Annotated in this window: 51 protein-coding genes (2 of these 51 cut by a window edge); 20 read left to right on the forward strand and 31 right to left on the reverse strand. The window is 63.0% G+C overall.

The window, feature by feature from the left end; genetic code table 11:
• The 3 genes in view from GRI97_RS03795 to GRI97_RS03805 are tightly spaced (at most 33 nt apart) and all read right to left on the reverse strand, a layout consistent with a single transcriptional unit that may run on beyond the window.
• On the reverse strand, positions 1-320 hold the 5' portion of the coding sequence (locus GRI97_RS03795; RefSeq protein WP_161389776.1) for an MATE family efflux transporter. The gene continues 1144 nt to the left of window position 1, outside the view; 320 of the gene's 1464 nt are visible here — the first part of the coding sequence; it begins with the start codon at positions 318-320; the stop codon falls past the left edge of the window.
• The gene (locus tag GRI97_RS03800; protein WP_161389777.1) at positions 317-1051 is read right to left on the reverse strand and encodes a 7-carboxy-7-deazaguanine synthase QueE; all 735 of its coding nucleotides are present in this window, start codon (positions 1049-1051) and stop codon (positions 317-319) included. The genes GRI97_RS03795 and GRI97_RS03800 overlap by 4 nt, the downstream gene beginning before the upstream one ends.
• A 33-nt stretch (positions 1052-1084) precedes the next feature.
• A complete protein-coding gene (locus GRI97_RS03805) occupies positions 1085-3781 on the reverse strand; it encodes a valine--tRNA ligase (RefSeq protein WP_161389778.1) in 2697 nt (898 codons plus the stop codon).
• A gap of 85 nt (positions 3782-3866) precedes the next feature.
• On the opposite strand from GRI97_RS03805, the gene GRI97_RS03810 reads away from it, so the two are divergent.
• From GRI97_RS03810 to GRI97_RS03825, 4 genes are read left to right on the forward strand one after another with little or no spacing between them, the layout of a single operon-like run.
• Positions 3867-4973 (forward strand): MlaE family ABC transporter permease, encoded by a 1107-nt coding sequence (locus GRI97_RS03810; RefSeq protein WP_161389779.1) that lies wholly within the window; start codon positions 3867-3869, stop codon positions 4971-4973.
• Complete coding sequence (locus tag GRI97_RS03815; RefSeq protein WP_161389780.1) at positions 4970-5845, forward strand: ABC transporter ATP-binding protein; 876 nt, start codon at positions 4970-4972, stop codon at positions 5843-5845. The genes GRI97_RS03810 and GRI97_RS03815 overlap by 4 nt, the downstream gene beginning before the upstream one ends.
• Before the next feature lie 9 nt (positions 5846-5854).
• Positions 5855-6802, forward strand: coding sequence for an MlaD family protein (locus GRI97_RS03820; RefSeq protein WP_161389781.1), 948 nt, complete (start codon positions 5855-5857; stop codon positions 6800-6802).
• An 11-nt stretch (positions 6803-6813) separates the two neighbouring features.
• Complete coding sequence (locus GRI97_RS03825; RefSeq protein ID WP_161389782.1) at positions 6814-7413, forward strand: ABC-type transport auxiliary lipoprotein family protein; 600 nt, start codon at positions 6814-6816, stop codon at positions 7411-7413.
• 52 nt (positions 7414-7465) lie between these two features.
• On the opposite strand, the gene GRI97_RS03830 is transcribed toward GRI97_RS03825, so the two are convergent.
• The 5 genes from GRI97_RS03830 to crcB are packed head-to-tail and all read right to left on the reverse strand — an operon-like array spanning position 7466 to position 10618.
• Positions 7466-8176 (reverse strand): ATP12 family chaperone protein, encoded by a 711-nt coding sequence (locus GRI97_RS03830; RefSeq protein WP_161389783.1) that lies wholly within the window; start codon positions 8174-8176, stop codon positions 7466-7468.
• A complete protein-coding gene (locus tag GRI97_RS03835; protein WP_161389784.1) occupies positions 8173-8391 on the reverse strand; it encodes a hypothetical protein in 219 nt (72 codons plus the stop codon). Before GRI97_RS03835 ends, GRI97_RS03830 begins: the two co-directional genes overlap by 4 nt.
• Positions 8384-9034, reverse strand: coding sequence for an HAD-IA family hydrolase (locus tag GRI97_RS03840; protein WP_161390803.1), 651 nt, complete (start codon positions 9032-9034; stop codon positions 8384-8386). The genes GRI97_RS03835 and GRI97_RS03840 overlap by 8 nt, the downstream gene beginning before the upstream one ends.
• A gap of 19 nt (positions 9035-9053) precedes the next feature.
• Complete coding sequence (locus tag GRI97_RS03845; RefSeq protein WP_161389785.1) at positions 9054-10214, reverse strand: RluA family pseudouridine synthase; 1161 nt, start codon at positions 10212-10214, stop codon at positions 9054-9056.
• Positions 10211-10618, reverse strand: a complete 408-nt coding sequence (gene crcB, locus GRI97_RS03850; protein WP_161389786.1) for a fluoride efflux transporter CrcB — start codon at positions 10616-10618, stop codon at positions 10211-10213. The genes GRI97_RS03845 and crcB overlap by 4 nt, the downstream gene beginning before the upstream one ends.
• Positions 10619-10893: 275 nt before the next feature.
• Here crcB and rpsU point away from each other — a divergent pair, with 275 nt between their 5' ends.
• The 6 genes from rpsU to gatB all read left to right on the forward strand — a co-directional run bounded on the left by rpsU (position 10894) and on the right by gatB (position 16945).
• On the forward strand, positions 10894-11100 hold the full coding sequence (gene rpsU, locus GRI97_RS03855) for a 30S ribosomal protein S21 (RefSeq protein ID WP_161389787.1): 207 nt from the start codon (positions 10894-10896) through the stop codon (positions 11098-11100).
• A gap of 113 nt (positions 11101-11213) precedes the next feature.
• On the forward strand, positions 11214-11816 hold the full coding sequence (locus GRI97_RS03860) for an FKBP-type peptidyl-prolyl cis-trans isomerase (protein WP_161389788.1): 603 nt from the start codon (positions 11214-11216) through the stop codon (positions 11814-11816).
• Positions 11817-11820: 4 nt separating this feature from the next.
• The gene (locus GRI97_RS03865; RefSeq protein ID WP_161389789.1) at positions 11821-13554 is read left to right on the forward strand and encodes a DUF4153 domain-containing protein; all 1734 of its coding nucleotides are present in this window, start codon (positions 11821-11823) and stop codon (positions 13552-13554) included.
• A gap of 36 nt (positions 13555-13590) precedes the next feature.
• Positions 13591-13893: an Asp-tRNA(Asn)/Glu-tRNA(Gln) amidotransferase subunit GatC gene (gatC, locus tag GRI97_RS03870; RefSeq protein ID WP_161389790.1), complete on the forward strand. Its 303-nt coding sequence runs from the start codon at positions 13591-13593 to the stop codon at positions 13891-13893.
• Complete coding sequence (gene gatA, locus GRI97_RS03875; RefSeq protein WP_161389791.1) at positions 13893-15377, forward strand: Asp-tRNA(Asn)/Glu-tRNA(Gln) amidotransferase subunit GatA; 1485 nt, start codon at positions 13893-13895, stop codon at positions 15375-15377. Before gatC ends, gatA begins: the two co-directional genes overlap by 1 nt.
• Positions 15378-15448: 71 nt before the next feature.
• Entirely contained in the window at positions 15449-16945 is a 1497-nt protein-coding gene (gatB, locus tag GRI97_RS03880) for an Asp-tRNA(Asn)/Glu-tRNA(Gln) amidotransferase subunit GatB (protein WP_161389792.1), read from the forward strand.
• On the opposite strand, the gene GRI97_RS03885 is transcribed toward gatB, so the two are convergent.
• The 7 genes from GRI97_RS03885 to hsdR form a co-directional block, all read right to left on the reverse strand.
• A complete protein-coding gene (locus GRI97_RS03885) occupies positions 16942-17394 on the reverse strand; it encodes a SecDF P1 head subdomain-containing protein (RefSeq protein ID WP_161389793.1) in 453 nt (150 codons plus the stop codon). The two genes, gatB and GRI97_RS03885, sit on opposite strands and share 4 nt — an antisense overlap.
• 11 nt (positions 17395-17405) lie before the next feature.
• Positions 17406-18314, reverse strand: coding sequence for a hypothetical protein (locus GRI97_RS03890; protein WP_161389794.1), 909 nt, complete (start codon positions 18312-18314; stop codon positions 17406-17408).
• A gap of 121 nt (positions 18315-18435) precedes the next feature.
• Positions 18436-21228 (reverse strand): M16 family metallopeptidase, encoded by a 2793-nt coding sequence (locus GRI97_RS03895; RefSeq protein ID WP_328598492.1) that lies wholly within the window; start codon positions 21226-21228, stop codon positions 18436-18438.
• 359 nt (positions 21229-21587) lie between these two features.
• A complete protein-coding gene (locus tag GRI97_RS03900) occupies positions 21588-22820 on the reverse strand; it encodes a DUF3644 domain-containing protein (RefSeq protein WP_161389796.1) in 1233 nt (410 codons plus the stop codon).
• Positions 22821-22822: 2 nt separating this feature from the next.
• Entirely contained in the window at positions 22823-24454 is a 1632-nt protein-coding gene (locus tag GRI97_RS03905) for a restriction endonuclease subunit S (protein ID WP_161389797.1), read from the reverse strand.
• A complete protein-coding gene (locus tag GRI97_RS03910; protein ID WP_161389798.1) occupies positions 24451-25908 on the reverse strand; it encodes a type I restriction-modification system subunit M in 1458 nt (485 codons plus the stop codon). Before GRI97_RS03910 ends, GRI97_RS03905 begins: the two co-directional genes overlap by 4 nt.
• A 3-nt stretch (positions 25909-25911) precedes the next feature.
• A complete protein-coding gene (hsdR, locus tag GRI97_RS03915) occupies positions 25912-28371 on the reverse strand; it encodes an EcoAI/FtnUII family type I restriction enzme subunit R (RefSeq protein ID WP_202392567.1) in 2460 nt (819 codons plus the stop codon).
• Positions 28372-28609: 238 nt separating this feature from the next.
• On the opposite strand from hsdR, the gene GRI97_RS18540 reads away from it, so the two are divergent.
• Entirely contained in the window at positions 28610-28945 is a 336-nt protein-coding gene (locus GRI97_RS18540) for a hypothetical protein (RefSeq protein WP_235917597.1), read from the forward strand.
• Between the two features lie 161 nt (positions 28946-29106).
• On the opposite strand, the gene GRI97_RS03925 is transcribed toward GRI97_RS18540, so the two are convergent.
• Entirely contained in the window at positions 29107-29562 is a 456-nt protein-coding gene (locus GRI97_RS03925; RefSeq protein WP_161389799.1) for a pyridoxamine 5'-phosphate oxidase family protein, read from the reverse strand.
• Positions 29563-29635: 73 nt separating this feature from the next.
• Positions 29636-30355 (reverse strand): extensin-like domain-containing protein, encoded by a 720-nt coding sequence (locus GRI97_RS03930; protein WP_161389800.1) that lies wholly within the window; start codon positions 30353-30355, stop codon positions 29636-29638.
• A gap of 145 nt (positions 30356-30500) precedes the next feature.
• On the opposite strand from GRI97_RS03930, the gene GRI97_RS03935 reads away from it, so the two are divergent.
• A complete protein-coding gene (locus tag GRI97_RS03935) occupies positions 30501-32126 on the forward strand; it encodes a leucyl aminopeptidase (protein ID WP_161389801.1) in 1626 nt (541 codons plus the stop codon).
• An 84-nt stretch (positions 32127-32210) separates the two neighbouring features.
• Entirely contained in the window at positions 32211-34793 is a 2583-nt protein-coding gene (gene clpB / locus GRI97_RS03940; RefSeq protein WP_161389802.1) for an ATP-dependent chaperone ClpB, read from the forward strand.
• An 89-nt stretch (positions 34794-34882) separates the two neighbouring features.
• Here the strand turns inward: clpB and GRI97_RS03945 are convergent, their stop codons facing one another.
• Both GRI97_RS03945 and GRI97_RS03950 read right to left on the reverse strand, forming a co-directional pair.
• Positions 34883-37855 carry a TonB-dependent receptor plug domain-containing protein gene (locus tag GRI97_RS03945; protein WP_161389803.1) on the reverse strand — a complete coding sequence of 991 codons (2973 nt, stop codon included), beginning with the start codon at positions 37853-37855 and terminating at the stop codon, positions 34883-34885.
• A gap of 328 nt (positions 37856-38183) precedes the next feature.
• Positions 38184-41249, reverse strand: a complete 3066-nt coding sequence (locus tag GRI97_RS03950) for a TonB-dependent receptor domain-containing protein (RefSeq protein WP_161389804.1) — start codon at positions 41247-41249, stop codon at positions 38184-38186.
• A 321-nt stretch (positions 41250-41570) separates the two neighbouring features.
• Between GRI97_RS03950 and GRI97_RS03955 the strand changes: the two genes are divergently transcribed.
• From GRI97_RS03955 to GRI97_RS03965, 3 genes are all read left to right on the forward strand, one after another.
• Entirely contained in the window at positions 41571-42353 is a 783-nt protein-coding gene (locus GRI97_RS03955; RefSeq protein WP_161389805.1) for an SDR family oxidoreductase, read from the forward strand.
• Positions 42354-42368: 15 nt separating this feature from the next.
• Positions 42369-43235, forward strand: a complete 867-nt coding sequence (gene mtnP / locus GRI97_RS03960) for an S-methyl-5'-thioadenosine phosphorylase (protein WP_161389806.1) — start codon at positions 42369-42371, stop codon at positions 43233-43235.
• A 117-nt stretch (positions 43236-43352) separates the two neighbouring features.
• Positions 43353-43802 carry a MarR family winged helix-turn-helix transcriptional regulator gene (locus GRI97_RS03965; RefSeq protein ID WP_235917598.1) on the forward strand — a complete coding sequence of 150 codons (450 nt, stop codon included), beginning with the start codon at positions 43353-43355 and terminating at the stop codon, positions 43800-43802.
• A gap of 92 nt (positions 43803-43894) precedes the next feature.
• On the opposite strand, the gene GRI97_RS03970 is transcribed toward GRI97_RS03965, so the two are convergent.
• From GRI97_RS03970 to GRI97_RS04000, 7 genes are all read right to left on the reverse strand, one after another.
• On the reverse strand, positions 43895-44914 hold the full coding sequence (locus GRI97_RS03970; protein ID WP_161389808.1) for a type II secretion system F family protein: 1020 nt from the start codon (positions 44912-44914) through the stop codon (positions 43895-43897).
• A gap of 19 nt (positions 44915-44933) precedes the next feature.
• Positions 44934-45905, reverse strand: a complete 972-nt coding sequence (locus tag GRI97_RS03975) for a type II secretion system F family protein (RefSeq protein ID WP_161389809.1) — start codon at positions 45903-45905, stop codon at positions 44934-44936.
• 77 nt (positions 45906-45982) lie between these two features.
• Positions 45983-47260 (reverse strand): pilus assembly protein CpaE, encoded by a 1278-nt coding sequence (locus tag GRI97_RS03980; protein ID WP_161389810.1) that lies wholly within the window; start codon positions 47258-47260, stop codon positions 45983-45985.
• A gap of 1 nt (position 47261) precedes the next feature.
• Positions 47262-47921: a CpaD family pilus assembly protein gene (locus GRI97_RS03985; RefSeq protein WP_161389811.1), complete on the reverse strand. Its 660-nt coding sequence runs from the start codon at positions 47919-47921 to the stop codon at positions 47262-47264.
• Between the two features lie 14 nt (positions 47922-47935).
• Positions 47936-49453, reverse strand: coding sequence for a type II and III secretion system protein family protein (locus GRI97_RS03990; protein WP_161389812.1), 1518 nt, complete (start codon positions 49451-49453; stop codon positions 47936-47938).
• A gap of 63 nt (positions 49454-49516) precedes the next feature.
• Positions 49517-50539 (reverse strand): Flp pilus assembly protein CpaB, encoded by a 1023-nt coding sequence (cpaB, locus tag GRI97_RS03995; RefSeq protein ID WP_161389813.1) that lies wholly within the window; start codon positions 50537-50539, stop codon positions 49517-49519.
• 71 nt (positions 50540-50610) lie between these two features.
• Positions 50611-51102, reverse strand: coding sequence for an A24 family peptidase (locus tag GRI97_RS04000; RefSeq protein ID WP_161389814.1), 492 nt, complete (start codon positions 51100-51102; stop codon positions 50611-50613).
• Between the two features lie 109 nt (positions 51103-51211).
• Here GRI97_RS04000 and GRI97_RS04005 point away from each other — a divergent pair, with 109 nt between their 5' ends.
• Together GRI97_RS04005 and GRI97_RS04010 are read left to right on the forward strand one after the other, a co-directional pair.
• A complete protein-coding gene (locus tag GRI97_RS04005) occupies positions 51212-52168 on the forward strand; it encodes an alpha/beta hydrolase (protein WP_328598493.1) in 957 nt (318 codons plus the stop codon).
• A complete protein-coding gene (locus GRI97_RS04010) occupies positions 52168-53295 on the forward strand; it encodes an NAD(P)/FAD-dependent oxidoreductase (protein WP_161390805.1) in 1128 nt (375 codons plus the stop codon). Before GRI97_RS04005 ends, GRI97_RS04010 begins: the two co-directional genes overlap by 1 nt.
• A gap of 1 nt (position 53296) precedes the next feature.
• On the opposite strand, the gene GRI97_RS18355 is transcribed toward GRI97_RS04010, so the two are convergent.
• The 5 genes from GRI97_RS18355 to ispH all read right to left on the reverse strand — a co-directional run bounded on the left by GRI97_RS18355 (position 53297) and on the right by ispH (position 56451).
• Positions 53297-53671, reverse strand: coding sequence for a DJ-1/PfpI family protein (locus GRI97_RS18355; RefSeq protein WP_202392568.1), 375 nt, complete (start codon positions 53669-53671; stop codon positions 53297-53299).
• Positions 53653-53904 (reverse strand): type 1 glutamine amidotransferase family protein, encoded by a 252-nt coding sequence (locus GRI97_RS18360; protein ID WP_202392569.1) that lies wholly within the window; start codon positions 53902-53904, stop codon positions 53653-53655. The genes GRI97_RS18355 and GRI97_RS18360 overlap by 19 nt, the downstream gene beginning before the upstream one ends.
• A 141-nt stretch (positions 53905-54045) precedes the next feature.
• Positions 54046-54486: a ribonuclease HI gene (gene rnhA, locus GRI97_RS04020; protein ID WP_161389816.1), complete on the reverse strand. Its 441-nt coding sequence runs from the start codon at positions 54484-54486 to the stop codon at positions 54046-54048.
• Positions 54487-54503: 17 nt separating this feature from the next.
• The gene (gene thrB / locus GRI97_RS04025; RefSeq protein WP_161389817.1) at positions 54504-55469 is read right to left on the reverse strand and encodes a homoserine kinase; all 966 of its coding nucleotides are present in this window, start codon (positions 55467-55469) and stop codon (positions 54504-54506) included.
• A 7-nt stretch (positions 55470-55476) separates the two neighbouring features.
• Positions 55477-56451 (reverse strand): 4-hydroxy-3-methylbut-2-enyl diphosphate reductase, encoded by a 975-nt coding sequence (gene ispH, locus GRI97_RS04030; RefSeq protein WP_161389818.1) that lies wholly within the window; start codon positions 56449-56451, stop codon positions 55477-55479.
• A gap of 73 nt (positions 56452-56524) precedes the next feature.
• Between ispH and GRI97_RS04035 the strand changes: the two genes are divergently transcribed.
• Complete coding sequence (locus GRI97_RS04035; RefSeq protein WP_161389819.1) at positions 56525-57175, forward strand: hypothetical protein; 651 nt, start codon at positions 56525-56527, stop codon at positions 57173-57175.
• A gap of 104 nt (positions 57176-57279) precedes the next feature.
• Positions 57280-57671, forward strand: the start of a protein-coding gene (argS, locus tag GRI97_RS04040; RefSeq protein WP_161389820.1) for an arginine--tRNA ligase. 1348 nt of this gene lie beyond the right edge of the window; the window shows 392 of its 1740 coding nt (coding positions 1-392); the start codon lies at positions 57280-57282; its stop codon lies beyond the right edge, outside the window.

The following is a 57671-nucleotide window of genomic DNA, read 5'->3' on the forward strand; positions in this document are numbered from 1 at the left end:
GCCGTGCCGAAAGTCCGCCGCGCACCATCAATGTTGCGCGCGCCGAACCGCTGCCCGATCTTGACCGTACCGGCCATGCCGAACCCGAACGCGGCGGCAGAAACCAGGAACATGATGATATTGGCATTGGCCGTGGCTGCCAGCGCCTCTTCCCCGATCAGCCGGCCGACCCAGATCGAATTGACCGTGCCGCTCAATGATTGGAGGACATTGCTGAACAGCGTGGGCACGCTGAACATCAGCAGGGTGCGGAAAATCGGGCCTTCGGTCAGGCTTCCCCGCAGCGGAACTTTGTCATTATCAACCGGGGTCGCGCTCATGTGCCCCTAGTGTCGCCAAACAGCCGGATGTGCAAGCGTTTGGACAAAGTCAAACTATGGGCGACGCATTTGTCCACAAGCCACTGCTCGCGCCGTTCCAGCGTTTCGGCATCGGTGCCCTCGGCCATCAGATAGACCCGCTCGCGCGGTAGATCATGCTGCTCGATCAGCGTCAGCACCTCGTCCACATCGTCCGGCGTGGCGATCACGAATTTGAAGAACGCCCGCTCATTCGCGGCCCAGGCGCGCAGCCGCTCCGGGTTCAGCGCCAGATCGGCCGGATTGCCCGAATGGCTCAGCTTGGGGCTGACATTGAACTGCGCCACCAGTTCTTCCAGCGCGGCAGGCGGCGCCACTGAACCATTGGTTTCCACCTCCACCACCATCGGCGGCAGCAGCTTCAGCATGCGGATCAGCGCCGGGGCCTGCAGCAATGGCTCCCCACCGGTCACCACCAGCCGCGGCATGCCGAAGGCGGCGATGCGCGCTGCCACGTCGGCTTCGTCCAGCGTCAACTGATTGATTTGACGGTCATAGGTTTCATCGCCCCGGTGCGGGCGGTTGTCGCCGGTGAAATGCCAGGTGTAGGGCGTGTCGCACCACTGGCACGCCAGATTGCAGCGCGATAGGCGCACGAAGGCGCAGGGCTTGCCCATGCTCGGCCCTTCGCCCTGTACGGACGCGAAAATCTCCGCCTCGCCCGGGGTCGTGGTGGCGAGCACTAACGCCATGGCGCCGATACTCCGTGCCCGCCGTTCACAGCATTATCCCAGCCGCGCCAATGCTGCCTGCAGCCGTTCGACCTCGCCCGCGTGATGGGCATGGTCGGCGCGCGCTTTTTCGACCGCTTCGGGCTTGGCCCGTTCGACAAAGCTGGCATTGCCCAGCCGCCCGGCCAACGCCTTGGCTTCCTTGGCTGATGCTTCCAGCGCCTTGGCCAGCCGCGCCTTTTCCGCCGCAATGTCGATCACGCCATCGAGCGGAATGACGAAGCTGTCCTCGCCCACGCCGATCTGCATCGCCGCACCTGCCGGCGCAGCGGCGAAATGGATCGCGGAAATGCGCGCCACCCGATCGATCGCGGCGGCATTGTTGCCGATCACGGTGCGGGCGGTCTCGCCCGGCGTTTCGAGATAGGCTTCCAGCTTCGCGCCCGGCGAAATGCCCAGCTCGTTCTTGGCCGTGCGCATCGCGCTGGTCAGCGCGATCAGCCATTCGACCTCGGCCTTGGCGACGGCATCCACCGTCGCATCAGGCTGCGGCCATTGTGCGATGATCAGGTCATTCGCGCGCGTTCCCTGGGCATGCCAAAGCTCTTCGGTGATGAAGGGCATGAAGGGGTGCAGCATCACGAAGATCTGATCGAGCACCCAACCGGCGACAGCGCGGGTTTCCTCGCTCGCCGGGCTGGTTTCTCCCAGCACCGGCTTGATCAGTTCCAGATACCAGTCGCAGAACTGATCCCAGACGAAGTGATAGACGGTGTTCGCCGCCGCATCGAACCGCAGTTCGGCCATCGCCTTGTCCAGCGCGGCCAGCGTTTCCACCACCTCGCCGATGATCCAGCGGTTGACCGCGCTCGTCGCTGCCGGGGCGGCCAGGTTGCTGCTCGCGCCGATGCCATTGCTCTGGCAGAACCGCGTGGCGTTCCACAGCTTGGTGGCGAAGTTGCGGTATCCTTCGACCCGCTTCTCATCCATCTTGATGTCACGGCCCTGGCTTTCCATCGCCGCCATGAAGAACCGCAGCGCATCGGCGCCATAGGCATCGATCAGGCCCAGCGGATCGACCACATTGCCCTTCGACTTGGACATCTTCTGCCCGTCGGGCGCCCGCACCAGACCATGCAGATAGAGCCGCTTCCACGGCACCTGGCCTTCGTTGAAATGCATGCCCTGCATCGCCATGCGCGCATCCCAGAAGAACAGGATGTCGAAGCCGGAAATCAACAGATCATTGGCGTAATGCTTCTTGTAGAGCGGCGCATCCACATCCGGCCAGCCGAGCGTAGCGAAGGGCCACAGCGCGGACGAAAACCAGGTGTCGAGCACATCCTCATCACGCGTCAGACGCTTGTTGCCGGCCTGCGCCTGCGCTTCTTCCTCGGTCTCGGCGACGTAGACGCCGCCGTCTTCGTCATACCATGCCGGGATGCGGTGGCCCCACCACAGCTGGCGGCTGACGCACCAGGGTTGGATGTTTTCCATCCAATTGAAGAAGGTCTTTTCCCAGCTCTTGGGCACAATCTCGATCCGCCCGTCGCGCACCGCCTGCATCGGCGGCTGGGCCAGGGTTTCGGCATCGACATACCACTGGTCGGTCAGCCAGGGCTCGATCACCACCCCGCCACGATCGCCGAACGGCGTCTGGATCGTGCGCGGTTCGGCGTCGTGTTCTTCGCCGTCCTTGTCGACATGCGGCAGCAGGAAGCCAGCTTCCTTCATCCGCTGCACCACCAACTTGCGCGCGTCGAAGCGGTCGATGCTGATGAATTCATCGGGGATCAGTCCATCGGCGGTCTGCACCACGCGCGCTTCGGCATCGAACATGTTGAGCATGTCGCCGGCCTTGATGCCTGCGCGCCGCCCCACTTCGAAGTCGTTGAAATCATGCCCGGGGGTGATCTTCACCGCGCCCGAACCCAGTTCCGGGTCGGCATGTTCGTCGGCCACGATGCGGAACCGCCGGCCGGTGATGGGCTGCAGGATCTCCTTGCCGATCACGCTCTGGTAGCGGGGATCATCCGCGTTCACCGCCACAGCCATATCGGCCAGCATGGTTTCCGGGCGCGTGGTGGCGACCACGATATGGTCGCGCCCGTCGTCCAGCGTCACGCCATCGGCCAGCGGATAGCGGAAATGCCAGAACCCGCCCTTTATCTCCTTCGTTTCCACTTCCAGGTCGGAAATCGCGGTCTTCAGCTTGGGGTCCCAGTTCACCAGCCGCTTGTCGCGGTAGATCAAGCCCTGCTTGTGCAAATCCACGAACACCTTGACCACGGCGCGGGTGAAATGCGGATCCATGGTGAACTGTTCGCGGCTCCAGTCCATCGAACAGCCAAGCCGGCGCAGCTGGCGCGTGATCGTGCCGCCGCTTTCCTCTTTCCATTCCCAGACTTTCGCGACGAAATCCTCGCGCGAATAATTGGTGCGCTTGTCCTGGTGCTGTTCCAGCTGGCGTTCGACCACCATCTGCGTGGCGATGCCGGCATGGTCGGTACCGACCACCCACAGCGCATCCTTGCCCCTTAATCTTTCATACCGGATCACAATGTCCTGAAGTGTGTTGTCCAGTGCATGGCCGATATGCAGCGATCCAGTGACATTGGGCGGCGGGTTGACGATCGTGTAGGGCGTCGCATCCGGGCGCTCGGGACGGAAGAGCCCGTTGTTTTCCCAATGGGCATACCACCGCGCTTCCAGCGTGGCAGGGTCGAATGTCTTGTCGAGTTCGCGGGTCATGATGGTCTGGGCCTTTGCCAGCCTGACTTGACACTGGCAACGCGTTTGCCTTGCCGCCCGCGCAATTTGCCCGCATAGCCTGCATATGCGCGAATGGGCAGAAGCAAGGGTAGAGGATGCGGGGGGGCGCTCCACCGTAATTCTTTCCGGCCCGATGGTGATCTCCTCCATCGGTCATCTGGACAAGGAACTGCGTGCCATGACGGCGCCGGTTCAGCAGATCGACTTGTCCGGGATCGGTTCGATCGACACGGTCGGGGCCTGGACGGTCTGGCGTTTCGCCAGCCAGCACGATGCGCAGATCACCGGCGCCACGCCGGAGGCGGAGCGGCTGATCGAGGCGGTCCGCAATGCGGAAAGCACAGCCGATATCACGCCGCCGCGGTCGTCCATCTTCATCCGCGTGTTCGAAGACGTCGGGCACAAGGTCATCGAACAATGGCACGGCACGGTTCGTGTGATCAGCTTCCTGGGCGCCATTGTCATAAGTTTCTTCAATTCCGTCGTGCACCGGCGCTTCCGCATGCGGGCGCTGGTGCGGCAGATGGAACTGGTCGGCGTGGCCTCTCTCGGGATCATCGGGCTGATGAGCTTCCTCATCGGCATCGTGATCGCGCAGCAGGGCGCGGTGCAGCTGGAACAGTTCGGGGCTGAATCCCTGACCGTCAATCTGGTCGGTCGGCTGACCTTGCGCGAACTCGGCGTGCTGATGACCGCGATCATGGTCGCGGGCCGATCCGGCTCTGCCTTCGCGGCGCAACTCGGCACGATGAAACTGACCGAGGAAATCGATGCCATGCGCACGATCGGGGTATCCCCGATGGAAGCGCTGGTGCTGCCGCGCATTCTGGCGGCCGTGATCATGATGCCGCTGCTGGGCTTTTATGCCTCCATCGTCGCCATCATCGGCGGCGCCACCCTGTCCGAACTGGCGCTGGGCATCCCGTTCTTCACCTTCCTTGCCCGTGTGCAGGAAGTGGTGCCGATGTATGATCTCTATGTCGGCATGATCAAGGCGCCGGTGTTCGGCCTGATCGTGGCTCTGGCCGGCTGCTATCAGGGCATGCAGGTGCAGGGCAACGCGGAAGAGGTCGGGCTCAAGACCACCCAGGCTGTAGTCCAGGCGATCTTTATGGTGATCGTGCTCGATGCTGTGTTTGCTGTCCTCTTCACCAAGATGGGCTGGGCATGAACGAGCGGGCGGACGGCGCGATCTTCGCTGAGGATACCGATGATGAAATCGGCGGCCACTACGATGGCCAGTATCCGATCGTCATCGAAGGGCTGAAGAATGCCTTCGGTGATCAGGTCATCCACGACAATCTCTCGCTCAAGGTCCGGCGTGGCGAGATCCTCGGCGTGGTGGGTGGATCGGGCACGGGCAAATCGGTGCTGATGCGTTCGATCATCGGCCTGCAGCGCCCGCTGGAAGGCACGATCGAGGTGTTCGGCAAAGATATCGTCGGGGCTCCGCCGGAAGAAGAAACCGGGGTCCGCAGCCGCTGGGGCGTGCTGTTCCAGGGTGGCGCGCTGTTTTCGACACTGACCGTGGCGGAAAATGTGCAGGTGCCGATCAAGCAATTCTATCCCGAACTGACGCCGGAACTGAAAGATGAGATTGCCCGTTTCAAGGTGACAATGACCGGCCTGGCACCTGAAGCAGCGAGCAAATATCCTTCGGAACTGTCAGGCGGCATGAAGAAGCGCGCCGGGCTGGCGCGCGCCCTCGCGCTCGATCCGGAACTGCTGTTCCTCGATGAACCGACCGCCGGGCTCGATCCGATCGGCGCTGCCAATTTCGACAATCTGACCCGCGAACTCGCCGATACGCTGGGGTTGACGGTGTTTCTGATCACGCACGATCTCGATACGCTCTACACCATCTGTGACCGGGTTGCGGTGCTGGCGGACAAGAAGGTGACGGCTGTCGGCACGATCCCGGAACTGCTGGAAAGCGATCATCCGTGGATCCAGGAATATTTCAACGGGCCGCGCAGCCGTGCGGCCATGCAGAGTGCGCTGAACGCCCGGGGCGTGGACAGCGATACCGGACTGGGGGCATAGGGCACAGCCATGGAAACGCGCGCAAACTATGTCTGGGTCGGGGTCGTCACCCTGCTGCTGCTCGCCGGCCTGGCGCTGTTCGGGGTCTGGCTGGCACGGCTGAACGCCGGGAAGCAGCAGGAATACGATATCTATTTCGAACAGTCGGTCGGCGGCCTGTCGAAGGGTTCGCAGGTTGCCTACTCCGGCGTACCGGTGGGGCAGGTTTCGGCCATTGCCATCTGGCCCAAGGATCCGAAATTCGTGAAAGTGCGGATCCTGGTCAACGATGAAACACCGATCCTGCTGGGGACGACCGCATCAGTTTCGGCCAGCTTTACCGGCGTGTCCACGATCAGCCTGAACGGCGGCAAGCGCGGTGCGCCGGAAATCACCTGTGAGACGACATCCTGTCCTGAAGGTGTGCCGGTCATTCCACCGCAGCCGGGCGGGCTGGGGGAAATCCTGGCCAGTGCGCCGCTGCTGCTGGAACGGCTGGCCACGCTGACCGATCGCCTGACACGGTTGTTGTCGGATGAGAACCAGGCTTCGATCAGCGGCATTCTGGCCAATACCGATAAGATGAGCGCCCAGCTGACGCAGACCGCGCCGCAGATCAATCTGACGATGAAGGAACTGCAGGGCACGTTGGCGCAGTCGACGCAAACGCTGGCGGCCTTTGAGGACACTCTGCGTTCGACCGACAATCTTCTGAACAAGGATGGCGCCAGCCTGGCGGCAGAACTGCGCCAGACACTGCAGTCCGCCCAGGGCGCGGCCAATGCCATGGCGACGGCCCTGAATTCGACCGAGCCGCTGACGCGCGAAATGGCGGAAAAGACGCTGCCGGCAGCGCAGGCGACGATGGAAGATTTGCGCCGCACCAGCGCCGCTCTGCGTGCGGTGACGGAAAAGCTCGAAAGTGATGGCGCAGGTGCGCTGGTGAATGGCGGGCGTCTGCCCGATTACAGGCCGTGAGGATCGGGGCGATGCAGAACAACCACAACAGGCTGCGTGCGGTCCTGGCCGCAGCATTCTTGCCCGCTTTGCTGACGGCCTGCGTCAGCTTCGGCGCCAAGCCGCCCGAAACGCTGCTGACGATGCGGGCCGAAAAGGCTGCACCGGCCGGGGCGGTGATCGATGGCCGTCCGCAGGCGGCGCTGGCGGTGTTCGAGCCGACCGCGCCCCGCAAGCTCGACGTTACCCGCGTGCCGGTTGCAGTCAGCGATTCCAGCCTGGCCTATCTGAAGGATGCGCAATGGGTGGAAAAACCCACCCGCCTGTTTCAGCGGCTGCTGGCTGAAACCTTGCGCGCGCAGGGCACCCGTCTGATCATTGACAGCGGGGATGCACAGTACAGCGCCACCAACCGGCTGTCGGGCAATCTGATCGAGCTGGGGTATGATACTACGCTGCGCAGCGTGGTGATGCAATATGATGCCGTGCAGCAGATGCCGGACGGATCGCTGCGTACCCGCCGGTTTGAACATGTCGTGCCCAATATCGAACCCGATGTGGCATCGGTGGGCCCGGCGCTGAACCAGGCGGCCAACAATGTGGCTGCTCAAGTGGTTGCCTGGGTCCAGTAAGATCGGGATCAATCCCGGGGCGCGATGATCGTCCCCGGGGTTGGCCGTCAGATTATCCTTCTGACAAGTGCCCTTGTGACAGCCGCAGGAACTCCGCGGCCGTTTCGAATGCCTTCAGGCGCAGCGCGCGGTTTTCTTCGGCCAGCAGATCCCAGCCCCACAGCTCCGCCTGCCAGTCTTCTTCGGCATTGGCCGCTGCAAACAGCGTGGCGGGTTCTGCATCGGTTTCCATCACCGTCAGCGCCGCGCTCAGCGATGCGGCCAGCGTGGTCAGTACGTTCAGCGCCGACAGGGCAAAGGCGTCCTGCCCGGTCAGCACCGCGCGTAGCCGGTCCATGCTGGTCTGCGGATGCGGCCGATGGCCGACCCCGCTGACCCGCGTCAGCCGCAGGTCGTGCCGGGCTTCAAATGCCATCAGTATCGGCTCCCACAGCGTCTGCTGCCGCTCGAACAGCGCGTCTTCCGGGTCGGCGCGATAGCAGAGCGTGTCGGTGTCGATATAGCGCAGCAGCGTGTCGACGATCTCGCCGGGATGGGCGCTGATGTGGTCGATCGCATAATCGGCCATGTCGCGCATGGGCAGGGCGCGCGGGTCGATCTCTTCCCCCTGATGCCGCCATTCACCGGCCATGGTTTGCGCCAGCGCGGCGGTGGGCAGGATCTGCGCGTTCCCGCCCTGGGTGCGCACAGCCCGGCCGTCCAGCAGGATACGCCAGCCGTCACCATCGGGCGCGGTGGCCACCTCTTTCCAGAACCGCTTCATTTGGGGCTCCGCCAGCGACGGGCCAGGACTTGCGGCACGACGAACATTTCCACCATGCCCAGCAGAAACAGCAGATAGCCGGCAATCGGCGGCACCGGCAGGCGTTCGGTGATGATCATCAGCGCGACCAGTACAATGGCCAGCCCGCCAAGCCGCATCAGATTGAGCGCCAGCCAGCGCGCCCGCGCGGTCTGGTCGCTGGCTGGATCAGCCATGAATCAATTCCTTCAACTGTTCGGGTGTTTCGGCCACGGCTTCCGCGCCCGCCGCAATCAGCTCTTCGGGCGCGTGATAACCCCAGGAAACCCCGATCGCGCGCGCGCCGGCGGTCCGCGCCATGGCAATGTCATAGACGGTATCGCCGATCATCACTGTGTTGCCCGGCTGGGCAAAGGCGTCGCTCATGGCCGCTTCCAGCATTGCCGGATCGGGCTTGGATGGATGGCGGTCGGCGGTCTGCAGCGTCACGAACAGATCCAGCAAACCATGAGTGGCCAGGGTGGATTTCAGCCCGCGATCCGATTTGCCGGTCGCCACTCCCAACTGCCAGCCGGACTGCCGGAGGTCGGTCAGCAGGGCGGGGATGCCGTCATACAGCGGTTCATGCAGGCTGCCGTCGCTGCGCGCCGCGCGGAACGCCTGCTTGTAGGCATCGACCAGATTTGTGTGCTGCTCCACGGCCAGATCGGGGCCCAGCCGGGCAATCGCCTGCGGCAGGCTCAGCCCCACGCTGCGGCGGATATCGCACCGCGCCGGTGCCGGCAGACCGGCCACGGCAAAGGCGCGCTCCATCGCCAGGCACACCGCAGCCTGCCCATCGCTGAGCGTGCCGTCACAATCGAAGACTGCCAGGCGAATGGTCACCGCAATTCAGCCTTCAGCGGCCGGTCGGGCGGCGTGTGGGCTTGCCGCCGGCGCCGCTGCGGCCACCGGAACGGCCCTCGCCTCGGCCACCGCCCTCACCACTGCGCGAACGGCGCTCGCCACGCCGTTCCTTGCGATATTGCTTGGCATGGGCCTTGGCTGCGGCCTTCCTGGTTTCCTTTGTCGGTTCCGGCGTCGGCGCATCGGGGGATGCATCGCTGGCACTTTCATCGAAACCCAGCTGCTGCATGCTGGTCGCAAAATGTTCGGGCAATTCGGCGGTTACGTCGATCTTTCCGCCATCGGGTGTATCGATGATCAGCCGGCGCGCATGCAGATGCATCTTGCGGCTGATGCTGCCAGTCAGGAATGCGGCCTGACCGCCATATTTGCCGTCGCCCACGATCGGGTGGCCGATTGCCGCCATATGCACGCGCAGCTGATGGGTGCGGCCGGTCAGCGGCTGCAGTTCCACCCACGCCGTGCTGTTGCCGGCGCGTTCGACCACACGGTAACGGGTCTTGGCCGGCTGGCCGTTTTCCTCGTCCACATGCATCTTCTCGCCGCCGCTGCCCGGCTGCTTGGACAAAGGGGCTTCCACGATGCCATTGGCGATGTCGGGCACACCCACCACCAGCGCCCAATAGACCTTCTTGGCCGAACGGCCGGAAAACCGCTTCGAGAAAAAGGCCGCGCTGCCCGGCGTGCGCGCGATCAGCAGCACGCCGCTGGTATCCTTGTCCAGCCGGTGGACCAGCCGGGGGCGGGGCTCGTCACCTTCGACATAGGCATCCAGCAGGCCGTCGACATGGCTGGTCGTGCCGGTGCCGCCCTGGGTGGCCAGGCCCGGCGGCTTGTTCAGCACCAGCGCCGCCTTGCTGCGGCCGATCACCATCGCATCGGCCAGCTCGCGCTGTTCGTCGGTCAGCGGGCGCAGCTTGCGCACGGCAGGGCGGGTTTCGATCTGGCCGCCCGGCGGCACGCGCAACACCTGGCCGGCCGTCAAACGGTCTTCCGGGCGGGCGCGCTTGCCATCCACACGCAGCTGCCCTGTGCGGGCCCAGCGGGAAATCGTGGCGAAGCCGATCTGCGGCAGATGCCGCTTGAACCAGCGGTCGAGCCGGGCGCCGTCATCATCGGCGCCAACGGTAAACTGGCGGACACTATCGTTCATTGTGCGATTCTCATGACAATGAGCCCTATATAGAGGGCTGACAGTCCCGCCAGCACCGATACAGCGCCATAGACGAAGGCTTGCCCGGCCTGTCCGCGCTCGATCAGCACCATCAGTTCGAGACTGAAGGAAGAAAAGGTGGTGAAGCCGCCCAGCAGCCCGACTCCGATCAGCAGGCGGTATTGTTCACCCTCCTGACCATGCCGGGCGAGCCAGGCCATCAGCATGCCCATGGCCATGCTGCCGGTCACATTGACGGTCAAGGTGGCCCAGGGGAAAGTCATCATGGCCTGCGGGCCGACCAGCTGGGTCATCCAGCGTCCGACCATATAGCGCAGCAGCGATCCGATACCGCCACCAAGGGCAACGGCTGTGGCGGCATAGAAAGATCCGGGGGGATTCATCTGTGGGCTTTAACCGCAGCGGGGGCATCGGGTAAAGGATGCAGGGGGTGCGAACTGCAGGATAGTAACCTGCCGGGTCCCGCGTGCAACAGCGCGCCGGCATTGAATCCGTGAACGCCTTGCCTTCGTATCCGGTTTCGCTTATTGAGCCCGCCATTCGTGCCGGTCCGGAACGGATTCGGTTCGTTTTTCGTTTGGCGAATCAGGTTAAGGTGCATCCCGCGCTTCAGCTGGCGGGCTCTCCCGTATTTGGTATTAGAAGGTGGCTTAGATTTATGCAGATCGTCGTCCGCGATAACAATGTTGAACAGGCTCTCCGCGCGCTCAAGAAGAAGCTGCAGCGTGAAGGCGTGTATCGCGAAATGAAGCTGCGCCGCCACTTTGAAAAGCCGAGCGAAAAGCGCGCTCGCGAGAAGGCTGCCGCTGTGCGCCGCGCTCGCAAGCTGGAACGCAAGCGCGCTGAACGCGACGGTCAGCGTTAAGAAGCTGACCGGGGCAGGCGGCTGCAAGGCAGCGCTTGTTTCCCGATCATAGCTAAGCCAAAGGGGCGCGAGGATTATTCCCGCGCCCTTTTTGCATTTCAGGACGACACTTCATGGCAGAAATTACCCGCGTTCCCTTGCAGCCCGTGGCCAAGGGCTCGCTGACGAAACTGTGGGCGGGCGTGGTGATCGTGCTGCTACTCGCCGCCGCCGCCGCCTGGTTCGTCTTGCCGCGCGGCGTCACGGTGGAAACGCTGACGGCGGGCACCGGTCCGTCGCCGACGGAAACCGATGTCGTCTTCGTTCATTATGTCGGCAAGCTGGACGATGGTACGGTGTTCGATCAATCGCAGGATCTCCCGCTGCCGGTGCCTGGAATTCTGCCCGCAGGAACGCCCATGCAACTGGGCCAGATGATCCCTGGTTTTAAGGAGGCTTTGCTGAAGATGCAGAAGGGCGGGAAATACATCGCCTATCTTCCGGCAGACAAGGCCTATGGCGATCAGCAGCAGGGTCCGATTCCGCCGAACAGCGATCTGACCTTCGAAATCGAGTTGGTCGATTTCATGTCCGAACAGGAAGCGCAGCAGCGCTTCATGGCCATGCAGCAGATGATGCAGCAGGCTCAACAGCAGCAGCAGGGCGCACCGGGTGGCGTTCCGGGCGCTGCCCCGGCCGGTCCGGACGGTGCGCCGCCGGCCCCGATGGTTCCTTGATCCGATGAATGAAACGGCCGCCCAACCCGTGACAACGGCAGAGGCGGCCGATCTGTCGCATGCCGCCAGCATGCGACAGACGGATTGGCCCCTGGGGCCCTGGTTTGTGGCGGTGCTGCTGGGCGCAGCCGGGCTTGTCATTCACGCGCTGACCGATTCGGGCCATGACGTGCCCTGGCGCGCTGCCGCTGCCGCCTTCGTCCTGTTCGGATCGCTGGCTGCTGCATTGACTATCGATCAGCTGCGCTGGCGGGAAGAGGCGCTCTTTGCCCTGGTGCTCGGCCTGGTCATGGCCGGTTTGGCTTGGCGCGCGGTACGGTATGGCGAAACCTTGCCTGACGAGGAATATGGCTTTGCCGCCGGTGTGATCGCCTGCGTGCTCGCGGTGCCGCTGTTTCAGGCCAATGTCCTGCGTCGCCGGCTGGCCACACCCTATTCCGATGTCCATTATCATGCCTGGGCCGACACGATCAGCAGCGCGGGTGCGCTCGTGTTCACCGGTATCGCGTGGCTGGTGCTGGCGCTGCTCGGAGAATTGTTCGATCTGCTGAAGATCACATTGCTGAACGATCTCATGCGCAAGGGCTGGTTCGGCTGGACGTTTTCGGGTGTCGCCTTCGGGGCTGCGCTGGGGACGCTGCGCAATCAGCAGAAAGTGCTCGGCACGCTGCAGTCGGTGGTCATGCTGGTGCTGTCGCTGCTGGCGGTGCCATTGGCCGCCGGGCTGGCGATTTTCCTGCTGGCGACGCTCGTTTCGGGCCCCGATGTGCTGTGGCGGGCGACCAGCAATGCCACCCCGGTGCTGCTGTCCTGCGCTGCGGGTGCCATGCTGCTGGTCAACGCCATCATCCGCGATGATGAGGCGACGATCAGCCGCTCACGCGTGATGCGGGTGACTGCCGTGGTGCTGGTTGTGGTTATCCTGCCCCTTGCGGTGTTTGCTGCGGTGTCCATGGGGCTGCGCATCGGCCAATATGGCCTTGCTCCTTCGCGCCTCTGGGCTGCCGTCGCGATTGCCATCGCCTGTCTCTATGGCGCCGCCTATTGGTTTGCCGCCGCGCGGGGTGGCCGCGCCAATTGGGCACGTGCGCTGCGCACCGCCAATTTCCGACTGGCTCTTGCCAGTTGCGCCATCGCCCTGCTGCTGGCCCTGCCGGTGCTGGATTTCGGCGCGCTGTCGACGCGCGATCAGCTGTCCCGCCTCCGCGCCGGCGAGGTGAGTGCAGAAAATTTCGACTATTCCGCCTTGCGCTGGGATTTCGGTGAATCCGGCCGCCGCGCCCTGAAGCAACTGTCGGAAGGCACCGGCCGCACGGCGGAAATGGCGAAGCTGGCGCTGGAACAGGGCACGCGACCCTATTCCTATGATGGATCGCAACCGATCCGTACGGAAGCGGATTACAATTTCGATGTGCAGCCGGCCGATCCCGCGCTCCGGCGCCAGGCCATGGCCTATCTGCAGGACAACAATTGGCAGTGCACCACCTATTGCCGCTTCATCGATCTGGGCATGAATGCAGAGGGCGCTCGCCGCGCCGCCATGGTTGAGGGGGCCAGTTACCAGATCATCGAACTGCCTTTTGATGCCGGCCAGCCTGCCCGGCCGCCGGCGGTCGATGTGGCAGAAACCGCCGAACCTCGGCCGGTTCTGCGGCCCGGGTCCAGCGTGGAAATCCGCACGATGGAAAAACGCTATGTCTTCATGGACGGGAAACCGGTAGGCCAGCCCATCGATTAGCTTGAAGCGCATTGCCTGCGCCGCTAACGCCGCTGCATGTCTGTAACCCGCGAAACCGTGGCGAAAATCGCCAAATTGGCGCGCATCAGCATGGACGAGCAGGAGCTCGACCGGATGGTGCCCGAATTCAACTCGATCCTGGACTGGGTCGAACAGCTTGGCGAGGTCGATACATCGGGCGTCGAACCGATGACGGCGGTCATGCCGCAGGCGCTGCGCCTGCGCGCCGACCAGGTGAATGCCGATCCGCTTACCGGTGGCGGCATTCGCGATCGGGTGCTGGCCAATGCGCCCGATGCCGAACATGGTTTCTTCGCTGTTCCCAAGGTGATTGAATAATGACCGATATCACCGAACTGGGCGTGAAGGCCCTGCGCGACGGTGTGGCCGATGGCGCCTTCAGCGCGCGCGAAGTGGCCGAAGCCTTCAACGCCAATGTGGCGGCTGCGGCCGATCTCAACGCCTTCATCGTCACCACGCCCGATGCGGCGCTGGCTGCGGCCGACAAGGTCGATGCGGATCGCGCGGCGGGCAAACCGCTGGGCAAGATGGCCGGCGTGCCGATCGGCATGAAGGATCTGTTCGCCACGCGCGGTGTGCAGACCACGGCGGCCAGCCATATTCTGGAAGGGTTCCGCCCGGAATATGAAAGCACCGTCAGCCAGAAGCTGTGGGATGCCGGCGCGGGCATGCTGGGCAAGCTCAATCTCGATCAGTTCGCGATGGGTTCGTCCAATGAAACCAGCCATTTCGGTAATGTGATCTCCCCCTGGCGGCGTGCCGGCGGTGACACCGCCGCGCTGGCCCCGGGCGGATCGTCTGGCGGCAGCAGCGCCGCCGTCGCGGCCCGGCTTTGCCCTGCGGCAACCGGCACCGACACCGGCGGCTCCATCCGCCAGCCAGCGGCCTTCACCGGCATTTCCGGCATCAAGCCGACCTATGGCCGCTGCAGCCGCTGGGGCATCGTCGCCTTCGCCAGCTCGCTCGATCAGGCTGGGCCGATGGCGCATGATGTCACCGATTGCGCGATCATGCTGGAATCCATGGCCGGTTTCGATCCCAAGGATTCGACCAGCCTCGATCTGCCGGTTCCCGATTGGTCGGCCGCGCTCAATGCCGATCTGCGCGGCAAGAAAGTCGGCATTCCGCGCGAATACCGGATGGACGGCACCGATGCTGAAATCCTCAAGAGCTGGGACGATGGCATCGCCTGGTTGAAGGATGCCGGGGCAGAGGTGGTGGATATCAGCCTGCCGCACACCAAGGCTGCGCTGCCCGCCTATTACATCGTCGCCCCTGCCGAAGCATCGAGCAATCTGGCCCGCTATGACGGCGTGCGCTACGGCCTGCGTGATCTGCCGCAGGGCGCCAATCTGCAGGAGATGTACGCCGCCACCCGGGCCGCCGGTTTCGGCGCAGAGGTACGGCGCCGCATCCTGCTCGGCACCTATGTGCTCTCCGCCGGCTTCTACGACGCCTATTACACCCAGGCGATGAAGGTCCGTGCGCTGATTGCGCGCGATTTTGCCCAGGCATTCGAACAGTGTGATGTGATCCTGGCGCCGACCACGCCGACCGCGGCCTTCGCCCTGGGGGAAAATCAGGATGATCCGCTGGCGATGTATCTGAACGACGTGTTCTCCGTCCCCGCCTCGCTCGCGGGCCTGCCGGCGATGTCGGTGCCGGCCGGGCTCAACAGCCAGGGCCTGCCGCTGGGGCTGCAGATCATCGGCCGCGCGCTGGACGAACAGGGCGTGCTCAATGCCGGCCTGGCGATCGAGCAACGCGCCGGTTTCTCGGCCAAGCCGGACAAGTGGTGGTAACCGCGCTTCGTTGATTTTGGCCTGCCCGAAGGTTTCCGGGCAGGCTGCATGTTTTCAGGTTGAACAGTGATATGAGCAATTACCGGATCCAGGGCGCAACGGGTGAGTGGGAGGTCGTGATCGGCCTCGAAGTTCACGCGCAGGTCACCAGCAATGCCAAGCTGTTCTCCGGCGCGGCGACGGCCTTTGGCGCCGAACCCAATTCGCAGGTCAGCCTGATCGATGCGGCCATGCCCGGCATGCTGCCGGTGCCGAACCGTGAATGCATCCGCCAGGCCGTGCGCACCGGCATGGCGATCGATGCGCAGATCAACAAATGGAGCCGGTTCGATCGCAAGAACTACTTCTATGCCGATTTGCCGCAGGGCTATCAGATCAGCCAGCTCTACCATCCGCTGGTGGGTGAAGGATCGCTGCTGATCGATGCCGATGAAAAGGCCGGCATCCCGGAAGACAAGGTGATCGGCGTCGAACGCATCCATGTCGAACAGGATGCGGGCAAGCTGATGCATGATCAGCACCCGGCCAAATCCTATGTCGATCTCAACCGTTCGGGCGTGGCGCTGATGGAAATCGTCAGCCGGCCCGACATGCGCTCCCCCGCAGAAGCAGGCGCCTATGTGCGCAAGCTGCGCGCGATCCTGCGTTACGTCGGCAGCTGCGACGGCAATATGGAAGAAGGATCGATGCGCGCCGACGTGAACGTCAGCGTGCGCCGCCCGGGCGATGAATTCGGCACCCGTACCGAAACCAAGAACGTCAATTCGGTGCGCTTCGTCATGCAGACGATCGAACACGAAGCCGTGCGCCAGGTCGAACTGCTCGAAGCTGGCGGAACGGTGGTGCAGGAAACGCGCCTGTTCGATCCGGGCACGGGCACCACGCGGTCCATGCGCTCGAAGGAAGACGCGCATGATTACCGCTATTTCCCCGATCCCGATTTGCTGCCGCTCGAACTCGATGACAGCTTCATCGACGAATGCCGCGCCAGCCTGCCCGAACTGCCCGATGCCAAGCGCAAGCGTTACATCGGCGATCTGGGGCTGAGCGCCTACAACGCCGCCGTTCTCACGGCAGAGGTGGAAACCGCCCGCTGGTTTGAAACCCTGCTGGCCGAAACCGCCAGCGCCCAGGGCAAGCCGGAAGCCGACGTCGCCAAGCAGGCCGCCAACTGGCTGATCTCGGACCTGTTCGGCGCGCTGAACAAGGCCGGGCACGATCTGGAAAACAGCCCGGTCAGCGCCGCTGCGGGCGCCGAACTGCTGGCCCTGGTGGGCAAGGGCACGATTTCCGGCTCGATCTCCAAGCAGGTGCTCGAAACCATGATCGCCACCGGCGACGCCCCGACCCTGATCGTCGATCGCGAAGGGCTGAAGCAGGAAAGCGACAGCGGCGCCATCGAAGCGGCGGTCGATACCATCCTGGCCAACAATGCCGACAAGGTCGAACAATACCGCGGCGGCAAGGAAGCGCTGTTCGGCTTCTTCGTCGGCCAGACCATGAAGGCGATGCAGGGCAAGGCCAATCCGCAGGTCGTCAACGAAGTGCTGAAGGCCAAGCTGGGCTAAGGCGAGGGGATGTTGCGGCTCGGCGCTTCCGCCGCGCCCTCATCCGTTTCGCGCGGCTGAACCTCGACCGTGATTACCGCGCCATCGGCCTGCAGTTCTTCCACCACCGTGGCCAGATCGGGCTGATCCGGGTCCATTCCCGGCGAAATCCGGATCTGCCCGCTGGTGATCGGTGCATTGATGGTCGGGCGCGTCAGCGTCTGGCCGTTCACCTTCAGCGCCAGGGCGCGGCCGATATTGTCGGTGGTGATGCGGGCGAAATCCGCCACGGATCGCTCTTCCAGTTCCAGATCCAGCACCGTCTCGCCGGTGAAATCATCCTTGGCCAGCGTTGCCTTGGCAATCGCCAGCTCCATCGCTTCCGCCTGATCCTGCGCCTGTACCAGCGCCGGCGGCGCGGCCAGCACGGCGGCCATCACGCACAGTTTCGGCAGCGTCTTGCCCATCATCCTCATCGCTCCTACCCGCAGGCCCAGTCGAATTTCATGTCGCGGAAATCGAGCTGCGCATTGCCGCCGCCGAAATTGTAGCCGCCGAACGGTTCTTCGAATTCGATATAGAACGGGCTGAATTCGGGTACCGCCTGGATCGGCATCATCGTGCCGCCCAGATGGTTCGATCCATGATCCTTGCGCCAGGGCTGGTCGTGCCATTGCCCGTCTGCATCGGTGAAGAAGGGGGAGACATAGCCGTTTTCCGCCGGCTTGTTATCCCAGGTTTCCTGCGGCGCGATGCCGGCATTGGGATCTTCCGCGCGCGCGATCAGACGCAGCGGGCGGTGGATCAGGAAGGGATCCGGCGTGTCGTTGAAATCGCTGAGGCCGCTGAACCGCTCGAACGCGGCGGCGCTGCCTTGCGCGATCCATTCTGGCGGGGTGACATCGGCGTGGGCGGGATCGGCGATCGGTTCAGGCGGGCGGCACAGCGGGCCATCATACTCGGCGCGGGTCAGCAGGATCGCGGCATAGGCATAATCGAGGATGTCGCGCATGCGATGGGTGCGCGGGTGCACGGCACGGGCGCGGTTCCACCAGGGGTGCAGTGCGGCGTCGGCGGGTGGCGTGTCGCCCGGCTGTTCGATCAGCGCCGCAACGGCCGCGTTCCACGCATCCGCGCCGCCATCATTGCCATCGGCGGGTGTGGCGAAGAAGGACACAGCGGCGATATCAGGCCCGTGAACCCGGTAATCTTCGGGAAGCAGCAGGGTGAAGCCATGGACCAGCGGATAGCCGGTGACGGGGTCGAGCGGCCATTGTTCGGGCGTGATGCCCGGCGGCAGACCGAAGCACCAGCCATCCTCCGTCCGATCCGGGCCCAGTTCGGCATGGCCCGTGCGCCAGGGGCCGGTGTCGATGTCATAGGCTTGCACGTGCGATCTCTCCCATCAGTTGCGCCCTGACAGGCTAGCGCACGGCGCAAGGACCGCGCGGCTGGAGAGATGAACCGGGGGCGCTTCGGGGCAGTCTGAAATCTGCCCTTTCTGTCCGGCCTTACTGCTCCGCCGCGTTGCGGTATTCGATCGGCAGGTTCAGCGCGCCCAGCTGGCTGTCGATCTGCTTGCGGTCGCCCACCACCACGATCACCATGCCGCCGGGCTGCAGATATTCGGTGGCAGCAGCGTTGATCGCCTTGGCATCGATGCCGCGATAGATTTCCGGCAGGCGGCTGTAATAATCGTCGCTGCGGCCCACCTGCTGGTTGCGCAGCAGCGCGCCCAGCACTTGGCCATTGGTCTGGAAACTGTTGGGCAGGCCGCGGATATTGCCATCCGTCACCCGCTGCAATTCGCCCGCATCCACGCCCTTCTGTGCCGGGAAGGCGGCCATGGTATCCAGGATCAGCCGGATCGAATCCGCCGTCCGGTCAGACTGGACCGGCGTCATCACGGTGAAGCTGCGCGGCCCGGTCACACCGGAAAGGCTGCTGCGGATGCCATAGGTCCAGCCCTTGTCTTCGCGCAGATCCATGTTCAGCCGCGACAGGAAGCCGCTGCCGATGATCTCATTGGCCAGATCGAGCGGTTCGACATTCTGCTGCGTGCCCTGCAGCGGCAGCACGCGGCCCAGCACCAGCACGCTCTGCGGGCTGTTGGGCCGGTCGATCACCACCAGCCTGGTGGTGCCGGCTGGAATGGCGGCGGCCAGATCCTTGGTCGGGGCCGGGCTGGCGGGCGCGCGCCAGTCGCCGAAGGTCGCCTCCAGTGCGGGCAGCAGCTGATCCATGGTGACATCGCCAACCACGGTGAAGCGGGCATTGTCCGGCCGCAGCCAGCGATCATGCTCTGCGCGCAGCGCGGCGGGCGTCAGCGCGCTGACGACGGCGGCGGTGCCCGATGCGCCCACGCTGCCATAGGGGTGGTTCGGGCCATAGAGCAGCGGCGCAATCGCGCGCCCGGCAATGCCGGAGGGGTCGGCCTGTTCCTGCGAAATCTCGGCCAGCCGCTGATCCTTCAGCCGCGCCACCTCGTCCTCGGCAAAGGCCGGGTTGCGCGTGACATCGGCCATCAGCGCCAGCGAGGGGGTGAGATTGGCCACCAGCGCCGACAGCGATACGCTGCTGGAATCGGTGCCCGTTCCGGTGCCGAGCGAGGCGCCCAGCCGTTCTTGTTCTTCGGCAATCTGCACCGCGTCGCGCGTGGTGGTGCCTTCTTCCAGCGCCTCCATCATCAGCGACTGGGTGCCAGCACGAGCTGCGCCATCGGCGGCGGTGCCTGCATCGAAATTGAGCGCGATCGACACCTTGGGAATGGCCGTGCGGCGGGCCAGCGTGACCTGCATCCCATTGGAAAGGCGCGCATGTTCCACCGCCGGGAAGGCGAGCGTACCGACGGGCGCCACCTCCGGCGCGGTGCGCGGGGCACCGGTGCGGGTGACGGCCACGGGGGCCTTGGCATCGGGTGCCGGGGCGGGGGTGGTATCCTCATCGCCCCAGCCGCCCAGCTTGCCGCCGTCCAGCGTGCGGTCGCCCGGCACCACGGCCAGCGTATAGGACGGGCGGCTGAGCCAGCGTTGCAGCGCGCCCTGCACCTGCGTCGGGGTGAGCGAGGTCAGCTGCTGCAATTCATTGCGGTAATGCGCCGGATCGCCGGTGTAGATCAGCCCTTCGGCCAGGGTCGCGCCCTTGCCGCCGAAGCCGCCGACCTGTTCCAGCGCGCCGATCTGGCTGGAGACCAGCTGGGCAGAGGCGCGGGCGATTTCATCGGCGGTGGGGCCGTCCTTGATCAGCTGGTCGATCACCTCGCCCAGCCGCCGTTCGGCCAGCGCCTGATCCACGCCCGGCTTCACCTGCATCACCGCCTGCAGGAAACTGAGCTGCTCATGCTGTTGAGAAGACGCGGAAACCGCCACGGCCAGCTGCTCATCACGGACCAGCACATTGTCCAGGCGGGATGATGCGAGCCCGCCCAGGATATGCAGCCCCACGGCCAGCGGCACCGCATCGGGATCGGTCATGCCCGGCCCGGTCCAGTTCCGCTGCACCAGGGCGACGGGCACCTGATCGGTCACTTCCTGTCGCGCGCTGGCGGCCAGGGTGACGGGCGCGGCCTCCAGCCGTGCAATCTCCGGCCCGCGCGGGATGGCCCCGAACCAGCGTTCCACGATCGGGCGGGCGGTGGCGGCATCGATATCGCCGGCCAGCGCCAGCACCACATTGTTGGGCCCGTAATTGTCCGTAAACCATTGGCGGACATCGGAAAGGCTGGCCGCATCCAGATCGGCCATCGAACCGATGGTGGAATGGCGATAGGGGTGGCCAACCGGCAGCAGCCCATCGGCCACCAGATATTCGGACAGGCCATAGGGCTGGTTGTCGCCCTGCCGCTTTTCATTCTGGACGACCCCGCGCTGCTTATCCAGCTTGTCCTGCGTCACGGCGCCGAGCAGATAGCCCATGCGATCGCTTTCCATGAACAGCGCCAGATCCAGCGCGCCGGTGGGCACGGTTTCCACATAATTGGTGCGATCATACCAGGTGGAACCATTGGTGCTGGTGGAACCCGCTGATTCTAGGGGAATATCGAAATTCTCGACATTCTCCGAACCGCCGAACATCAGATGTTCGAACAGATGGGCAAAGCCGGTGCGCCCGCGCGGTTCATGCTTGGAACCGACCCGGTAATAGACGGTCACACCCACCACCGGGCTCTTGCGATCGGTATGGACGATGGTGGTCAGCCCATTGGGCAGGGTGAAGGTTTCGTAGGGAATATCGACCGCCGCAACCAGATCCGCCAGCGGCGCGGGGCGCGTTTCGGGCGCCACCTGCGAGGCCGCCGAAGCCACGCCTGGGCGCGCCCCACCTGCGCCTGAAGACGCCCCACCTGCGCCGGCACACGCGGCGAGCATCAAAGCGGAAAGCGGCAGGGCGGCGGCCCAGACGCGGCGGAGGGGCTGGCGACGAGATGGTTTCATGTGAGCGGATTAGCATGGCGTGGGGCGGTGGGCGAGGGGGTGGTGTTGTGAGAGTGGGCAAGAATTGACGGCAGGTTTGTTGCAGAATCCGGAACGTTAGCTCTAGGAATGCTTGTAAGGCAAAGTGGATGCTGTCTTTGGTGAGGCAAATGGCTGCTTGTAACCAGGATGGTTGCTCGCTCCAAACGTGGTGAATGTCCGGTTCCTCGGGAAGCTGCCGACCGGCTGAGTCAGAGCACATCACCAGCGGCAGCTTGAGCAGTCTTGTATCGCTCTGGATGCTGCTGACATTCCTCCCGCACGCGGTTCAGCCATGTGTCGTACCAACACCATTGATTGCCAACGGCAATAGCGCCGTAGCCCTTGGCTGGGTCTTTCGCGCCTAGACGCTTCCAGAGTTTGGTGTGGCTATCCATCGTGAAGGCATCAAAATCCTCGTCTTTCATGGCCTGCACAATGGCGGTGGGGAGGTATTTCCTTTTCTCGACCTCTTTCAGCGCCATATTGAATTTTTGGTCGACGTCTGATCCCGGCGGCACGATCTCCACAGCAAGATCAGCGCCAGGCGCACGGTTGGCGGTCTTGTGAACCATGAAAATCCGGAAGGCGAACCGAGGGTCGGCCTGCTGCTCCGGTGTCAACTTCTGTTCGAAATTGTCCATGGTGGTTTCGACATGACGCGGCAGCGTGCCGGCCTTTTTCAGGATCGCGCGCTGATCCGGGCTGAAAGTCACGAATTGCAGTGCGATGGGCAGGCGACGTTCAAGCGCGTATTGCGCACCGAACATACTCTTTATGGAGTCGTTGAAGTTGATGCAGCAGGCTTGCAGCTTTGCGCTCAGCGCATCGTCAATGCGGCTCGTAGAGCGATGTTCGATCTCGTGCCGGATTTCCAGCAGCAGGTTCAGATTGTCCTTTGCTCCTTGCTCGATCGGAGAGCGGGCGTGTTTCAGGCACTGCCCCAGTTCCCAATATTTCTCCGCGCCGCTCGGCGTTTTCACGACGACCTTTTCGCCATTCACGTTCTTGGTGTGACGATAGTCGATCCCTTCTCGCTTGAACCAAGCGTGCATGAGGTAGGTCCATGCGATCACGGCAGTGACGATGAACAGTTCGGCTCGGAAAGTCAGGCCCGCGCTGTTGAATGTGTGGACGGCACTGATCATCGCTTCCCGCGCCTTGATTAGCAATTCGTCACCGCGAAGGCTGAGGCCTGTTTCCGGGTCCACTTCCGGCCACGATGCGACGAAGGCTTCAAGCTCGTCGGCAGTCGCGGCCTTGATAGCCGCGTGCTTGGCATTGCTGCGGATTTCTCCGATTGCGCGATGATTGATCGAGCGCGTCGGTCGAGTGAAATAGGCGAGAATGTCTTGATCGTTCGGCCATCGCCCGTCCGACACCATGGCCTTGATGAGGGCTATTTCCCAACGCTCAAGTTTGTTGCCACGGCGGCGGACTGGCATGGTCAGGCAGGCTCCAAGGCGTTGTGCAGGACGGCTTCCAGCAAGCGGGAGCGGGTTTGTTCGCCCGTGGCGAGGCTGGCTTCGAGCCCATCGCACACGGCCATCAACTCATCGACCTTGACGACGATGCGGTGCTGTTCGGCAAGCGGGGGCAGCGGAACAAGATAGCGCTTAACGTTGCTTGATGAGAGGTTCGGCTGCGCAGTGCCGTTGTCAAAGCGTCGCAGCTGCTTACGTCCAAACGGTGAAATCAAATAGAAATAGACGAACCGTCGATCAACGGATCGTCCCGGCCGGATTATCATGAGGGACGAAGCAATCGCACCCCTATCGAACGGTTCTATGAATGCGGTCTTCCCAAACGTGGCGCCGCGCAGGCAGTATACGAGATCGCCAGGAATGATCTTGCCGCCACCGAGAGAGGTAAATTTCTTCTCTGTGATGTAGTGCATGCTGGCTGGCGAAAGCGTTCCATCCGGTTGGATATGCCCAGTGTTGATCCACGGAACACCGGATGACACGTAATCGGATCGATTGGGGTATTTGCTGCTTCGATCGCCGTTTTCGAAAGTGGCTACGTCCGAAAACTCAGCCCATCGCCATGATGTGGGCAAATCAAAAGGAGCTTTCGCCTCGGCATTGACACTGCGGATTTCAATTGGGCTTTCGCTAGGGTCCTGCTCGACCAGTTTGCCGCGCACGGCGAGGTTGAGGATGGTTTGGCGCAGTTGCTTGATCTGGTCGGGGCGGGTGGTGAGTGTGGGGAGGTTGGCCAGCGCGAAGCGGACGTCTTGTCCAAAGGCTTCGGGATCGGGGGCGTTGAGTTTGGCCAAGGTGGACAGGGTGAATGTGTCACGCGCCGCCTCGCGCTCTGCCCGCGCCGCCTCAAGCTGATCGCACAGGGCCATCAACTCATCGACCTTGGCGACGATGCGGTGCTGTTCGGCAAGTGGTGGCAGCGGAAACGGAAGGACCGCGAAATCGGCATCGTTGATGGCAGGATATGCCTGACCGCGTTGCGTTGCCTCCACACATTCGATCATGAATGGGGTGCGAAGAACGATCCAAATGTAGCGCGGCAGCACCATCCCATAGCCGTTCAAGATTGCGAAAGCCGTGCTTGCGATGGGGGCAGGATCAAAGTCCTGTTCGATCACCGCCACGTTCAGAAGGTAGGGCCTGACGCATGAATAGATGACGTCGCCCTTTTGCGTGATCTTTCGTGCCCGACTTGGCGCGTCAGCCGATGCAATAACCTTTGGCTTTGCAACGACGCCAGCCTCTTTGTTGATCGCGGTGACATCAATGTAGGTGAACGGCGCGCCCGGTATGGCTTGACCCCGGTCGCTGGTGATTTCACGAATGGGCACCCACGCCCAGTTGAAGGGAAGGTCAAACAAAGGGTCGTCAACGGCTGGAAGTGGCTTAGGTTTTCTGATTTCTCCAGCCTTCACCAACCGCGACCTCTCAGCCGCAATTCGCTTCAATAATTCCGACGCCGGTTCATCCCGGGCATCTTGGTCCACCAGCTTGCCACGCACGGCCAAGTCCAGAACGAACTGGCGCAAACGGGCAAAGGCATTGGGCGCGTCGGCAATACGCGCATAATGTTCCAGCAATAGGGCAGCGTTCATCGGGCCAGCGCCTCGGCCAGAATGGCTTGCAGTTGCGCGCGCAGGTCTGCCGCCTTGGCTTCGACCTGATCCAGCTTTGCCAGCAACTCCGTCGGATCGCCGTGATCGGCTTCCTCGCTATGCGGGTTCTTGAAATCGAGATTGTAGCCGCGCGACTTCACCTTGTCGGCGCTGACCTTCCATGCCTGTGGCCCTTCTTCACGGCCCTCGCGCTCAGGTCCGCCCCACCATGCCACGCAAGAGGCGAAATGCTCCTTCCGGATTGGCTTGGTCATCGAATAGGCTTTCTGCCCTGCTGGCACCTGATGTTCGTAGAACCAGATGTCCTTGGTCGGCTCGCCCTTCTCGAAAAACAGCAGGTTGGTGCCGATCGAGGCGTAGGGCTTGAACACCGAGTTGGGCAGGCGAACGATCGTGTGGAGGTTGCACTCTTCGAGCAGCGCCTCCTTCAGCCGGGTTTTTACGCCTTCGCCGAACAGGCTGCCATCAGGCAAGACGATAGCGGCCACGCCGCCCTTACGCAGCAAACGGATGAACAGGGCCAGGAATAGGTCCGCCGTCTCGCGCGTGCGGAAATGCTGGGGGAAGTTGCTTTCGATGCCGTCTTCTTCCTTGCCGCCGAAGGGCGGGTTGGTGAGGATTACATCGACGCGGTCCTTCTGCTCCCACGATATGTAGGGTCGGGCCAGCGTGTTGTCGTGCCGCACGAAACTTGGGTCTTCTACGCCATGGAGCAGCATGTTGGTGACGCAGAGCATGTGTGGGAGCGGCTTCTTTTCCACCGCGCGCAGCGATTGCTGCATCAGCGCCTCGTCCTCGGGCCGCTTCACGTAGCGGTCGCGCATGTGCTTCATCGCGCAGGTCAGGAAGCCGCCGGTGCCACAGGAAGGGTCGAAGATGATCTCGCCCGGCTTCGGGTCAATGCGGTCCACCATGAAGGCTGTGACGGCGCGGGGGGTATAGTATTCACCCGCGTTGCCGGCGGATTGCAGGTCGTTGAGAAGCCGCTCGTAAACGTCGCCGAAGTGCTGGCGCTCGGACAGATTATTGAAGTCGATGTCGTTGATCTTGTTGACCACCTGCCGGAGAAGCTGGCCGGATTTCATGTAGTTGTAGGCATCCTCGAACACGTCGCGCACCACGCGGCGGCGGTCTCCGGGGTGGCCGGTGGGCTTGAGGCCCTTCATCGCCGGGAACAGTTCCTCGTTGATGAAGGCGAGCAGCGCCTCGCCAGTCAGGCCTTCGGGATCGGCCGCCCAATTGCGCCACTGGAACTGGTCGGGAACCGGCGACTGATAGCCGTCGCGCATCAATTCCAATTCCTGATCCTGATCGTCGATGATTTTCAGGAAGAAAAGCCAGCAGAGCTGGCTGATACGCTGGGCGTCACCATCGACGCCGCTGTCCTTGCGCATAATGTCTTGAATGGATTTGACGAGAGTGCGAACCGACATTGATTAAGCAACTTCCTGATAAAGTTCGTTTTGTAAGGCGTGGACGGCATCTTCAAAGCCGGCTTTGCCCCCGAAAGCCTTGATGAGTTGGACCGGGGTGCCGAGCGTGTTCAGCGGCGGGATGCGCAGGACGTTGGTATCGTCAAGATTAAGCACCCCCTCGTCGGCATACTTGTCGAGCAGGGCGCGCAACACGGCGCGGGCCTGCTCGCCATATTTGGCGAAAACATCGCGTTTCTGCACATTCTCCGCTCGCTCGCGCCGGGTCAGCGGCTTGCGATCAAAGGCGATGTGGCAAATTAGATCGAACGGATCGAGGTCTTTGCCGAGTTCATCTGCGATGACATCGAGCGCGAGGCCTTCCGCTGATATTTCATCGACCAGCGCCTGTTTGCGTTCGGCACCATTCCACCGGGTAAGGAATTCATCCAGGCTAGAAAAGTGCTTACGCAGCGCCTTTTTGGTGAAGTCACGCAGGCTTTCGGTAACGAGCCTGCCACTCTCATCAAGATATTCGACCCGCTCGGCTACGATTTGCACGGTCACGCCATCGACATAGACCTTGCCGTTCTTGTCGTCGCCATCCGTGATTGTGATGTCAGGATTATAGCCACCGTCGATGATAGTTTCGCCATCGCCTGGGACAACGGGATTGTCGGTGTCGTCGTCGCTCGAAAGAGCAGCATCATCAGGGGGTGTGACAGGATCGTCTTCTCCCGGCTCATATATCTGTTCAGGTTTGCCATCAAAATCAGGGTCGGCGAAGTGGTTTGTCGCGCCGCGAAAGTCCATGAGAGTGAAGAAGAACTTGCGGGTGTCTTCATGCACTCTAGTGCCGCGCCCCACGATCTGCTTGAACTCGGTCATGGAGCCGACATCGCGGTCTAGCACGATCAGGCGGCAAGTCTGGGCGTCAACGCCGGTGGACAGCAGCCGCGACGTTGTAACCAAGACTGGATAGCGACTTTCGGGGTCGATGAAGTTGCCCAATTGTGCCTGACCTTCGGGGTCGTTGCCGGTGATCCGCATGACATAACGAGAATTTTCGGCCACGAGGTCAGCATTTGCGTTGATCAACGCCTGCCGCATGCGTGCTGCATGTTCCTGATCGACGCAGAACACGATTGTCTTCTGGTAGCGGTCACCGCTTTCTTTCAGAAATTCGGTAACTTTGCGCGCGACCAATGCAGTGCGGTTATCCAGCACCAGCGACCGGTCAAAATCCCATGTATTGTAAACGCGATCCTTGACCTTGTTGCCTTGGCGATCAAGCTGCCCTACCTCTGGGCGATAACCTTGGATGTCACGATCCAAATGGATCTTGATGACCTTGTAAGGCGCAAGGAAGCCGTCGCGAATACCTTCCTTCAAGGTGTAGCTATAAACCGGTTCGCCGAAGTAGTGGATGTTGGACGCGTATTTGGTTTCCTTTGGCGTCGCCGTTAGGCCGATCTGAGTGGCTTCGGAGAAATGCTCAAGGATTTCGCGCCAAGCGCTGTCCTCGGCTGCGCTGCCTCGGTGGCACTCGTCGATAACGATGAGATCGAAGAAACTGGGCGAGAACTCCTTGAACAGTTTTTGCCGTTCCTCTGGACCCGTGATGGCCTGATACAGCCCAAGGTATATTTCGTAAGCGGTATCAACCCGCCGTTTCTTGTCCATGGCGATAGGCAGTTCGCCCCCTGTACCATCATCGCGTTCGATTGTTTTCGCATTGGTGGACAGCTTAGCCATGGCTGGTCCGAAAGGACGGAAGTCGTTGGCCATCGTCTGATCGACCAACACGTTGCGGTCGGCAAGAAAAAGGATGCGCTTCTTGTGCCCACCCTTCCATAAGCGCCAGATGATCTGGAACGCCGTGTAGGTCTTGCCGGTGCCAGTCGCCATAACCAGTAAAACCCGGTTCTGACCTGCGGCGATAGCTTCGAGCGCCGCGTTGACGGCACTCACCTGATAATAGCGCGGCTGCTTACCGCTACCATCATCATAATAGTCTTCGAGAACAATCTTTTCGCCTTCTGGCGTCAGTTCCTTCCACGCGGCGTATCGCTGCCATAACGCGTCTGGCGAGGGAAATGCATCTAGGGCTAATGAGATTTCGCGCGCATCGCTCATGCCCGTGCGGTCATGGAACACAAATCCGTCGCCATTTGATGTGAACACGAATGGGATGTCGAGGGTTTCGGCGTATTCCAACGCCTGCTGCATACCTGCGCCCATGGGCTGACTGTTGTCTTTGGCTTCAATCAACGCCAGTGGAATGTTCGGTTTGCAATAGAGCACATAGTCAGCCCGTTTGCCCTTGCCGCGGCTGACCATTTTGCCACGTACGATTATGCGGCCTTTCGTAAAGCTGACCTCTTCCCTGATTTGCAGCATTTCATCCCAGCCAGCTTTTTTCACAGCGGGCGTTATAAACTTCGTGCAAATATCGCGTTCGCTCAGCAATTTTTTGTTGATCATCGAGGCCCGTCCTGCATGAGCGGACACTAAATTGACGAGGGCTAAAGTACCAGACCCAGCCCGGATATTTCACAGCCTCGCGCGCGTGTCGGCTCTGCATGCCATTTCTTTCGAGACGCCAATTTGCATTATGAAGGTCGTGATATCTGCCTCTTTGCTGGTTCCACAAAAACCCCGGCACCTCTCGCGCCCTCACGCATTGCCCAAATGACACTCTTCAAAATCATGAGGTAACCATATGAGGGGCAGCAGAGAACGCGTGGCGGATGTCATCGCCGGGCAGAGTGGGCGGCAGCAGCGCAAGGCGTTTGTCCGATCGCTCAAGGAAACCGCCGTGCGCGCGGTTGTTACCGCCAGTGTGACCTTTGCCGTCGGGCTGGTGCTGAAGCGATTGTTCGAACAGTCGGTTTCGGAGGCGGCCAAGGAAGGCGCGAAGGATGGTGTGGATGAGCAGGTTGCAGAAGTGACCGGCGAAGCGACCGAGGGCGCGAGCGCGACGGACAATGCTCCGCTGCCGACCGGGGCGCGGGCTCAGCCGGGCGCGGGTGTCGAGGCGGATACTGCCAGCATCTAGGGCGATTTCCTGGCAGGTGGGGTCATCTGCTGTTTCGGAAATCTTGGAAAACAGAATGAAACAGAGCGGCGATCCGATGCAATCGGGTCGCCGCTCTGTTTTGCGGGATTGGCTGCGGCGGGGGCCGGGCCTGTTGGTCCGGCCGCCCGCCTGATGGGCGATCAGGCCTGGGTTTTGGTCGGGCTCAGGTCGATTTCGCCCTCATCCTCGCCATCCCAGTAATGCACGCGGTTGCCGTGGACCTTGATCAGCACCAGGCCCGGGGTGTCGATGCCGTCCGGCCACCAGCGTTCCAGGCCCTTGGTCCAATGTTCGGCGAACAGGCTCTTGTCGCGGATCAGTGCGGCTTCGCCTTCCACGGCCAGGAAGAAGGGCCGCTGGCCCAGAATGCCGGAGCTGCCCTGATAGCTGAGGTTGACCTTGGGATCGGCGGCAATGTCATCCACCATCAGCGCGGTGTCGTCGGTGAAGAACCAGGCGTCGCCGTCATAGTCGACCTCCCGATTGTTGCTCATCGGCCGCGATCCGATGGCGCCGCCTTTGGTGTGGGTGGCAAGCATCGCGAAATCGATGTCCTTCATCTTCTTCGCGAGATCTTCGATCGTTCTGGTGGTCATGTGCGGTCCTTTGCTTCAGTCCAAACCCGCTCAGCAACGCGCGAGACGCGTGATCGGGCATGAGGAATTCCGCTCACCGGCACACTCCGCCGAAACCGCGCTCGGCCTGGTCCAGGTGGAAGTGATCGCGGTGGGCGGCGTTGTATTCGGGGGAGAGGACGGTGCCGAAGGCGCGGCAGGCTTCGTCTCTGGCCTGGCGGAGGAAGATGCCCTTTTCGCTGCCGTCTTCCCAGTCTCTCAGCACGCTGATGCGGCGGCCGTCTTCCAGGACGAAGGCGGCAATGTCGATGGCGTTGCCGGTGGCGTGTTCGCTCCAGCGGCCGGTCTGCCCGCCACCGATCCGGCGGCAGTTGTAGGCGCCCAGATGCTCGATGGTTGCGATCTCCGATCCCAGCAGCTGGCGGGCGGCGGGTTGCAGGCCGTGTTGCAGCCACAGCTGATATCCGGCGGCGACGGCGCAGGTGGTGGCCGGGGAATTGGGGTAGAGGGCAGCGCTGTCCTCTGCGGGGTCCAGTACCGTGCGGGCGCTGCGGCGGCATTCTCCCTCCCCCGCGTCAGGCAGAGCGGTGAAGGCGATGCCGCTGCGTTCCAGCGTCGCCTGGCATGCCGCCGGGTCCGACTTTATCGCCGCCAGCTTGCTGGCCGTGGCCATGCCGGGCGGATCGCGCAGGTCTAAGGGGGCCCAGGGGCTGTGCTGCGGATGCTGTTTCAGCCAGTTGTTGCCGGCAAACAGCCCCGCCGCCAGCAGACCCAGGACAATGATCGTTCCCCAAGGGAGGCGGATGAAGCGCATGGCTGTTTCAGCGGCTCAGCCGCGCGATCGTTCCAGCGGATGCAGCGAAGTTTGGCTGGCGGCGGGATGCGAGCGGGCCCTTGCCATCCCCCGGTTTCGGCCCGAATGTGCGGCGCTGTTTCCATCTCTTTCTTCAGGAGCCCCCATGCTTCATTCGCTCATGTCTGGCGTGACCCCCGGCAAGTGTTCGCTGGTGGCGGGGTTGCTGGTTTCCGTGGCCCTGTGCGGCGCGCTGCCCGGGGTGGCGCGGGCGCAGAGTGGGGCGCAGGATCAGGCGATGGCCGGATCCGGGGTTGAGCCGGGCAGTGCGCCCAATTCGCCTGAGCGACCGGTCGGCTTTGCCGCCAGCGCGCCGGCCGATGGCGTGCTGGTGGTGCTGGCGTCCTCTGCCGAATTGCCTGCGGCCCTGCCGCTGAGCGCGGCCGAGCGGGCGGCGCTGGTGGCGGCGATTGCGGGAGAGAAATTCACCGGCGCGGCCAATGCCGTGCTGTCGCTGCGCGGGATCGGCACGCGGCCGCGCCTGATGCTGGTGGGGACGGGCGAGAACCCGGCGCCGCTGGCCTGGAGCGAGGCGGCGGGCAAGGCGGCGCAGCTGCTGGCTGGCGAGGATGCCGGGGTGGCGATCATCGGGGCCGGATCGGCAGAGGCGGCGGCGGAGGTCGCGCTGGGTTATCGGCTGGGGCAGTACCGGTTCGATCGCTATCGCCCGGCGCCCGATACGCCCGTGCCGACGCAGGCCGTGGCGGTGGTGGTGGCCGATGCGGGCGCGGCGCAGGCGGCCTATGAGGCGCGGCAGGCGGGCGTGGCGGAGGGGGTGCGCTTTGCCCGCGATCTGATCAATGAACCGGCCAGCGTGATCCACCCTGACAGCTTCGTCGCGCGCACGCGGGCGGCCTTTGCCGGGCTGCCGAATGTGGAGATCGAGGTGCTGGACGAGGCGGCCATGCGGCGGCTGGGCATGGGCGCGCTGGTGGGCGTGGGGCAGGGCAGCCCGCGCGGATCGCGGCTGATGCTGGTGACATACAGGGGCGCGGCGGGCGCTCCGCTGGCGCTGGTGGGCAAGGGCATCACTTTCGACAGCGGCGGGCTGTCGATCAAGGGCGGTTCGGGCATGGAGGAGATGAAGGCCGACATGTCCGGCGCGGCGGCGGTGATGGGCGCGGTGCTGTCCCTCGCGAAAACGCGGGCGCCCGTGCATGCGGTGGCCGTGGCCGCGCTGGCGGAAAACATGCCGGACGGCAATGCGCAGCGGCCCGGCGATGTGGTGCGCACTTTCAGCGGCAAGACGATCGAGATTATCAACACCGATGCCGAAGGGCGGCTGGTGCTGGCCGATGCGGTGGAATATGTCGCCGCGCGCCGCAGCCCCTTCGCCATTGTCGATATCGCCACGCTGACCGGATCGGCGGTGAGCGCGCTGGGGCCGCAATATGCCGGGCTGTTCGCGCGGGAGGATGATGTGGCGCAGCGGGTGACGGCGCTGGCCGCGCAGGTGGGGGAACCGGTGTGGCGCCTGCCGCTGCACCCGCGCTATGCCGATGCGGTCAAATCGGACATCGCGCTGGTGAAGAATTCGGGCAACAGCCCGGCCCCCGGGGCGAGCGCGGGCGCGCATTTTATCGAGGCCTTTATCGCGCCGGACATGCCCTGGGCCCATATCGACATGGCGCCGACCATGTGGGCCGACAGTGCCGGGCCGCTGACGCCCAAGGGCGCGACCGGCTATGGCGTGCGGCTGCTGGATGCGCTTGCGCGCGAATGGCGGCCTTGAGGCGCTGGCGAAGATTCTGCTGCTGGCCTCTTGTGTTGCCCTTTGGTCACACCATGTAATTCCCGACCAGAGTGAGGGATCATCATGAATCTCGAAAAATTTACCGATCGCGCCAAGGGCTTCCTGCAGTCGGCGCAAACCGTGGCCATCCGCATGAACCATCAGCGGATCGGCGCCGAACATCTGTTGAAGGCGTTGCTGGAAGATCCCGAGGGCATGGCCGCCGGGCTGATCCAGCGCGCCGGGGGCAATCCCAAAGTGGCCGTCGATGCGGTGGATGCGGCGCTGGGCAAGCTGCCGGCGGTTTCCGGATCGGGCGCGCAGGCGACGCCGGGGCTCGACAATGATGCCGTGCGGGTGCTCGATTCCGCCGAACAGATCGCGCAGAAGGCCGGCGACAGCTATGTCACGGTGGAGCGCGTGCTGCAGGCGCTGAGCCTGGCGAAGACTACGGCGGCCGGGCAGGCGCTGCAGGCCGCCAGACTGACGCCGGAAGCGCTGAACAGCGCGATCAACGATCTGCGCGGCGGGCGCAACGCCGATTCCGCCAATGCCGAAGGCGCCTATGACGCGATGAAGAAATTCGCCCGCGACCTGACCGAAGCGGCACGGGCGGGCAGACTGGACCCGGTGATCGGGCGCGACGAGGAAATTCGCCGCACGATCCAGATCCTGGCGCGGCGGACCAAGAACAATCCTGTGCTGATCGGCGAACCCGGCGTGGGCAAGACCGCCATTGCCGAGGGGCTGGCGCTGCGCATTGCCAATGGCGATGTGCCCGACAGCCTGAAAGACCGGCAGCTGATGTCGCTCGACATGGGCGCGCTGATCGCCGGCGCGAAATATCGCGGCGAGTTCGAGGAACGGCTGAAATCCGTGCTGGACGAGGTGAAGGGCGCCGATGGCCACATCATCCTGTTCATCGACGAGATGCACACGCTGATCGGGGCCGGCGCATCCGAAGGTTCGATGGATGCCGGCAATCTGCTGAAGCCGGCGCTGGCGCGGGGTGAACTGCATTGCATCGGCGCGACCACGCTGGATGAATATCAGAAATATGTCGAAAAGGATGCGGCGCTGCAGCGGCGGTTCCAGCCCGTGTTCGTGGGCGAACCGACGGTGGAGGATTCAATCAGCATCCTGCGCGGGCTGAAGGATCGGTATGAGCTGCACCATGGCGTGCGCATCACCGATGGCGCGATCGTGGCGGCGGCGACGCTGTCCAATCGCTACATCGCCGACCGTTTCCTGCCTGACAAGGCAATCGACCTGATGGATGAGGCGGCGAGCCGGATCCGGATGGAGGTGGAATCCAAGCCCGAGGAAATCGAGGGGTTGGACCGGCGGATCATCCAGCTCAAGATCGAGGAATCGGCGCTGTCGCGCGAAAGCGACAGTGCGTCGAAGGACCGGCTGACCACGCTGCGCGCCGAACTGGCCAATCTGGAACAGCAATCGGCCGAACTGACCACCCGCTGGCAGAACGAACGCGACAAGATCCATGCCGAGGCGCGGATCAAGGAGCAGCTGGACGCCGCGCGGATCGAGCTGGAGCAGGCACAGCGGGAAGGCGATCTGGCCCGCGCGGGCGAGCTTTCCTATGGCCGGATCCCGCAGCTGGAAAAGCAGCTGGGCGAGGCGCAGGGCCAGACCGAAAACGCGCTGCTGCGCGAAGAGGTGACCGAGGATGACATCGCCAGCGTCGTCAGCCGCTGGACCGGCGTGCCGGTGGACCGGATGATGCAGGGCGAGCGGGAAAAGCTGCTCCGGATGGAGCAGGTGATCGGCGAGCGGGTGATCGGGCAGAAGGATGCCGTGGCCGCCGTGTCGCGCGCGGTGCGCCGGGCGCGGGCCGGGCTGCAGGATCCGAACCGGCCGCTCGGCAGCTTCCTGTTCCTGGGCCCCACGGGCGTGGGCAAGACCGAGCTGACCAAGGCGCTGGCCGGGTTCCTGTTCGATGACGACAGCGCCATGGTGCGGATCGACATGAGCGAGTTCATGGAAAAGCACGCCGTGGCGCGGCTGATCGGCGCGCCGCCGGGCTATGTCGGTTATGAGGAAGGCGGCGTGCTGACCGAAGCGGTGCGGCGGCGGCCCTATCAGGTCGTGCTGTTCGACGAGGTCGAGAAGGCGCATCCCGATGTGTTCAACGTGTTGCTGCAGGTGCTGGACGACGGCCGGCTGACCGATGGCCAGGGCCGGGTGGTGGATTTTTCCAACACGCTGATCATCCTGACCAGCAATCTGGGCAGCCAGTATCTGGCGGGGCTGGACGAAGGGCAGGATGTCGACAGCGTGGAACCGCAGGTGATGGAGGTGGTGCGATCGCACTTCCGCCCCGAATTCCTGAACCGGCTGGACGAGATCATCCTGTTCCACCGTTTGGGCCAGGCGGATATGGCGCCGATCGTCGATATCCAGATCGGTCGGGTGCAGAAACTGCTGAAGGATCGCAAGATCACGCTGGACCTGACCGACGCCGCGCGGCGCTGGCTGGGGCGTGTGGGCTACGATCCCGTCTATGGCGCCCGCCCGCTGAAACGCGCGGTACAGCGCTATCTGCAGGATCCGCTGGCCGAGGAAATCCTCAAGGGAGATATCCGCGATGGCACCACGGTGCATGTGGATGAGGGCGATGGCGCGCTGCAGTTGAAGCCGGGCAGCTGACGCTGGAATGATCTGAGCGCTGGAGACAAAGAAAAGGGGGCCGGAGATGGTGATCTCCGGCCCCCTTTTTGTGTGCGTTTCAGGTCCGATCAGTTGGTCTTGATGCGGAAACCGACGAAGCCCGCACGACCGACAGCGCTGATCGGATAGGCGAGTGCCCCGACATCAGGTTTGCTGTCGAAAAGATTGTTGATGCCGCCATAGAACTGGAAACGATCGTCCAGGTCGTAACGGACATAAATTTCATGCTCCCACCGTTCCTTGTACCAGAAATACTCACGCGGCATGAAATCGGGATTTCCCTGCTCTTCTTCTCTGGTGACGCGGCGGGTCTTCGACATCCAGTTGATGCCGTAGTTCAGCATGACTGGGCCCTTGGTCCAGGTCAGATCGAACATGGCGCTGAATTCGGGCGCCGGGTAGGTCGACAGATATTTGTCGTCTTCGATTTCCGCCCCGGCCGATGGCACGAACTTGAGCTTGTCGAGATAGTTTCCGATCAGCCCGATGTTGAACTGGCCGCCGTTGGCGAAGGGTTCGAACCGATACTGCAGATTGATGTCCAGACCGGCAGTTTCATAAGTTGCTACATTCTGTGGAAGGACGGCGTAATCGGCAATAAAGCCATTGTCAGGATCGCGTTCGAGGCCAACGCAGAAGGCATTGTCCAGTGTTGGCTGATCATAGCAAAGATCCGCCGTGTCCTGCGCGGTCGGGGTGCGGATCGCGTTGTCGAGCTTGATGTCATACCAGTCTGCCGTAAGTGTCAGGCCGGGAACGAAGCTCGGCCGCAGCACGATACCGGCGGTCCAGGTTCTGGCGGTTTCTTCCTGCAGCCTGGGGTTGCCGCCCGTGACCCCTTCCAGTGAGCTGTTCTGTGGGGAAAAGGCGCTGTTGGCAGGATCGAATGTGCCGGGATTGATACCGACATCGTTCAGTGCCGCAGCGCAATTGTCGGCGCGATATTGCGTGCCTTCACCCAGGCGATCGATGCCGCAGGGGTCGGTGATGAACTGGAACGTGCCGCTTTGCCCGGAAAACAGTTCGTTGATGTTGGGTGCGCGAACTGCCTGCGAATAAGTGCCGCGAAAGGCGATATCGCGCACAGGCGAATAGGTGCCGTTGACGTTCCAGGTGGTGGTGGAACCGATTGTTGAATAGTCGGACAGGCGAATGGCGCCGCCGACGGACAGGATTTCCGCCATCGGGACATCGGCCAGCAGCGGCAGGTTGATTTCGGCAAAGACTTCCTTGACGTCGAAACTGCCCGAAGTCGGTTGGGAGGCGCTGTTGTCTATCAGGATGGCATCGATGCTGGCCTGCGACGGATTGTCGACACTCTTTTCCTTGCGATATTCGGCGCCGACCGCGAAGCCGATGGGCCCGCCCGGCAGTTCGAAGAAACTGCCCGTGTCACCCGCAATCGAGCCGGATACCACATGCTGGGTGATCCGGGCCCAGCTTGAGTGATTCGCAAGCACCCAGTCGAGCGCTGCCTGAGACGGAGACCCATTGCCCAGGATGTTGATTGGCACGCATTGGCCTGGCTGGAAGGTAACCGGTGCACCATTGAAATCGGTGGGATTGCCATAGCTCAGACCGGATACCGTCGTTTCGCCCGGCAGGTTGATTTTGCAGGTGATATTGCCATCGGCATCCCGAACCGCATCCAGCGCGGCGTAATACCGATCGGTGATGCGATCGCCGTAATTTGTGGCGGTCATGGTGGATTGACCCCACACGTAGGACAGATCGTACCGCAGGTTTGAACCCAGATCGCCCCGAGCGCCCACCACCGTGCGCCACAGTTCCCGCTCCATTTCATATCGGCGTTGTCCGAAATCGAAATTGTCGCGGCTGAACAAGGCCCCGCCCGGAGCAGTGCCGGCTCCGAAACGGTCTTCGAGATAGGCGTTATCGGGTGCAAGATAGGTGTAAAGATCGTAGGTCGGCTGCGAGAACGTATCCGCCTTCGATCGAATGTACTTCGCTTCAGCGTAGATATCGAGAGCCGGGCTGATTTCGAAATGGCCCATCACATTGGCGACATGACGCCGCGAATAGGGAACAAAATCGCCGTAATATATTTCGCGAGGCGTGCTTGATCCCCCTACCGTGAACGGGGTTCCCGGCAGGATCGCGCCACGATCATAGATGCCGCCTTCACCGGTGCGTCCGGGGACGCTGCGGTTGACATATTCGGGATCGGTGGGGTCGTATTTGAGGTCGATCGCGCCGCCCAAAGCACTGTCCGTCCACCGCAGGTCGTTGTAGAGCAGGCGATCGGGCACATTGGGATCGTCGGGCCAATCATCACGGTTGCGAGCGAAGGCATAGCTGGGGCCGGTGCGACCATAGTTCAGGCGCTGCGTCTGCAGGAAACGGTCGGTTTCGTTGTATTCGTAGGCGGCCGTGATGTTGCCCCGACCATCGGCGAAATTCTTGCCGGCGATGATCGATCCGAAGCGCGAACCGGCGTCACCCCGCTGGGAGAAATTGATCTGCCCGCGCACGCCGATACCTTCATAATTGCGCTTGAGCAGGAAGTTGACGACGCCAGTGACGCCATCGGCGCCGTAAATGGCCGATGCACCGCCGGTCAGCACTTCGACTTTTTCGATCAGGTCGGCCGGGATATTGTTCACATCGACCGCCGCCGAACCCGGGCTGCCCGCGACGTGGCGACGTCCGTCGACCAGCACCAGAGTCCGGCTGGTGCCCAGATTACGAAGATCCAGATTGTTGACGCCAACCAATTGCGCGTTGGGCAGATTGGAGCCGGCGACGTCGATATTGGTGGTCGATCCCAGCAAGGCCGGTGAATTGACCAGGAAATCGGTGATGGTCGTCGCACCGGACTGCTCGATCGTCACTGCATCGACCACGGTAACCGAATTGGGAAGGGCCAGTTCGGGCCGCGCGATACGCGAACCGGTGACGATGATGGTCGCTTCCGGCTCCTCAGCAATGGCAGCATCCTGGGCAAAACCAGGGCTGGCCGTCAGCGCAACCGTAAGCGCAATCGGTGCGCAGGCCGTTTTCAAGATGGCTTGGATCTTCACAGTTCAGTCCCCCAGTCACGGCCGAAATCGGCCATCGCTGATGCAGACACCACGGATTGAGACCCGATGCGAACTGATGGGGACCAAACCCGCGCGCTGTACTTGCTTACGTGAATGAAGGTGAAACTGGTTTCAATTACGATCAGTTCGGGGGCTGCAATTGTTTCATTGATGTGTCGATTTCATCACAGATTGATGTCGGATGAACCGATCCTAATGTCTTGTGGGGCGCGCATGCCGGTCAATTTTGACGGTTGATCTGCAGCGCGCAAAGAAAAAGGGCGGTGAATTGCTCCACCGCCCCAATCCCAATTGCTGAAGCCGAGGCTTAGAACCTGACGCGAGCGCCGGTGTAGAAGCGACGACCGAACACATCGTACACGTCAGCAGCAGTATCCGTGCCCGTCGTGTTGAACGTGGTGTTGGTCAGGATTCTCGGTGCCGACTTGTCGAACAGATTGTCGATGCCGAAATACAGCTCGACACTCTTGGATACGAAGTACTGAGCCTGCATGTCCAGATAGAACTGAGCCGGAACGCTGACGCACTTGGCTTCATATCCATAGCTCATGCAGAACTGATCGTCTTCGTAAGAGCGACCGCGATAGGTGCCGGTGAAGTTCACCTTGAACTCATCGGTGCCATAGGCTGCGCTTGCCGTGAAGCTGTCCTTCGCCATGCCGATTTCACCGTCCGACGGATCAGCGGCTTCGCCAGGCAGCTGGAAGTAATCCCACTTGAAAATGTGGGTATAGGCGCCGCGCAGAGCCAGACGGTCATTGCCAAGCAGGCCGACCGGTGCGCTCCAGTTAACCGCAACGTCCATGCCTTCGGTTTCGATAGAGGCTGCATTCAGGTTCGGTGCGTTGATGAATTCAATCGAACCGGACGAGTTGGTGGAGGTTTCGCCGGGGCGACGGATGATCTGTTGGCACAGGTCAGTGTTGCCTTCGACATAGCACTGGTTGAGAATGAACTGGCGCCCGAACTGTGCAATAACATCTTTGATTTCGATGTTATAATAATCGACGGTCAGGGCAAGATTGCCCAGGCCGAGCGACCGCGGCGTGAACACGCCGCCGACCGTCCAGGAGGTCGACTTTTCTTCGTTCAGATCGGGGTTGCCCGAGTCAAACCCGCTGATGCCCTGAAGGTCGGGCTGAGTCAGCGTGAAAGCGCCATTGTCGGCGATATTGCCAGCAACGCCCGGTGCGGCGCGGCAGTTGTCGCCCAAGGCACCGCCACCGGTTGCACCGATGTCTTCGCAAGGATCAACCAGACCCGACGGGAAGGTCTGTGCCAGGCCGGAATACAGTTCGCCGATGTTCGGAGCGCGCACCGACTTGGCATAGGTGCCGCGGAAACGCAGGTCTTCCACCGGCGACCAGACGGCGGTCACGTTCCAGCTGGTTACGCCGCCAACCGTCGAATAATCGGCAAGACGAACCGCACCGCCCACTTCGAGGTAGTTGAAGAAGGGCGTGTCCGCCAGCAGCGGCACCTTCACTTCGGCGAAGAATTCGGCAACGTGGAAACCGCCCGAGGTGTCGGGAAGCTGGTTGCCGCCGTTCTGGCCAAGATTGGTCAGCGAATCATAGTCGGAATAGGAATTTTCCTGACGGTATTCGACGCCGACAGCAATGCCGAGCGGGCCGGCAGGCAGATCGACCGGGGAGCCGGAGAGGTTGGCCTGAAGCACCTGCTGGGTGATGCCGGTGCGATAGGTCGATTCAGCATTCACATAATTGACGGCTTCTTGCGAGATATTGCCCGCGCCAAAGATGTTGACCGGAACGCAGCCATTGGCACGTGCTTCCGCATCGATACAGATCAGGTCGGTGGTCGAACCGTTGCCGTTCACGTCATTGATGTCTGCCATGACTGCCAGACCGTTACGGAAATTGGCGATGTTGATCTGACCATTGCTGGTCTGATTTTCAGTGACCCGTCCGTAATTGTAGCTGGCATCCCAACGGAAACGATTGTCGAACAGCGTTCCGTCGAAGCCGACGACAAAGCGATAGAAATCACGCTCCGTCGAGCCATTGCGCGAACCGATTTCGGTCAGGCGACGGCTGAAGCCGATGTCCTTCAAACCATCGCCGTCGGTGTCCGTGGCGACAGCGGCGATTGCGTCGGGAACCAGGCCATTGGCGACCAGGCCGTCAATGCCGAAAACCCGGTGTTCGATCGGCATCCGGCCCGTCGCCGGGTAAACACCGGTTGAACCGTCCGAAGCCAGTGCGAAAGGTTCGATTTCACGCGCCGAAGCCGTGCGATTGTAAGTACCTTCGAAGAAGAAGTTCAGCTTGTCGGTGATTTCATATTCACCAGCTGCGGAGAACAGATAGCGTTCAACCGGCACGGCGATGGTGCGGTAGTACTGGCGATTGAAGCCGGTCGGGCCGGTGCCGCTGCCCAGAAGGCCGGTGCAGGTCGCGGCATTGGTTGCCGTGCAAGGCTGCAACAGTCCACCCGGGCCATAGGTCCAGGATACGTTGGACATTGCATTGGGATTTTCAGGTGTCGGATTGGGCACGCGCGTGGTGAAGGTGCCCTGCGGTGCGAAGCCAGACAGGAACGGTTCGGAAACCACGCCCCAATCTTCAATCAGCCCGGTTTCACCCACCATCTTCGACGAATCGTCGAGATAGGTATTGGCCCGCTCGCGCGACAGCACGCCGCCTTCCTTGGAATAACCAAGGTGGATCATGATGTTGCCGCGATCTTCGGCAAAATTGGTGCCCGCGGTAATATTCGCGAGATAGCGTTCATCATCACCACGTTCGGTGATGCCGTATTGCGCCTGGCCTTCAATGCCTTCGAACTTGCGACGGTACACGAAGTTGACCACGCCGCCCAAAGCGTCCGAACCATAGATGGCGGATGAACCGCCGGTCAGCACATCGACACGTTCGATGAACTGGGTCGGGATGACGTTGAGATCGACGGTGGAAGAGTTGGCAACGCTGGCAACGATGCGGCGGCCATTGGCCAGCACCAGGGTGCGGTCGGTACCCAGTGCGCGCAGGTCAACTGTCGCGACGCCGGTGCCGGAGGTCAGGAAAGCGGAGTTGGTACGGCTGAGCGTCGGTGTGCCGAACACCGGATTTTCGAGCAGCAGTTCCTGAATATTGACCACGCCGGAATCGGCGATGGCGGTTGCGTCGAGCACCTGCAGCGGGGCGATCGATTCGATGGTCGCGCTGGCGATGCGCGAACCGGTCACGATGATCGGCTGGGCTGCTTCTGCAGCAGGTTCCTCTTCAGCCACATTTTGGGCGAAGGCGGGGGTGGCGGAGATGCTGATGACGGCGCCGGCGCCGGTCAGTGCGAGAACACGAAGCGCGCTTCCTGTGCCCAGCCAATGCTTGCGAAGAGTAGAGATTTTCATTGCGGTTGCAGTCCCTTTATTGAGCCACGCACTCGATGGGGGTTTGCCCTCTTGGGGTTTCGAGCAGAGGCTGAACACGGAATGACTGAGCCAACCGTCGATTGGTTTCAATAATTACTGTTACGCGTGATACCGGAAGTTTTATGACTGTTGCGAGGCTGCAACATGAATGTTTCATGACAGTACAATCCGGTCACAGTGTGACAATGGCGCCGAGGGGCGTAAACCTCTGGCATTCTTGATCTGTCGGGCTGTTTGACTAAGGCTGGAAGCAATGGCGTGTCACACCGAGATGGGACCAGCGGAGAGAGGGCAAGCAGCATGAAAATCGACCATTCGACCGTGGCCGTTGTCACAGGCGGAGCATCGGGACTCGGGGAGGCCAGCGCACGGGCCCTTGCAGCCAAGGGCGTGAAGGTTGCGCTGTTCGATCTGAATGAACAGCGTGGCGCGCAGGTCGCGGCGGAGATCGGCGGCATCGCCTGTCGGGTGGATGTGGCGGATGAGGCATCGGTCGATGCCGGCTTTGCCAAGGCTCGCGCGGCGCATGGGCAGGAACGGGTGCTGGTGTGCTGCGCCGGCGTTGGCACGATTGGCAAGACCGTTCGGCGCGACAAGGAAACCGGCGAAATCGGCCACATGCCGGTCGATCTGTTTCTCAAGACCATTCGCGTCAATCTGATGGGCACGTTCCAATGCGTGGCCAAATCCGCCGCCGGAATGATGACGCTGGAGGGGCTGGACGATGGTGAGCGCGGGGCGATGGTCTGCACCGCTTCCGTGGCGGCGGCAGATGGGCAGATCGGCCAGGTCGCCTATGCCGCGTCCAAGGCGGGGGTGGCCGGGATGATCCTGCCGATTGCGCGCGATTTCATGAGCGAGGGCATCCGTATAAACAGCATTCTGCCCGGTATCTTCAACACCCCGCTGCTTGCCGGCCTGCCGGAAAAGGCGCAGCAGGCGCTCGCCGCTGCCGTGCCCTTTCCCAAGCGTCTCGGCCAGCCGGAAGAATATGCCGATCTGGTGATGCTGATGCTGGAAAACGGGTATTTCAACGGCGAAAACGTGCGGTTGGACGGGGGTATTCGCATGCCCCCGCGTTAAAGGGGGTGGGGCGTCATGGCGCAATGGCATATCGGGATCATCGGCGGTTCGGGCCTCTATCACCCGGGCACGCTGGATGAGGCGCAGGAACACACGCTCGAAAGTCCGTTCGGCCAGCCGTCGGGCCCGATCACCAGCGGGCGGATCGGCGGTGTTCGCTTCAGTTTCATCGCCCGGCATGGGGCCGGACACCGGCTGTCGCCATCGGCGATCAATTATCGGGCGAATATCGATGCGCTGAAACGCTGCGGGGTGACCGATCTGCTGGCCATTTCGGCGATCGGATCGCTGCGGGAAGAGATTGCGCCGGGCCAGTTCGTGCTGGCCGATCAGTTCATCGACCGCACGCAATCGCGTGATCGGACCTTCTTCGATGGGAGTATCGTGGCCCACGTAGGGCTGGCGGATCCGGTCTGTTCGCGCCTGTCCGATTGGGTCGGGCAGGCTGCGCGGCAGGCGGGGGCCATGGTTCATGACAGGGGCTGCTATGTCGCCATTGAAGGACCGCAATTTTCCACCGGCGCGGAAAGCCGGATGTTCCGCAGTTGGGGCGGGGATGTGATCGGCATGACCGCTATGCCCGAAGCGCGCCTCGCGCGGGAGGCGGAACTGCCCTACGCCCTGCTAGGCATGGTGACCGACTACGATGGCTGGCGGGAGGGGGAGGAGCCCGTCGCCGTGCCGGAAATCCTGCGAATCATGCGCGCGAATGCCGAAACGGCCCGTGCCGTACTGGTACGGCTAGCCGCCTTGCTGCCGTCCGTGCGGAATATCAGCCCGATCGATTCCGCGCTGGAGGGCGCGATCATCACCCCGCGAACACAATGGGATGCCGCAGATTTCCAGCGGATTCACGGGGTTGCCGGTCGTGTCCTGAAATAGACGTTCGACGAAACATATTGACGTTTCAAAGGAAACAAACTTGCAAAGAGTTGCGCAGTCGATCTAATCGGCGGCGTTATGAAAACCACCGCCCCTGCCACCGCTCTTGCAGAATTCATGCCTTATCAACTCTCTGTGACGTCGAATGCCGTCAGCGGCAGAATTGCGCTCGAATACCGCAACCGTTTCGGGCTGAGCATTCCCGAATGGCGGGTCATGGCGGTGCTGGGCGATTCCGGCATGCTGACGCAGCGGGATCTCACGCGCATGACCCTGATGGACAAGGTGGCTGTGAACCGGGCGTGCAAGACGCTGGAAGAACGCGCGCTGGCCACCCGCCTGCCCAATGAACAGGATGGCCGGTCGCATCTGGTCGAATTGACCGAGGCCGGATGCCGCATGCATTCCGAGATCATGCCGCTGGCGGTCGAGATGGAAGGGCGCATTTTCAGTGGTCTGACTGCAGAGGAACGACAGTTGTTTCGCGATCTGCTGAAGAAGGTTCGCAATCAGGTCGGCGATCTGGAGAAGGTTGCGGACGCCAACGGCAGCTTCGGCGTTCAATAGAGCGGATTCCGCGTTCGGCCCCCGAAAAACAAGAAGCCCCGGTTCGCAGGAACCGGGGCTTCTTGTTTGCCATCACGCTTTTGCCGTCCGGATCATTTCGGCGGGCCGCCAGGACCATCGCCGGAAAATGCATCCGAGATCGAACAGGCTGCCGGGCCCAGAATGACGACGAACAGCGTCGGCAGGATGAACAGGATCAGGGGCACGGTCATGATCGCCGGCAGTCGCGCCGCCTTTTCTTCCGCCCGCATCATGCGTTCATTGCGGAATTCGGCGGACAGCACACGCAGCGCGGACGAAAGCGGCGTACCATAACGTTCTGTCTGGATCATGGTCGTGACCACGCCGCGCACGGCATCCAGGTCGACGCGATAGGCCAGGTTTTCGAAGGCCTGGCGCCGTTCGGTCAGGAATGCGAGCTCAATGGCGGTCAGCGCGAATTCTTCGCCGAGTTCAGGGTAGGCCCGGCCCAGTTCACGCGCGACGCGGTTGAAGGCGCTGTCGACGGTCAGGCCGGCTTCGGCGCAGATGACCAACAGGTCCAGCGCATCGGGCAGGCCCTTGCGAATGGCGGCCAGGCGCTTGGTCGCCATGTTCTGCAGATAGATTTCCGGTCCCTTGTAGCCCAGGATCACCATTCCGGCGAAACCGCAGAAACGCTTGAAGCTGCTCCATTCGGGGAAGGTGTCGGACCAGTAGAACAGCACCACCCCGATAAAGCCGAGCACGATCGGCAAGACCATGCGGGCGAAAATCACCGCAACGGCCAGTTCCTTGTTGCGGATGCCGGCCTGGGCCAGCTTGTGCTGGATAACCTTGACCTGGCTTTCTTGCAGGACCTTCATCCGCTCCAGCCGGCCCTTGAGCTTGTCGGTGGTGTCGGTCCGGCGGGTCAGGTTCTGGCGCTTGCGTGCCGATGGCGCAGATATGCCGGCCTTCAGCTCGTTGCGCCGGGCGGCCAGCGCCTTTACGCGCTTGCTCATCGGATCGGACACGGTGATGGCGGCATAGATCGCGACCAGCACGGCAAGGGCCGTCAGACCGACCAGGATCGTCCCGACGAACACGACGTCGACGCCGAGCAAGGTCGGGGAGGGAGGCGCGTGGATCATTGTGTTTCTCGCTCTCCGGTCAGATTTCGAAATTGACCATTTTGGCCATGATGAACCCGCCGATGCTCATCCAGACAAGGCCGCCGATCCCGGCTATGATCAGCCGGTCATCGATGAAAAAATTCTCGATGTAGGTCGGGTTGACCGTCCAGACGAGGCCGAAGACGATGAAGGGCAGCGAGCCGACGATATAGGCAGAGGCTTTCGATTCCGAACTCATCGCCTTGATCTTCAGCTTCATCTGCGCGCGCTTGCGCAGCACGTCGGACAGGTTGGACAGGGTTTCCGCCAGATTGCCGCCGGTTTCGCGCTGGATCGCCAGGGTGATGACGAAGAACTGGAATTCCGGCGTGCCCAGCCGGTCGGCCGTGTCCTGCAGCGCGTCTTCCATCGTGCGGCCGATCTTGATCCGTTCGACCACGCCGCGAAATTCATCGCCCACCGGGCCAGGGATTTCCGTGGAAATGACGCTGAGGGTTTCGCCTACGGGCAGGCCAGAGCGCAGACCGCGCACCAGCAGATCGATGGCATCGGGGAATTTGCTGGTGAAGCTGTTGATCCGCTTGTTGATCAGATAGCCGACGACCATGTGTGGCAGACCGGCACCCACAACCAGTCCGACACCCAGGGAAAGAGGCAGGGCGCCGGTGCGCAGCAGCATGAACAGCGTCACCACCACCATCAGCCCGAGCGAGGCATAGAGGTAATGCGCCACTGTCCAGCTCTTGCCGGTCTGGCGCAGCCGCACCTGCAGGCCCTCGATCCGCGAGCCGGCGCCGGCGACCTTGTGAAAGCGCGTCTTGCGTGATGCAATCGCCTTGCGCAGCTGGGATTCCACGCGCGCGCTGGTGCTGTCGGAATGGCGCAGCCGCAGGCTCTGCAGCCGGCGCTGGCTTTCCTTGCCGGCGGAGGGGCCCCCCATCAACAGAAAGGCGATGGCGAGCAGCAGCGCGATGCAGATGCCGGCCAAGATGATCTGGATATTATCCATTGTGCGCTTTCGCCCGTCCCTTGAACATCAGAACCATGATGGCGCTGCCGCTGGTGCGGCGTGCCACCATGAATTGGCTATGCCTTTTCCAGGCTCACTGCGGGCTTGCCCTTCTTGGAAAGGAGAGATTTCAAATCCAGCCTGGCCAGCAGCGATCCACCGCCCGCAGGGGCGATCGATCCGTCGTCTGACCCGACGATGGCCTTGGCGATATCGCGCATGACCGCGCCCGGCTTGGTCGCCCGGTTCGCTTCGGCGAAGGTCTGCCCCAGCTTGGCCGCATGGCTGGCGGCCTTCTGATCGTATGGGATGATGTAATCGAGCTTGCGTTCGATCGACGCCTCGAAATCGCCCTTGCTGATTTCCACCAGACCCGGCTGCATCTTGTTGGCGACCAGGATCGGGTGTGCGCCCGGGGCATGCGATTTCAGCCAGGACAGGATGCGAATGGTATCGCGCGCCGATGCCAGCGTCATTTCCGTTACCAGCATCACCGTGTTCACATCGTTCAGCAGATGCGGGAAATTGATCAGCATGTTCCGCGGCAGATCGACCACGGTCATTTCGAACGCCTGCTTGAAGCCTTCCTGCAATTGCACGAAGGCCGAACCATCGGTCAGCAGCGGCGAATGGATCGGGGCTTCGGCCGAAAGAATGGCCAGATTGTCATTGGCGCGGATCATCGCGCGTTCGATGAACAGCCCGTCGATACGGCTGGGGTTCTCGATCGCGTCGGTCAGGCCACGGCCCGGTTCCAGATCCAGGCTCAGCGCGCCGGTGCCGAAATGCACATCGAGATCGAGCAGGGCTGTCGGCATGGCATGATCGGTGCTGAACAGCCAGGCGAGCGAGGTGGCGAGCGTCGAACCGCCCACGCCGCCGCGCGTGCCGACCACGGCCATCGACAGATGGCGCTTTGCCGCCTCCGCCTCACCGCTGCGCGGGGCGCTGAAAACGGCCTGAGCTTGGGTCAGCGCATCGCGCAGCATGGCGGGCGACAGCGGCTTGAGCAGATAGTCATGGATCCCGCTCGACAGCAGATCGCGATACAGGCGCACATCATTGACCTGGCCAATGGCGATGACGACCGTTCCGGGCTCGCACACTTCGGCCAGACCGTTGATGTCGTTCAGCGGATCGCCGCTTTCCGAAAGATCGACCAGCAGAATGGCCGGGCTCGCGGCGATGGACAGCGATTGCACCGCATTGCGCAGGCCGCCCTTGTTGCACTTCTCAGGCTGCCAGCCCATCTCGATCGCCACCGGACGCAGCACATCGAGCGAGGCTTCGTCGCAGATATAGGCGGCAAAGGGATCGCGATTGCCCAGCGGGCCTGGTTTCCAGGGTGCGTTCATATCAGTTTCCTTGCCCCGTCGTGGCGGTGGTGCTCAGCGCCTGATTGCCCGTGGGCGGACGCACGCGGTAGGCATCGATCGCCTTGTTCGACGTCATGATCGCCGTATCGCCGGTGTCGCGGGCCCCCTGGATCAGATGGTCGGGGTTGGCGACCATGGCGGCGAGATTGCTGTTGGTGGCGCAGCCGAAATTGGGCGATGTGTGATTGCCGAGATGGTTGGCGCTGCGCCCTTCCCAATTGGGGCAGGATGGCACGCTCGCCACCGCACGGCTGATCACCACGCGGACCGCACCGACCGGCGGTACGCCTTCGCTGGCGGCCGCCCCATCGGACAGTCTCAGCCCATGCTGCCCGACCAGCGCCGCGATATCTTCGCGCGTGGCATGGCTGACGCTGCGCCCATCGATGGCGACCTGATCGCCATAACCCAGGTTCATGGCGGTGAACCAATCCGCCAGCCGGCGCTTGTCCGGTGCGGCCAGGCCGCTGGAGCCGGCAGAAACATCCAGCGCGAAACTGCGGTGATCGACCACCGGCTGGTGGACGCTGTTGAGCGAACGGTTGGCCTGGGCCGGCCCGCCGGACTGGCAGGCACCGAGCGCAAGGCCGAGCGAAATGGCGAGGGCAGCGGCGGCCGCTTGCTTGTGGCGAAGGAGCATCGTGGTCACCTTTCTCAGTTCAGGCTGAAGCCGGGCGTTGCAGCCTCGGCCGACTGGGGCTGTACCGTGCCTGTGGAAGGCGTTTCCGCAGCGCCGATGGAGGGGCCGGCGGGGGCGGCATTGCCAATGGCGCGGGGGGCCGGACGCTCTGCGCCCGAAACGCCGTCATGTTCGCGGTTCAGCAGGAACTGCTGCCCGACTGTGGCGCTGCGATAGCCATCGGTCGGCAGCACGATGTCACCATCGTTGACCGGCGTGACGAGGTAAGGGGTCACAACGATTACCAGTTCGGTTTCACCGCGGCGGAACTCCGTGGATTTGAACAGATTGCCCAGAATCGGCAGGTCACCGACGCCCGGCGCCTTGTCGATCGTGTTGTTCGAATTGTTGCTCAGCAGGCCGGCGATCATGAAGCTCTGGCCAGAACCCAGCTCGATCGTCGTTTCAGCACGGCGCACGGTCAGCGCGGGAATCTGGAAACCTTCCAGCGTCACCGCGCCCTGGCTCGACAGTTCGGACACTTCCGGACGGACACGCAGGGAAATGCGACCATTGGTCAGCACCGTGGGCGTATAGGCCAGGCTGACGCCATATTTCTTGTACTGCACCGTCGTCGTTCCCAGCCCCTGCGACAGGGGAATGGGGAACTCGCCACCGGCCAGGAATTCGGCAGTTTCGCCGGAAAGCGCGGTCAGATTGGGTTCGGACAGGGTGGTCACCAGGCCATCACGTTCGGCCAGATCGAGCGATCCGAGCAGGTCGAGGCCCAGGAAACGCCCCGCGCCGACAATCGTCGTGCCTGGAGAAATCGGGTCGATGGCGGTCGTGCCGGTCGCACCTTCAGCAAGAGTGCCGAGCGGACCGCCCGGGTTGTACTGGTTCGTGAAGGACCGGCCCTGACCGATGCCGAATTGGAAACCGCCGCTCGAATCCGCCGAACGCAGATTGGCGCCGAGCGTGCGGACCAGCGAGCGGCTGACCTCCGCAAAGCGCACGCGCAGGCTGACCTGCAGCGGCGTCGCGGTGCGCAGACGGGAAATCACATTGGCCTTTTCACCCATGAAGGCCTTGACCAGCCGTTCCGCCTCGGCCGCATCTTCCGGGCTGTTGATCGTCCCGGTCAGCAGTACGGTGCTGGCGCCCATGGTCGCGACCTGGATCTTGGCATCGGGCATGGCCAGCGACAGCATCTGATCGACGCTGTCGATGTTGGAACCGACCCGGATATTGGCCGACCACACGATCGCGCCGGAACGGTCGCTGGCATAGACGGTGGTTTCCCCGCCTGCCTTGCCGAAGACATAGAGTTGCCGCTGCGATTTCACCTGAACATCGGCGATGGTGTCGTCCGCCACGAAGATGTCGGTCATCGTGCCGGGCACCGAAACCAGCTGCCCGCGGCCGATCGACAGGATCAGATCCTGCGACGGGCGGGTGACGGACTGGGCCTGGGCCGGAACAGAGAGCACCGCTGCGAGCGGGGTGAGCGCGCATGCGGCGCCCAGCGCGGTCTGGAGAAGGCGGCGTTGCATCGGATTTCCCCCAATATGATGAGCAGCGCTCTGGCGGATGAGTGGGATCTGGCGGTTCATGGCTTACTTGCCTGCCGCTTCTTCAGTGGTGGATTTGCCGCGGGTGACGCGGACGACCGGACCCGAGGGGCGCGGTGCCGCCTGAACCATGCCGGGGCCGGCGGGCGCAGCGGCGACCATCGCCGGAGCTTCGGAGCGGGCCGTGGGAATGGTGCTGCGCTGGAAACGGGATACGTCGGCGCCGGTGACGAAGCTGGAGGCGCCTTCCTGCGGGCGGGCCATGGCCGTGCGAAGCAGGCGTTCCTCTTCGTCCCGGCTGGCGCCATCGGGCAGATCGACCGCGCCGGAGGCGATGGCGCGTTCCAGATCGGTCTGATTGTCGGCGATGGAGCGCAGCGACAGGCTGAGCGTGCCGATGGTCTGGGCGACCTGAATCTTCTCGGCCATTTTCGGCGTCGCTTCCAGCGTCACGGTGCGGAACTGGCGAACCACGGTCTTGCCGGCTTCGTCGGTGGTCGATTCGGTCGACTGGTCGGTGGCCAGCACCCGCATATTGCGCAGGAAGGTTTCCGTTGCGCGCAGCGGAGCACCGTCGCCTTCGCCGCTGATCGACTGAGTCAGCATCAGATCGACCTGGTCGCCGGGGAAGATGAAGCCGGCAACGCCGGTGCGGGCCGAAACCGAAATCGTGACGGCGCGCATGCCGGCGCCAAGGGCCGCCGCCAAGAAGCCACGGTCACCGGGGGCAACGAGCGAACCCTGGGTCACCGGTTCACCGGCGGTCACCGCATGGCGCACCACGGTGCCGAGCAGCTTCGACATGTCCGATTCGCCGTCGACGAAATAGGCGTCCTTGACCATTTCGGCGGGCCACAGCTGATAGCCAACGGCATCTGCCGTGATGATGGTGCCGACGGGCAGGCCCCGCTTGGCGACCAGCACCTTGGGCCCATCCTGCTGTTGCTGTACCACAACAGCGGCGGCCTGCGGGGCAGGCGCACCCGCGAACATGCTCCGCGCTGCAAGAGCGGTCCCGATCGCAATGACCATTGCCCCCAGCAGCAGTACCAGCTTCTTCCTGTCCATGGTGCGTGACGCCCCTCAAAATCCAAATATGGTATTATTCTTGCATATCAGGCAATTGGTTAAGAACGAGTTCACCCAATTGCCGGAGTGTTACTTGCCTGTGGCAGATAGTTTGTTCCGATTACCCACAGCGACGCCAAGGTTATTGCCACGCCATAGGGAATCGCCAGCCTTTCGCGCTGCCGACGCATCACGTGCCAGGCGCCGAACACGATGGTCAGCAGGCCACCGATCAGCGCCATGATGATGATCAGGTTCAGGAATTGTGCCGGCGGGATCCACAGGGCCAGTGCGGTCAGCAGCTTCACATCGCCACCGCCCATGGCGCGAATCGCGAACAGCCCCGACAGCACGACCAGCGATCCGGTGGCCAGCGCGATCTGCAACGCGACACCGGGCCAAAGTGACAGGCCGGACGCCCACCAGAACAGCGGCGCAGCCAGCGCGATGCCAAGGTTCAGCCAATTGCCGATGTGCCGGCTGCGCAGATCGGTGAACGCTGCAAACAGCAGCGCGATTGCCAATCCGGCAAGCAGCACATATTTGAACGGATCATCAAGCATGGGAACCCCCGGGAACTCAGGGAACGCTTGCTAGCGCTTATGGCTTACCAAACAGTAACTACTGAAAAGTCCGGAATTTGCGGTGCAGAAGGAATGGGGTGCTGACAGGGTGAACCGTCGCTTCATTCCTGATGACGCATCGGAATGGGTCTGGGCGGCGCCCGATGGCCATCGGATCCGGCGGATCGACTGGTCGCCTCCGCTGCCTGGTGTTGGCGGGGCAGATGGGCCGCGCGGATCGCTGCTGTTCGTCGGTGGCCTGGGCGAAGCCTATGAAAAATATCTCGAAACCTTCGATCACTGGCGCGGCCAGGGCTGGCAGGTGTCATCGGCGGATTGGCGCGGCCAGGCCGGATCGGGCCGGCTGGGGCATGACGGGCCGGTGGTACATGCGGTCAGCTTCGATGTCTGGCTGGAAGATTTCGCCGCACTCTGGCGGGACTGGGCCAGCCGGGCGACGGGCCCGCGCGTGCTGGTCGGGCATTCCATGGGCGGACATCTTTCGCTGCGGGCTGTGGCAGAACGGCGACTCGATCCCCTGCCCGATGCGGTGGTGCTCTCCGCCCCGATGATCGGCATCGGGCCATCCTTCGTGCCGCTGGCTCAGTTGCGCATGGTCGCGGCGCTGATGAATGCGACCGGTGACAGCCGGCGCGCGGCGTGGCGCTGGGATGTCGATCGTCCGGCGGCGCTGGCGGCGCGGCAGCAGCTGCTGACGCATGATGATGCGCGCTATCAGGATGAATTGTGGTGGCGGCGGGAACGGCCGGAAATCTCCATGGGGCCGGCCAGCTGGGGCTGGGTCCGGGCGGCACTGGCTTCGATCGCGGTGCTGCAGCGGCCCGGATTGCTGGAAACGGTCGATCGGCCGATGCTGATCTTCGGCACTTCCGCTGATCGGCTGGTCCGCTGGCAGGCCATTCGCCGGGCGGCTTCGCGCTTGCCCCAAGCCGAACTGATCGGTTTCGGGCCGGAAGCACGGCATGAAATCCTGCGCGAAACCGACGCGGTTCGCGGCCGCGCCCTTGACGCGATCGACGGCTTCCTCGACCGGATCTGCGCGTGATGATCGAGAATTGGGATATTGCCGTGATCGGCGCTGGCATGGCCGGTGCCAGCATCGCCGCCGAACTGGCCCCGCACGCCCGGGTGCTGTTGCTGGAGGCGGAGGATCGCCCCGGCTATCACGCCACCGGGCGATCTGCCGCCTTCTGGGAAGAATGCTATGGCGGGCCTGATGTTGCGCCGCTGACCCTGGCGTCCGGCCCCTATCTGCGGGAACGCAATCTGCTGACCCGGCGCGGCGCGCTCTATATTGCCCGGCACGACAATCTGGCGGCGGTGGAAGCGTTCGAGGCGCGTTTCGCCGGAACCGGAGTTGTCCTCGAACGCATGGACCGGGACGCGTTGGGGCAAATCGTGCCGGGCATCCGCCCGCCATGGAGCCTTGCCGTGGCGCAGGCCGGCTGTTCAGACATCGATGTGGCCGCGCTGCACCAGCATTTTCTGCGCCAGGGGCAGCGGAGCGGCGTGGAACTGCGCAGCTCTGCCCGGTTGCGCGCCGCCCAGCATGACGGGGCAGGCTGGCTGCTGCAGTTCGAAACCGGCGCTGCCGTGCGTGCGGGCATCATCGTCAATGCCGCTGGCGCCTGGGCCGATCAGGTCGCGAGCATCGCCGGAGCGGAGCCGCTGGGCGTGGCGCCGCTGCGCCGCACGGTGGTGCAGTTGCGGACCGATCCTGCGCCGCCGAACCGGCTGCCGCTGGTGCTCGATCTGATGGGCGAATTCTACTTCAAGCCGGAAAGTGGCCGCCTGTGGCTCAGCCCGCATGACGAAACGCCCAGCCCGGCCTGCGATGCCGCACCCGAAGAGCTCGATGTCGCGCTGGCGATCGACCGGCTGGAACAGGTGGTTGACTGGCAGGTGCAGGCCGTGGAACGCAAATGGGCCGGGCTGCGCAGCTTCGCGCCCGATCGCCGGCCGATCTTTGGGTTCGATCAGCACTGCCCGGGATTCTTCTGGTTCGCCGGGCAGGGCGGTTTCGGCATCCAGACCGCCCCGGCGGCGGCCCGGCTGGGGGCGCAACTGCTGCTCGGCCATGGGGGCGATGGCATGACCGAGGCGCTCGATCCGGCGCTCTATTCCCCATTCCGTTTCCGCCAGACCGTTCCGGATCATTGCGAACCGGTGTAGCTCACCCGTCGTGCATTCCCGCCAGCCTGGCTGCATCCCTGCTGAAATCGGCGGCCATCATGATCATCTGCTGCTTCACGGCCTCGGGCGCGCTGCTCATCGATCCGGCGTTGAAGGGCGGATCGGGATCATATTCGCTCATCAACTGGGTGCATTCTGCATAGGTCTGCCCGCGCAGTTCCGCCACCATCGCCAGCCCGAAATCCAGCCCGGATGTCACCCCCGCGCCGGTGATACGGTTGCGGTCGCGCACCACACGTGCATCGGTGGGGATCGCGCCGAACCCGCTCAGCGTATCGCGGCACGACCAATGCGATGTCGCCTTGTAACCGCGCAGCAATCCCGCCTTGCCCAGGATCAGCGACCCTGAACACACGCTGGTGACATAGGTGCGCGGGAACCCCGGTCGGCGATGAAGCCGATGGTGGCCGGATTCTGCGCGGCGGCAGTGGTGCCGGTGGTGCCGCCCGGGGCGAACAGCACGGTCAGATCGCGCGGGCAGGTCTCGAATGTTGCGTGGGACATGATGATTACCCCGGTGTCGCTGGTCACCGGCTCCATGGTTTTGGCCACCAGCAGCACGCGGGCGCCCATCAGCGCGCCGAACATGCTTTGCGGTCCGATCAGTTTGCTGCCTGTCGATAGGGCATTATGTCCACCGACGGGTTCGGGGGCGTGGTCAGAAGCGACAATCTCCGCAAAGACTGCTCTATTCTCCGCAAAGCCCGGTTCTGCGTACAGCCTTGACTGTCAGCCCGCTGTTTTCTTCAGCGCGGCATCGCTGGCGAGTTTGTCGACCCGTTCGTTTTCCGGGTGCCCGGAATGGCCCTTGACCCATTCCCATTCGATCTTGTGCGGTTTGGCCGCCGCGATCAGATCGTGCCACAATTCGGCATTGCGGACCGGCTTCTTGCTGGCGTTGACCCAGCCGTTTTTCTGCCAGCCATGGCGCCATTTGGTCATGCCATCGATCACATAGCGGCTGTCGGTATGCACCGTCACCTCGCAGGGTTCGATCAGCGCGCCCAGGGCGCGAATCACCGCCGTCATTTCCATCTGATTGTTGGTGGTGGACGGCTCGTGCCCCGACAGTTCTTTTTCGTGAACGCCCATACGCAGCAGCGCGCCCCAGCCGCCCGGGCCGGGATTTCCCTTGCAGGCGCCGTCGGTGAAAATTTCGACATGCTTCATGCCGATGTCATGCCTTATTAGCGGGTTGCTGCAAAGACCGTGCTGCCCTGTGCGGCGTAGAAGCGCAACCGCCGGGCGAAATCCATCGGATCCTTGCGCATCACCAGCGCGTCGGCCGGGGTGTGCAGCCAGTCATAGGCGCGGGTCGCGATGAAGCGTATGGCCGCGCCGCGTGCCAGCACGGGCAGGGCCTGCCATTCGGCCTCGCTCAACGTCCGTTGCGACAGATAGCCTTCGATCAAATTGCGGGAGACATCTTCGCGGAAGGTGCCGTCCTTTTCGAACGACCATGCCGCATGGGTCACCGCCAGATCATAGGCGATCGTGTCGGTGCAGGCGAAATAGAAATCGATCAGCCCGCTGACATTCTCACCCAGCAACAGCACATTGTCAGGGAACAAATCGGCATGGATCACCCCGCGCGGCAGATCCTGCGGCCAGTTTGTCGCCAGCCAGGCGAGCTCGGTTGCCACCAGTTCGGGCAGGGCAGGATCGATCCGGCTCAGACCTTCCGTGCCGCAGGCTGCGAACAGCCGCTGCCATTCGGCCATGCCCATGCTGTTGGGGCGCTGGCCTGGGAAATCAGCGGCATGGTCATGCAGCCCCGCCAGCGCCGCGCCGACCGCGCGCGCCTGCTGCGCGGTCGGCACGTCAATCGAAACGCCGGGCAGGAACTCGGTCAGCGCTACGGCCTTTTCGCCGATCATGCGGAAGGCGGCGCCATCCCGGTCGTGGATCGTGCGCGGAACCGGGCTGCCGTTGTCGGCCAGATGATCCAGCAGGCCCAGGAAGAACGGCAGATCGCTCAGTTCGATCCGGTTTTCATACATCGTCAGGATGTAACGGTTGCTGGTGGTTTCGATCAGCCAGTTGGAATTGGAAACACCCTCGGCAATGCCCTTGGCCGAAATCAGATCGCCCACATCGTAATGGCTGATCAGCGCGGACAGCTCTGCCGCAGAAAGCGTGGTGTAAACGGCCATGCTGCAATCAGTCCATCAACTGGCGGGGCAGTTTGAACACCATCTTTTCTTCGGCGGTCACGGCGGTGTGCTCTTCCACCTGGCGCCATTCGCCCAGCCGTTCGATGACCTCGCGGACCAGCATTTCAGGGGCGGACGCACCGGCGGTCAGGCCCACGGTGGTGACGCCATCCAGCCAGGCCTGCTCGATTTCGCTGGCCCGCTGGATCAGCCGGGCCGGGGTGCCGCAGCGTTCGGACACTTCGACCAGGCGCACGGAATTGGAGGAGTTGGGCGCACCGATCACCAGCACCAGCTCTGCCTGAGGGGCGATCATCTTGACCGCCGCCTGGCGGTTTGAGGTGGCGTAACAAATGTCTTCGGCCTTGGGGCCGGCGATGTCCGGATATTTTTCCTTCAGCGCATCCAGCACCTGGCCCGTGTCATCGACCGACAGTGTCGTCTGGGTCAGGAACGCCAGCGGGGTGCCCGGGGCGAAATCCAGCGCGGCGACATCCTCGATCGTTTCGATCAGGGTCATCTGCCCTTCCGGAACCTGGCCGAAGGTGCCGATCACCTCGGGGTGGCCGCGATGCCCGACGAACACGATATGCCGGCCGGCTTCCACCTGGCGTTCGGCCTGGCGATGGACCTTGCTCACCAGCGGGCAGGTGGCATCGACATAGGTCATGCCGCGTTCCTGCGCCTCGGCCGGCACGGATTTGGGCACGCCATGGGCACTGAACACGACCGGCGCGCCTTCGGGCACATCTTCCAGCTCTTCGACGAAAACCGCGCCCTTCGCCTTCAACCCATCCACCACGAAACGGTTGTGCACGATTTCATGGCGCACATAGACCGGCGCGCCATATCGCTCGATCGCCCGCTCGACGATTTCGATGGCCCGATCCACCCCGGCGCAGAAGCCGCGAGGGGCCGCGATCAGCACGGTCAGCGGCAGTCGGGTGGTGCCGGCGGTGGTTTCTTGAAAGGCAGTGTTCATCCGGGCCGCTCTAGCGGTTGTCGCTCCGCGGCGAAAGGTCTAGGGGCAGCGGATTATTGAACGAGGAATTCGGATGATCGCTCGCACAGCGTTGTTTGCCGTCGTGGTTGCTGCCGCGGGCCTTGCAGGCTGCAAGTCGGAAGGGGACATCGTGATTGAACAGGGGGTGGGAATCACCGCCCTGCGTTCGACCTGTCCGGCGGTGGGCGTGCCGTTCTACACCGGTGATGTCACCACCTTCGCCCCCGGCGATGCCCGCACCGCCGATGCGCTGGATGTTTCGGCGACGATCACCAATGTCCGCACCAGCTGCAATGATTCGGGCGAACAGATCGCTGTTTCCGCCAATTTCGACGTGCTGGGGCTGCGCCGCGATACCCGTGGCGCGCGTTCGGTCGAACTGCCGTATTTCGCCACGGTCGTGCGCGGCGGCACCTCTGTGGTGGCCAAGCGGATCGGCACGGTCACGCTCAATTTCGCCGATGGTGAAGCGCGCGCCCAGGCGCAGGGGACCGGTGGTGCCCAGGTGAATCGTGCGGCCGCGACGCTGCCGGATGATATTCGCGAACGCATCACCCGTCGTCGCCGCGCCGGTGACGAAGATGCGGCCATGGATCCGCTCGCCACCCCCGAAGTGAAGGCGGCGCTGGCGCGCACGAGTTTCGAACTGCTGATCGGGTTCCAGCTGACCAATGATCAGCTGGCCTATAACGCCACCCGTTAAGGCTGCGCCCCTGACGGGGGTTGCAATCGGGCTGATCCCCGGCAAACCCATGCGACCGGCACGAATTGTGCGCCGGTCGCATCATCATATTTACAGAAGATCCCATGACCCAGACACTTTACGCCGCCTTTGCCGCGAAGATCGACGCCGCGCTGACCGCGCTGGAACAGCAGGAAACGATCCCGCAGGGGCTGTCGCGCGGTGCGGTCAGCGTGGAACCGCCGCGCGATGCGACTCATGGCGATCTGGCGACCAATGCCGCCATGGTGCTGGCCAAGCCGGCCGGGTCCAAGCCGCGCGATCTGGCCGATGCCATCGTGGCGCTGCTGAATGCCGATCCCATGGTGGCCGGGGCGGAGGTGGCTGGCCCGGGTTTCATCAATCTGCGGCTGGCCGACACTGTCTGGCGCGATGAACTGGCAGCGATCGCGACGCTGGGCGCGGATTACGGCCGTTCGGCCGTCGGCGCCGGGCGCGTGGTCAATATCGAATATGT

It is taken from the genome of Croceibacterium xixiisoli (genome assembly GCF_009827305.1).
Lineage (GTDB): Bacteria > Pseudomonadota > Alphaproteobacteria > Sphingomonadales > Sphingomonadaceae > Croceibacterium_C > Croceibacterium_C xixiisoli.

Bases quoted from the DNA above. Each gene is read 5' to 3' on its own strand.
- GRI97_RS03800 (WP_161389777.1), bottom strand. From the start codon at position 1,051: ATGGCGTTAGTGCTCGCCACCACGACCCCGGGCGAGGCGGAGATTTTC.
- GRI97_RS03805 (WP_161389778.1), bottom strand. From the start codon at position 3,781: ATGACCCGCGAACTCGACAAGACATTCGACCCTGCCACGCTGGAAGCG.
- GRI97_RS03810 (WP_161389779.1), top strand. From the start codon at position 3,867: ATGCGCGAATGGGCAGAAGCAAGGGTAGAGGATGCGGGGGGGCGCTCC.
- GRI97_RS03815 (WP_161389780.1), top strand. From the start codon at position 4,970: ATGAACGAGCGGGCGGACGGCGCGATCTTCGCTGAGGATACCGATGAT.
- GRI97_RS03820 (WP_161389781.1), top strand. From the start codon at position 5,855: ATGGAAACGCGCGCAAACTATGTCTGGGTCGGGGTCGTCACCCTGCTG.
- GRI97_RS03825 (WP_161389782.1), top strand. From the start codon at position 6,814: ATGCAGAACAACCACAACAGGCTGCGTGCGGTCCTGGCCGCAGCATTC.
- GRI97_RS03830 (WP_161389783.1), bottom strand. From the start codon at position 8,176: ATGAAGCGGTTCTGGAAAGAGGTGGCCACCGCGCCCGATGGTGACGGC.
- GRI97_RS03835 (WP_161389784.1), bottom strand. From the start codon at position 8,391: ATGGCTGATCCAGCCAGCGACCAGACCGCGCGGGCGCGCTGGCTGGCG.
- GRI97_RS03845 (WP_161389785.1), bottom strand. From the start codon at position 10,214: ATGAACGATAGTGTCCGCCAGTTTACCGTTGGCGCCGATGATGACGGC.
- crcB (WP_161389786.1), bottom strand. From the start codon at position 10,618: ATGAATCCCCCCGGATCTTTCTATGCCGCCACAGCCGTTGCCCTTGGT.
- rpsU (WP_161389787.1), top strand. From the start codon at position 10,894: ATGCAGATCGTCGTCCGCGATAACAATGTTGAACAGGCTCTCCGCGCG.
- GRI97_RS03860 (WP_161389788.1), top strand. From the start codon at position 11,214: ATGGCAGAAATTACCCGCGTTCCCTTGCAGCCCGTGGCCAAGGGCTCG.
- GRI97_RS03865 (WP_161389789.1), top strand. From the start codon at position 11,821: ATGAATGAAACGGCCGCCCAACCCGTGACAACGGCAGAGGCGGCCGAT.
- gatC (WP_161389790.1), top strand. From the start codon at position 13,591: ATGTCTGTAACCCGCGAAACCGTGGCGAAAATCGCCAAATTGGCGCGC.
- gatA (WP_161389791.1), top strand. From the start codon at position 13,893: ATGACCGATATCACCGAACTGGGCGTGAAGGCCCTGCGCGACGGTGTG.
- gatB (WP_161389792.1), top strand. From the start codon at position 15,449: ATGAGCAATTACCGGATCCAGGGCGCAACGGGTGAGTGGGAGGTCGTG.
- GRI97_RS03885 (WP_161389793.1), bottom strand. From the start codon at position 17,394: ATGATGGGCAAGACGCTGCCGAAACTGTGCGTGATGGCCGCCGTGCTG.
- GRI97_RS03900 (WP_161389796.1), bottom strand. From the start codon at position 22,820: ATGCCAGTCCGCCGCCGTGGCAACAAACTTGAGCGTTGGGAAATAGCC.
- GRI97_RS03905 (WP_161389797.1), bottom strand. From the start codon at position 24,454: ATGAACGCTGCCCTATTGCTGGAACATTATGCGCGTATTGCCGACGCG.
- GRI97_RS03910 (WP_161389798.1), bottom strand. From the start codon at position 25,908: ATGTCGGTTCGCACTCTCGTCAAATCCATTCAAGACATTATGCGCAAG.
- hsdR (WP_202392567.1), bottom strand. From the start codon at position 28,371: ATGATCAACAAAAAATTGCTGAGCGAACGCGATATTTGCACGAAGTTT.
- GRI97_RS18540 (WP_235917597.1), top strand. From the start codon at position 28,610: ATGAGGGGCAGCAGAGAACGCGTGGCGGATGTCATCGCCGGGCAGAGT.
- GRI97_RS03925 (WP_161389799.1), bottom strand. From the start codon at position 29,562: ATGACCACCAGAACGATCGAAGATCTCGCGAAGAAGATGAAGGACATC.
- GRI97_RS03930 (WP_161389800.1), bottom strand. From the start codon at position 30,355: ATGCGCTTCATCCGCCTCCCTTGGGGAACGATCATTGTCCTGGGTCTG.
- GRI97_RS03935 (WP_161389801.1), top strand. From the start codon at position 30,501: ATGCTTCATTCGCTCATGTCTGGCGTGACCCCCGGCAAGTGTTCGCTG.
- clpB (WP_161389802.1), top strand. From the start codon at position 32,211: ATGAATCTCGAAAAATTTACCGATCGCGCCAAGGGCTTCCTGCAGTCG.
- GRI97_RS03950 (WP_161389804.1), bottom strand. From the start codon at position 41,249: ATGAAAATCTCTACTCTTCGCAAGCATTGGCTGGGCACAGGAAGCGCG.
- GRI97_RS03955 (WP_161389805.1), top strand. From the start codon at position 41,571: ATGAAAATCGACCATTCGACCGTGGCCGTTGTCACAGGCGGAGCATCG.
- mtnP (WP_161389806.1), top strand. From the start codon at position 42,369: ATGGCGCAATGGCATATCGGGATCATCGGCGGTTCGGGCCTCTATCAC.
- GRI97_RS03965 (WP_235917598.1), top strand. From the start codon at position 43,353: ATGCCTTATCAACTCTCTGTGACGTCGAATGCCGTCAGCGGCAGAATT.
- GRI97_RS03970 (WP_161389808.1), bottom strand. From the start codon at position 44,914: ATGATCCACGCGCCTCCCTCCCCGACCTTGCTCGGCGTCGACGTCGTG.
- GRI97_RS03975 (WP_161389809.1), bottom strand. From the start codon at position 45,905: ATGGATAATATCCAGATCATCTTGGCCGGCATCTGCATCGCGCTGCTG.
- GRI97_RS03980 (WP_161389810.1), bottom strand. From the start codon at position 47,260: ATGAACGCACCCTGGAAACCAGGCCCGCTGGGCAATCGCGATCCCTTT.
- GRI97_RS03985 (WP_161389811.1), bottom strand. From the start codon at position 47,921: ATGCTCCTTCGCCACAAGCAAGCGGCCGCCGCTGCCCTCGCCATTTCG.
- GRI97_RS03990 (WP_161389812.1), bottom strand. From the start codon at position 49,453: ATGCAACGCCGCCTTCTCCAGACCGCGCTGGGCGCCGCATGCGCGCTC.
- cpaB (WP_161389813.1), bottom strand. From the start codon at position 50,539: ATGGACAGGAAGAAGCTGGTACTGCTGCTGGGGGCAATGGTCATTGCG.
- GRI97_RS04000 (WP_161389814.1), bottom strand. From the start codon at position 51,102: ATGCTTGATGATCCGTTCAAATATGTGCTGCTTGCCGGATTGGCAATC.
- GRI97_RS04010 (WP_161390805.1), top strand. From the start codon at position 52,168: ATGATCGAGAATTGGGATATTGCCGTGATCGGCGCTGGCATGGCCGGT.
- GRI97_RS18360 (WP_202392569.1), bottom strand. From the start codon at position 53,904: ATGTTCGGCGCGCTGATGGGCGCCCGCGTGCTGCTGGTGGCCAAAACC.
- rnhA (WP_161389816.1), bottom strand. From the start codon at position 54,486: ATGAAGCATGTCGAAATTTTCACCGACGGCGCCTGCAAGGGAAATCCC.
- thrB (WP_161389817.1), bottom strand. From the start codon at position 55,469: ATGGCCGTTTACACCACGCTTTCTGCGGCAGAGCTGTCCGCGCTGATC.
- ispH (WP_161389818.1), bottom strand. From the start codon at position 56,451: ATGAACACTGCCTTTCAAGAAACCACCGCCGGCACCACCCGACTGCCG.
- GRI97_RS04035 (WP_161389819.1), top strand. From the start codon at position 56,525: ATGATCGCTCGCACAGCGTTGTTTGCCGTCGTGGTTGCTGCCGCGGGC.